Below are 46,078 nucleotides of genomic sequence, written 5' to 3'. Positions count from 1 at the left end.
AGGGACTTGGCAGGCTTGAGCGTCACACTCGCACCCGAGCCCTCGGCCACCTTGTCTGGCGCGGTGCGAGCGCGCCAGCCGCCCCTTCGTGTCCCCCAGCCGCTCGCGCCCCGGTAGTCGGGGCAGCTCTGGCGCGGCATGGGGGAGATCCGGATCGCGTGCCGGGAGAGGGGCAGCTCCCAGGTGCCGGCCTTGAGAGCGATGGCGGCCGCCGTCGCCGTGAGCGGAACGGCGGCCACGAGTAGCAGCGCCGGTTCGGGCGCGCACCGTGTCAGTTCCGGGGCGGGTGCGGCAGGACCAGGAATTGAGTGCCCGTGCCGCTGTCGTGGGGCCGGGCGGTCAGGAAGTCGGGCTCTGCCTTGGCGAGCTGGAGCATCGTCTTCTTGATGAAGTCGGCCGGGCGCTGGAGGTCGACGCGGTCCGCGTGGAAGTTGCTCAGGTAGACGTAGTGGGGGCTGGTGGTGCGGTGAGAGCGCATGCCCCACAGCCGGGTACGCACGATCTTCGCGGCTTGGTCGTCGTCGGGCGCGGCCGGGATGCCACGGTCCAGTGCGCGGCAGCCGGCCGCGTGCGTGTTGGCGAGGTCGGCTGCCTCCTTCTCCGTCAGCCGACTGCTGCGGCTGCTGGCTGCGCGGTAGGTGCAGCCGAGGCAGGCAGTGGCGAAGAACGACGTGCCTTGGCCGCCGTCGGCGGTGTAGACGAGGACGATCGCGCCCTCTCGTTCTCCGACGGCGCCGCGGTAGCGCTGGACAACGGTCGTGCCGTCCGGTGTCCATGTCGCGGTGTCCAGTACGGCAGGACGGCGAGGGAACAGCGTGCTGAGCATGGGTGACTCTCCTTCGGGATGGTCGTTGGCCAGGCGGCCAGGCCGTGTGCGGTCGGCGCCGGGATCATGACGGTGTCGGGGTTGGGCTCGAAGCCCCTTTCGCAGGCGTCACACCGGCCCTGGGTACGCAGCGGGAGGCACGCGTAGTAGCGCCTCTTGCAGTCGGGGCAGGTCTGTCGGGCTGCCATTGCCTGGTCCAGCGCCCGCTCCTGATCGAGGGTGGGTGTCCTCTTGGGCTTGGCCAGGTCGAGGCGGTACAGCCCGCCTCTGGTGGGGTGGTTGCACGACCGGTCGGGCCTGTACGAGCAGTACTTGCAGCGCACGATCGCGACCGGGTCGTGGCCGCCCGGGCTGAGTCCGAGGTCCCGGAGTTGACGCCTGGTGACCAGGCCTTCGGGCACGACCTGGCGGTCGTACTCGGGCAGGTCCGATTCCGTGCGCGACGGCACCCGTTTCACCTCGCGGCGGCGCTTCTTCCGGGGGCGTGGCATCACTGCCTCCAGGCGCCGGGCAGCCGTGCGGAGCGCTGCGGGTAGCGGGGGCCGGGACGGAAGGGTCGTGGCCGGCCGATCCGGCGGCGCGGTCTGGGGATGAGCACGGGCAGTTCCTCCAGGCGTCGGTGGGCAGGGAGCAGTGCGTCCCGCCGACGGTGTTCGTCGGCGGGACGTAGGGGCGGTGCTGGCGGCCGGTCGGCCTGTCCGGTCCTCGCCCACCGCGAGCGGGTGGGCGAGGACCAGGCGGAGCGACCGGAGGGCGGAGAGGGTCAGCGGCTGGCGGGACTGGTCGGCCGGATGCGGCTCGCCCACGGGCTTGCCGGGTCGTGCTGGCGCCGGCCGGTGAGGAAGTCGAGCGTGATCCACAGTCGTTCACCGTCGGGGCCGTACTCGGGGGCGATGACCGAGACGTACGTGCCGGTGCTGACCTGTCGGTAGAGGTCGCGGTTCAGCTCCGGCCACTGGATGGCCATGTCCGCGCGGCTGATCCGTCCGCCGAACGCCGTGACGGGCTCGCCGTCGCGGGTGGTGGCGACCACGGGCGGCTCCTGGACGCCACCGTCGGGGTGGTGGTCGTTGATCCGGATGAACAGCCCGGCGGCGCACGCGGCGTCGACCAGGCGGTGGACCAGTGTCGGGTCGGTGACCACCAGTTCGACTGCGGCGCGTTGCTCCCACCACAGGCCGTCCGCTCCGGTGCCCGCGAATCCGGGCTGCAAGCAGGTGGTGACGTACCCCTCCCGGCACAGCGCGGCGAGCGTGGGCACCAGGTGCTCAGTCTCATCTTCGGGTCCGTAACGCGCCTGGTAGCCGGGGCGGGAAGCAATCTCCCCCTCCAGCCAGCGGGCCATCAGCTCACCGAGATCGGTGACGGTCCGGGCGGACTGCCAGCGGAGCCGGTCGGAGCGGCTCATCCACGGCAACTTCATCGACGTACTCCTCATTGGTTGAGGGCTCTGGGGCGGGGTGTTGAAGGTGGTGCGGGCCGGTCGGCCAGTGAGGCCTCGGGCGCGCGGCGGCGCTCGAGGACCAGGCGGGTCGACGGGATGTCAGCGCTGCTGGAACCGGTGGACGTTGTCGGGTTCGTCGTCGAAGTCGGCGGCTGCCGGGGCAGCCTGGATCGTGGCGTGGATGCGGAGGTCGGGGCGGAACTCCGGCGGGTGGTTGTTGATGACGGGCCGCAGGCTCAGGCCGCGCAGGGCGAGGATGCTGGCGAGGGCCCACATGAGCGCGGCCAGGCCGGTGGCGACGGTGCGCCCGTCGGCCGGGGAAGCCGCCCACACCATCGCGACGGATACGCCGCCCCACAGAGCCCACGTGATGCGCGCTCCGGCGTTGCCCGCGCATCCGCCGATGAGTCCGAGCAGTCCGGCGAGCTGCCAGAAGGCGTAGAGCGCGGAGGTGGGGACGGCGAGGCCGGCCGAGTGCTGGCCGATGTATGAGCGGACCGGATTGTCGATCACGCCCCGCAGGTCGTCGGCGGTGTCCGTACCGGGCGGTGGCCCGTCCGGGAGTGCGGTGAACAGGCCGTGCAGCACGGCGCCAGCGACGTCGGATGCGGTGTCCAGCAGCAGGGTGGTCCAGCCCAGTGCGGACAGGGTGAGAACCGCCTTGATCCAGTTCGCCATGTCGTGCCAGCCGGCGTGCCGGGCTGCGAACACCTCGTCCCACCGGCGGTACAGGACGCCGCCCTCCGCCCAGGCCGCGGTCCACCACGCGCGCAGCGGCGCGAGGCGGGAGGGCTTCTTTGGCTTCCGGGGGACGTGGACGGGCAGGTAGGTGCGCGGCTCGGAGTGCTGGGCGGTGTGGGTGGTGGCGTGGGACTGCATGGTCAAGCAGCTCCTTCGGCGGAGGTGAGGGTGTCGGGTTGATGCGCTGGCCGGGCGGCCTGTCCCGTGCCCGTCCCTCGGGGCGGGGTCGGGCGCGAGGCAGGGGGCCTGGGCTGGTCACAGGCCTCGGGCGTCGGCGAGATCGGCGGCCTGGTCGACCATGCGGATCGGGACGCGGCCGCCGTCCCAGGCGTCGTTGAAGCCCGGGACGGAGTCGACGTCGTCGCCGAACCTGCGGCGGATCGCGTCCATGAGCACCGTGACGGCGTTGCTCTCTAGGCCGCGGTCGCCGCGGGCTTCGGCTCGGATGGCCCCGAGCATGCAGGCGGCGCCGTCCTCGTCGACCAGGACGTCCTTGCACCAGCCGCCGGTGAGCAGACGGTGGTGGGCGCGCTGCAGGAGGGCCGCGACCGGCGTCGGGTACAGGTCCGGCAGTAGGCGGGGCTCGGTGTCGACGGGGCCGGTGACGACATCGGCCAGGTCGACGGGCTCGGTGTCGATGTGCGCGGTGTTGACCTCGTAGGCGACCTTGGCTTCGTCCAGCCGCACGGTCATCGCCGCGTTGATGAACGCCATGCGTTCCTCTAGGGACAGTGCCGCCGGCGGCGCGGGGGCCGTGGTGTTCTGGATGGTTGGGGCGGTCTGGGCTATGGCGGGGGAGAGCGTGCTGTGGGGCATCGGGGCTCCAGGCGGGGTACGCCGAAGGGCGCCGCCGGGATGGTGTCCGGCGGCGCCCTTCGGCGACGTGCAGCAGGTGAGTTGAGGCTGGCGGGTGGGTAGTCACCGCACCTGCGCCCCGGGCATCCTCGATCGGACAGGCGCGGGGAAGGGGATCGGGTGGAGTTCGTCTTCGAGTGCGGGTGGTGCGGCGGGGACAACTTCTTCGTGGGCAAGCAGGTCGGCTTCTGGGTCGACAAGTGGGAAGTGCCCTCGGAGTGGGACTGCCGCTTCTGCGACGGACTCAACTACACGCCGGACCCGCCGTGGACCGAGGCGTAGTCAGAAGCTGGAGACCAGTCCGGCGAGTGAGGTGAGGCCGCTGTTGATGGCCGGGGCCAGGCCGGTCGCGGCGAGGGTGAAGCCGAACAGGGTGCAGGCCAGCATGGGGCCGACACGCACGTAGCCGCCCTTGAGCAGGACGAAGACGATGATGCCCAGCAGCACGGCGGCGGAGATGGAAAGGGCCACGGCGAGTGGTGCCTCCTTCGGGCTCGGATCGGATGGGGCCGGCTGTGCTCGGGCAGGCCGGCCCCACAGGTGCTGGAGTGGGAGAGGGTCAGACGTTGTTGAGGCTCTTGATGGCCTCCAGCGCCTGGCGGGGCGAGGTGACCTGGGACTCGCGGCTGCTGCCGGACTTGGTGCCGCGTTTACCGCCCCCGCCCTTGCCGCCGCGTCGGCGGGAGCCGCCGCCGTCGTCGCCGTCCTCGTCGGGCTCGGGCCAGAACTCGCCGGGTCGCACAGGCTCGTTCCAGTCGAACCACAGGCCGCGCTTCTCCAGCTCGCTGATCTCGTGGTCGGTGAGGTGGTTGACGTCGTCGGGGAACAGGGTGGACAGGTCGGTGTCGAAGTCCGCGTACAGCGACCGCATGAGGACCGCGCGACCGTTGTCGAGGACCATGACGGCGACACCGCCGGTGGACACCCCGTTCTCCGGGTCGGCCTCGCCCTTCATGGCCCGCTCGATCGCGGAGCCCTCGTTGCGGGAGTAGCGGGCCGGGATGGTCGGCACGTCGTAGGCGTTCTCCATCGTGCCCTCCGCCGCCTTGCGGGTGGCGCCGGGCGAACCCATGTTGAAGATGGTCGGGCGGGAGTTCTGCCGGAGGTTGTCCTTCATCTCGGTGGAGAACCCGTTGTGCGCGAACGGCGACTGCCCGGCCGGGTTGAAACCGATCCCGTACTTCAGGCCGGTGACCGTCAGGTCATCTCCGTCGGTCTGGATGAACTCGCCGAAGTCCCCGTCCTGCGCCGCGGTCATGAACTCGTCCGCGTACACGTTCAGCTGCCGGAAGGGGCAGCGGGAGTCGCCCGGCTTGTAGTCGTGCGGCTGGCCGTCGTGCGGCCAGGGCATCTCCGCCCTGATCTCGCACAACGCCTTCGACGCGCGCAGCGAGCGGGCCATCCACAGCGCGTTCGAGCCCTGGCGGTCGATGTACTTACCGAGCACGGTGGTCTTTTCGTCCTTGCGGACGGTGGAGAGCCACACCACCTGGCCGTCCAGGGACTGAGCGGCCATGTTGATCGCGAAGAACTGCGTCTTCCCGGACCGGGACACCCCGAGGATGAGGCCGTGGGCTGCGGCGTTCTTGTCGTGCTGGAACACCATGCTCTTCACCGGCTGGCCGGTGATGGTGAACCCGCACACGTACATGCCCTTGGCGTCCGGGGTGAGCAGCTCGCGGGTGGCGGGGAAGATCGCGCTCAGCGGGGGCTTGTCGAACGCACTGATGAGGAACTCGGTGCCGTCGATGAGGACGAACACGCAGGAGTCGTCCTCGGGCAGGCTCAGGCCGCGGCAGACCTTGGCCAGGTCGATGCGCGGGGTCTCGGTGGCATCGGCCATCTTCGCCCGGTAGAACGTCACCCCGCGTACCTCGTCGCGGCTCTTGTGGATCAGTTCGGAGCCGGGGGCACCGCCCTTGGGGGAGCCGACCTTGTCCGTCCAGCGCTCCTGAGGAGTCGGCTTGGTGCGCCGGCGCAGGTTGGCGTCGGGGGTGATGCGGGCCTCCAGCCAGCCCGGCCCGCCCTGTCGGCCTGGCTGGATCGCGACGTCCGCGAGGACGACGTCGCTGGAGTGCACGCCGAACGCGGCGGCGACGACGGCCTCCGTGAGGCCGGTGATCGGACGCCCGGGCTCCGAGGCGCGCAGCAGGATCGTCATGTCGTTCCGCATGCCGGGGAGCCGGGTGGCCTTGACGAGGTGGGTGCGGGCGGGCATCCCGGCCTGCTCCCACAGCACCCTGGCGTCGCGGGTGAGCAGGTCGGCGCCGTCGTCCGGCTGCGCCACCGACTCCTCGAGGACTTCGGCGGGTGCCGGCTGGGGGGCCGGGGCCGCGACGGCTGGACGGTGGCGGCGGCGGGCGTGCCGGGAGAACGGCATCACCAGGTAGCCGGCCGCCGCCCATCCGGCGGCGAGCAGGGCGTCCATCCAGTACGGACCCCAGCCTGTGGTGGTCTTGGCGGCGACGTCGACGGCGGCGGCCAGGACCAGCGGGGACCAGCGCAGGATCTTGCGTCCGGCCCCGGTCTCCTCGCTCTTGGCGGCGAGGAACCAGCCGCCGATCCCAGCGGCGCCGGCCAGCTGCACGACCTGGTTGACGGGGTGGTCGGGGTAGATGTTCGGAGCCACGGCCAGCACGGGCGCGACGAGGGTGTAGGCGAGGCGTTCGAGCGCGACACTGCGCGGCGTGGTCACCGGCTTCTCCTTCGGGAACGGGCGCGGGCGGCCCCGCGGATGTCGCGGGGCCGCCCGTGGCGGGGTGGGTGGGAGAGCGGGTGTCAGCGGTTGAAGAACCCGGGCCTGGGGGTCCTTGCGCGCCGGTTGGAGCGGATGTCGTCCAGTGCGCCATACAGCTTCGAGTGGGTTCGCTTGGTCTGGTAGGTGAGGTCGACGACCTCCCCCGCGGTGGCACCGAGCTTCTTCACCTCGACGGCGGCGCCGCCCAGGGCGACAGCCACCTCGTTCGTGGCCAGCACGAAGAGGGCGTCCAGGTCCGCGTTCTCGATGTCCCTGGCCACGCCCGTGGTGTGGGTGGCGTTGGCCTTCATGTCGCGGCGCAGCGCTTCCAGTTCGAGGACGGCGTCGTCCATCGACTTGCCGAGCTTGTCCAGCTTGGCCTGGACGGCCTTGTAGCGGTTGTCGGCGTCGGCCGGTACGGGGGCCGCGCTGCCGGTGTGTGGTACGAGATCGCTCATGAGCGGCTCCTCCAGGGGTTAGTCGTGATGGACGGCGGCCGACGTGTGCGTCAGGCCCGCGTCTTCCTTGGCGGCCATGTCCTGGCCGTAGATGCGGGCGACCATGACGGCGGCGAGCCTGGCGGCCTCCTTGGCGAAGCTGCACTCCTGGGCGCAGCGCTGGGCCTGGAGCTTCATGCGGCCCGCGGCGTCGGCCAGGTCCGTGATCTGGTCGGTGACGCGGGTGTCGATGTTGTGGTCGTCGACCAGGTCGGCGGCCATGTCCCGCAGGGCGTCGGCGACTTTGCCGAGGGCCTCCGCGATGGCTTCGGCGCGCTCCTGGTGGGAGGCGGCCTTGATGGCGATGTTCGCCATCTCCATCAGGAACTCGTCGAACGTGATGTCCGTGCGGTGCTGGGCGCTGAGATTGCCCTGCCCGGACGGCTTGCTGACCTGCGCGCTGCTCACGCTGCTCCCTTCCGTGCTGGTGGGTCGGCTGGTGCCGGGCCGTGCGGTGTGACGTTCCGGCGCGGGAGGCAGGCCCCTGACGCCGGTCGTCATGGCTGCGGGCTTGTCGGGGACGATGTCCGCGTCGACGATGTCGTCCTCGCCGTTGCTGTCCGTGCGCGGCGAGCGGCCGGGACGGTCGGGCCACTCCCACGTCGGGGTGGAGTCCTCCTCGCCAAACGGGCTGTCCGCCGGACGGCCACGCCGCCCGGCACGACCCGTACGACCACGCCCCGCCCGCCCGGTCCGGCCGGTGCGGCGAGTACGTCCGCGGCGTCCGGCCCGGCCCGTGCCGCCGGTGCGCCGGCGCCGGAACCGACGACGCTTCTTCGCATCGCCAGACGCCCCGTCACCGGCAGTGGAGTCCTTGCCCGGCTCATCGCCCGCCTTGCCGTCCTTCGCGGCGCTGGAGGCCCCGTCAGGGCCGTCCTTGGCGGCCTTCCCGTCCTTGCCGTCGGTGCTCTTGCCGTCGTCGGTGCCCTTGCCCTTGGAGTCCTTGTCCTTGGTCAGGTTCACCTTCTCGGTGCCGGCCGCCTTGGCGGCCTTCGCGTCGGCGGCGGCCTTCGCGTCGGCACGGCGCTTGTCGAAGCGGCGCTGGACTTCCTCGCCCACGGCCTGGCCCAAGGTGGTGCGACCGGAGCCGGCCGACGCCGCGGCTTCCCGCTTCGCCTTCCGCGCCTCCCCCCGCTCCGCTTTCTTGGCCCGGCGGTCCTCCCATTCCTTCTGCCGGTTGGCGCGGGCTTGATCGCGGTCCTTGGTCCGGTCGGCGACGCCGGCGGTGTGCCCGGCGCCGCGCCGCTCCTGCCGCCCGGCCTGCCGGGCTCCGGCGCGCTCCTGGCGGCCGCGGGCCCGCTCGGCACGAGCGCCGGACGCCGGGCCGTGCTGCGCCCGGCCACTGCCGTCACCCTTCGAGCCGCCGCCCCGGCCGGAGCCGCCAGAGCCCGTCGGGGAGCCTTTCGAACCCCCGGACGAACCGCTGCGCCCGGAACCGGCCGCACGGCCACCAGAGCCCGTCTGAGAGCCCTTCGTGCCGCCCTTGCCGCCTCCGCTGCCCCCGGCCGATCCCGAACGCCCGCCGGGGCCGCCGGAGTTGGAGCCGCGCGAGCCCCCGGGCCGGTTCGACCTCGAACTCGAGTTACGGGACGGCCCCGTGCCGCCCCCGCCGCCGGCCTTCGAGCGGGCCTTGTCCGCACCCAGGCCGGAGCCGGACGACTTCGTACGGTCGGTGTCGGCCTTTGACCGTGCCGCCGCCTTGTCGCCCTTCGCTTTCATCATCGCGGCGTGGAGCCTTCCATTCTGCTCCATCATCGCGACTTCCTGCGCGGTGCGGCCCTCCAGCAGCGCGGCCTTCCGCGCTATTTCAGCCTCACGGAAAGGCGCTTCGCTTTCATGATTTGTCCGCGCCAATTCCAGCCGGTATTCCAGCCAGTCACCGAGACGGTCAGCGAGAGAGCGCGGCTGTTCGTATTCGCCTTCCTCGTATTCACCGTCATCTTCACCGGCTTCCGGCGCCGCAATACCTCCGGACCGCAGGGCTGCCGACGGGTCCGGAGCTGCCGGAATTACCGGCAGTTCCATCGTCGTCTCCTCCGGCGACTCCGGCGGTGCTGGGGGAATGTCTTCCGGCGGCGGAATGGTGTCGCCGTAATCCGGGATCGGCGGTGGCACGTACGTGGAATCACCGCTCCAGGGGCCCTGGACCAGGTTCCCGGTGCCGTCCTCATCGGACACAGTGCGCCTCCCTCCTGTGACTTGACAGAGCGTGGGGTCTTGTGTGCACGCGTGTGCACGTGCACGTGTGCACGCTTTACACGCGCGAGGCCCCACCGGAGCCCGGCGGGGCCTTCGCTGGTGACGGTCAGTTACGCGGGGGGTGCTTCGCCACGACCTGCTCCGCGTACTGCAGCAGGTCGCTCCAGATCCGTCCGTTGCCCTCCACCCGCTGGTCCAGTGCCGTGATGAACAGACGGCAGATCAGCGCGAATCCGGAGTAGACGTCGCCGCGACCGGCTTTGACGTCCTTGGCCATTCGGGATCGTGCCAGGCGGAGCCAGAATTCCATCAGCCCCGCCTCGCCGCGAGATTCGCGGGCTTTCGTCGCCTCTTCCTTCAGCCAGTTCTGACGCCGTTCGGCGGAGCGTTCGGCACTGCTGAGGGGGCGGTTCACGCCGACTCCCGACCGAGGTCGTAAATCGACGTGGGACCACCATACCCGGAATTCCCGCTCTGCGCACCCTGCTGCTGCGGGTTGGGTGCGGCCTGCAGCGTCGGCGGGTTCTTCTTCCGCTGCCTTTCCAGCTCCTTTTCCTTCCTTCCCTTAGCCGTATTTACGACGGTCTCGTCGTGGGCGCGGCGCTTATAGGCGCTCTTTTCCAGGCCCCCGGTGAGGTTGTTCAGGTTCTTGAGCACGTCCCCGAGGGCCTTTTCGACGGGCATCGCGCGAAGCCTCGCGTGGTACCAGCGGTCGCCCTCCACGTGCGTCTCGCGCAGGTGCACGCGGGTCTCGATCGCGAGGGTCTCCAGGTTCTTGCCGATGTCCAGCAGGACCCGCTGAACGTCGGCCAGGTACCGGGCGGTTGCCTCCGGGCTCTGCGCGACGTCGCGCAGAGGGGAGTGGTTCGGGTCGTTGCTGTTCATGCGAGAAGACCTCCGGGTCTCGGGGTGGGGGAACGGGGAATCCGTGATCCCCGAGGCTGTTGCGCGGGGTTGGGCGGTAGTCGGAACGAACCTCGCCCGCACCGCGTCCCGAGTGGGGCGCGGTGCGGGCGAGCGGCCTGCCGGCCGTGGCCGTCACCGGTCCGCGCTTGGTGGGCGAGCGCGGGCCGGTGGCGACCATGAGCGGCAGGGGTTCTGCCAGGGGGTGAGCGCCCGAGCGCTCACCGGGCGCTCACCTACGCGCCCGGGGCGGCCTTTTCGACCTGCTCGCGCAGGCGCTGAGCGGTCGGGCGGGAGACCGGCTTGTCGGACAGGCCCGCCTTGGTGAGCGCGTCGCGGATCTCCGTCCACTCGGGACGGCGCCCGAGCTCGGTGTAGAGCAGACGGATGCGTGCGTGGCGGCGCTCGGTCAGCGCGTCACTCTCGCTGCGCGTAAGAGCGCCCTCCGCTCGCTGAGCGTCTCCGTCCTCCGTGGCGCGCTCACTCTCGTGAGCGCCGGAGGTGAGCGCCGGGCGCTCACGCTCACCGCGAACCTCCCCGGAGGTGAGCGCGCTCACGTCGGGGTGAGCGTGCTCGGTTTCCTCCGCTCGCTCGATGGTGTGAGCGTCCTCGGGGGTGAGCGTGTCGGCGAGCGCGGCGGGCAGTTCTCCGAGCTTGAGCGTCATCCGCTGGTCCAGCGGAGCCTTCCAGCGCCACAGCAAACCGTGCTCTTCCTTGAGCTGCGCTCGCAGGTACGTCTGCTCCTGGAGGCGGGTGAGCGCCTCCTCGTAGGAGGTGATCTCCCACAGGATCATCCGGCGGCGCAGCCGGGCGGTGGGGATCGGGGCGAGGATCCAGCGGCTGCGGCGCACCGTCTCCATCCGCACCTTTCCGGTGACCGCCCCGATCCTCGTGGCGTACACGTGGGAGGCGATCTCCGAGAAGACGACCCACAGCAGGGTGAGGGCGGCGTGCCCTAGGCGGCCGGACATGCTGTCGGAGGCGTGCCAGTTCAGGTAGACGGTCACCGCCGTCAGCGCCCTCGGCACCCACCGGATCCAGCGCAGTTCCATGCCCATGCGGATCAGGACCAGGCTGGCGCCGGTGAAGGCCGGGATGGAGACGTCGATGCCGACCGGCAGCAGCCACGGCCACTCCCAGCCCCACCCTGCCGCCTTGGTCTCCAGCGCGGTGTAGGAGGACAGCAGGCCGATGGTGGAGACGGCCGCGGCGGCCAGTACGATCGCGACGACGCCCACCAGCTCCCCTCCGGACAGCGGCGGTACGCCGCCGGCGGGCCGGGCGTCGTTGCGTGCCTTGCGTCGGGCGGCCCGCGACTCGGTCCGGATCTCGCGGCGCCGGGCCCTCTGCACGGTGCGCTGCGTGGCCGCCTCCAGGACGCGTTCACCTTCGGCGCGGGCCTGGGCGGCGGCGATCTGGTCGGCGGTGGCCTTCTCGGCTGCCTCCCGGGCCGTCTTCGCGTCGGTGTCGATCTGCTCGCGAAGCCGGGCGATGTCCTTGTCGACACCGGCCCGCAGCTCCTCAACCGTGGCACGGGCGTCGGCCAGGGCGCGGTCGGCGTCCTGTCGAAGGCCGACGGCCACCTTCTCCGCCCCGGCCCTCACCTGCACGGCCTGGTCGTCCGCGCGCTCGCGCATACGGTCGGCATCCGCGCGGGCCCGCTCCATGACCTGGTCGGAGTCCCGGGCGGCGCGGGCGCGGATCTCGCTCGCGGCGCGGTCGGCGTCGGCGAGCAGCTCGGTGCGCTGCGCCTCCGTGTCCGCGCGGACCGTGGCCGCGTCCCGGTCGGCAGCCGACCGGAGTTCACCGGCCGCCGTCCTCGCCTCGGTGACGACGTCCTGCGCCTGGCGGCGCGCGTCGGCGAGGACCTGGTCGGCCTTGCCGGTCGCCGCCGTAGTAAGGGCGTCGGCCTCGGAACGCGCGTCGGTGAGCAGCTGCTCCGCCTTCGCTTCGCTGTCGACGCGGACCTGGTCTGCGTCGGAAGCCGCGGTGGTCACCGCCTCCGTATGGACTTGGCCGGCGGCCACCGTCGCGTCGGCGAGGATGCGTACCTGCTCGGTGGTGGCTGCTTCAGTGATCGAGATCGCCTCCGCACGGGCCACGTCCAGCAGTTCGCCGGCGCGCGCCTGGCCGTCGGCGAGGATGCTGTCGGCATCGTCGGCAGCCCGGTCCCGGAGGTCGGCGGCACGGTCGGCGGCGTCGGCCAGGTGCGGATCGGCCTCCGGGTACACCGCCGGAGTGGCGGTCTCGGGGACGGCGGCCTGAGCGGGAACGGCCGCCTGCGTCTGCGCCTGGGTGCGCCCGCCGCGGGGCTTCGGGGTCGCCGCGGGCTGGCGCCTGCGACGGGTGGAGGTCTTGGTGGCCACGGGGGTGTCCTCTCTCTTCCGGGCGCCTCCGTGAGAAGGGGCACCGTGGATCAATGGCGGTCGGTAGGGTCGTGACCAGGCCCTCCGGGACCCCGGCAGCTCAAATGCCGGGGGCTCGGAGGGCCGTCCTTCCAAGGGGCGGGTGGTCAGCGCTGGACAGACGGCTTGCCGTTGTCCTGCGTGAGGTGCTGGCGCAGCCAGGCGACGGCGGCCGGGGTCATCGCCCCGGTGTCCGGCTCGGTCAGCGGCGCGGTGTCGATGTCGTGCATCGCGTCGGCCGGCGGGAGCAGCCGCATGTAGTCGGGGTCGATCCCCGCGCGGGCACGGTTACCGCTCAGCTCCACCAGGTCGTAGAGGACCTTGCCGGTGTCGGCGTGCCGCCAGGACCGCTCCACCCGGCCGACGAACGTGTGGCCGGGAAGTCCGAGCCAGAACCGTTCGGCATCGCGGAACAGGACCAGGTTGCCCTTCTTGTAACTGGTCTGCGTCGGCGTGGTCTGCGTGCGCGGCTGCTGTGCCACGTTGTGTCCTTCCGTTGAAGTGCACCGGCTCCGGGCTGTTCCCGGGCCGGGACGTGCGAGAAGACCGGCCGCCCGTTGCGCGGGCGTCCGACTGGTGACGGTGCTGTGAGGCGGGTAGCTACTTCCGTTCCGCTCCCGGCAGACGGGAGCAGCGCGGTCAGACCGCCGTGAGCCGACGCGGGGCGATGACCCGACCGTCGGGGAGCAGCTCGCCGGTGTCCTCGAAGAGGAGGACCCCGTTACACAGCAGGCTCCAGCCCTGCTCCGGGTAGCCGACCACGGTGTGGGCGGCCTCCCGGTCGGGGCTGGTGGCAGACGGGCACTTCGGCGTGTGCGAGCACGGGACGGCGGCCATGGGTGAACTCCCTCGGGACGGTGTCGAATGAGGCGGACCGGAAGGCAGCAGCACGAAATGGCCGACTGCTGGGGTGCGGTCCCTGCGTTCTCCGCCGCCACCGGACCTCGAGGGCCGGAGGCGTCCGGGCAGCGCAGGGCTGCAGGTGGTGGGGTGTCAGGCGCCCGGTTTGCGGGCGCGGTTGCGGGCGGCGCGGCGCTTCATCGAGCGGCGTTCGTCCTCGGACAGCCCGCCCCAGACACCAGAGTCCTGGCCGGACTCCATGGCCCACTGCAGGCACTGCTCCATGACCGGGCAGCGGCGGCAGACGGCCTTGGCCTCGTCGATCTGAAGCAGCGCAGGACCGGTGTTGCCGATCGGGAAGAACAGCTCCGGGTCCTCTTCGCGGCAAACAGCGTTGTGACGCCAGTCCATTACGTCCTCCGTGGTGTGGCAGTTCGGGGTGGTGGGCCAAGCCGCAGGGGGCGGCGCGAAGTGATCCCGCCCCCTGCGGGGCGTACTACTTGCTGCCGGCGATCTGGCAGCGGACCTGCTTGCCGACCGGCGAGGGAGCGGAGTCCCAGCCGGGCGCCAGCATGTCCAGCAGACCCAGGCCGCGCCCGGACTCTGCGGTGTCGCTGTCCATCGCCACCGCGCTGCGGCGCGGCGGCAGATCGACGGCGGGATCGTGCACATTCACCTGGATCCCGCACCCGGTGACGTACACCTCGACAACCAGCGGAACGTGATCACCGCAGGCCCGCACGGAGTTGCCGAGCAGCTCCGAGACGACCCACTCCGCGGTGTCGGCGGTGTCCTGACCGACCCCGTACCCCACCGGCACCGACGCGGTCAGGCCGCGCACCGTGCTGAAGGCGAACTCGGAGGCCGTGATGTGAGCGACGAACCCGCCCGCGCGGTGACGCAGGTAGACGCCGGGGACGGAGGCCGGAAGCACCGGCCGGTCCGCAACCATGGTTCCGGGACCGGAGACGGTGAGCGTCGTCACCGTGACCCGCCGCCCTTGCCCTGCCGGGCCCGGCGCAGCGCTTCGTCAATGTCCGGGTCGCTGTCCCCCTGCGCACCGAGCGGGGCAGGGGATGTCATCATGTAGCTCAAGGTTGTTGTCCTTCCGCGAAGGGGATGACCTGCTGAACGGCCTCGGGGTGCAATCCCGGGGCCGCTCGTTTTGGCTCTGTACGAGTAGCCACGGCCGCCACCCAGCTGTTCGGGGTGGCGGCCGTGGTCGTTCGCCCCGCCAGCACTTCAGCGGGGAGTGCGTCCTGCGCACTCCGCCGTCGACCGGGCCCCAACAGGGAACGGTCGGCGGCGGGCAGCGCAGGGCTGCAAGGTCAGCCCTGTACCTGCACCTCTTCGTCCCCCTCCTCCATGTACTCCGCGTATTCGGCCTGGTCCATGTCCTCGTAACCAGCACACAGCTCTTCGAACGAGACGTCGTCGGCCATCGGTCCTCCAGGTCGTATGGACGGCTGTCGTACGAGCAGCCGCGGCCCCGGCCACCCCAAGCGATCGGGATGGCCGGGGCCGTAGTTGTTCGCGCGCGGCAGTTCAGCGCGGGGGGCGCTCGGGGCGAAGCGTGGTCAGCGGGACCGTCGGACCGTCCAAGGGGACATCCCCAGCAGGCATCCGACTACGGTCACCGTCGACGTCAGCGACCCTGGGCAGTACCGCGTTCCAGTCGGCTACACGTCCGGCCGGCGTACGCTCCGCACGGGCCCGGAGGGTCTGGCCAGTCTGGCGGCTGAACGCCTTCGGCAACACGGCAGTCGGCCGGCGGGACGACGTCTCCTTGTGGGCGTCGGCCAGGGCCTGGCGCCACTCGGGGATCGTCATGTCGAACTCCACGCGGCGGTTGCTGCCCCGGCAGTGAACCGCGTCGGCCACGCCCGCCTTCCCGGTGTGGTGCGGGACCAGCTTCTGGACCTTGCTCTGCACACCGGTGATCGGGCACCAGGTCTTGCAGTCCTCGCAGACGAGAACCGCCTTCAGCGGCTCGCGCAGGTCGATGTGCGAGGGCAGGAGCTGGGAGAGCTTGAGGGCAGGGCGGTTGCTGGGCTTCCTCTTCGTGCGGGTCCGGCGGGGTCGTTCCTTGGCAGTGGGCATCGCGGACGTGATGGTCATCTGGCGAATCTCCTCGTGTGCGTAAGAGGGAGAGGGATGCGTCGCGGTGCTCTCTCCGCCCGTCAGGCCGCACGGAAGATCCGGCGTCCTGACGGACGGACAGCGCATAGCGCTGCGACGTGCAGCAGAGAGTCGAGAAACCCGGGGGATTTGGTGTTGCCATCAACCCCGGCCACCCCGAGGGGCAGACGACTTCTACGGTGGTGCTGGTAGGGGACCGAGGTTCCGGCTCCCTCATCCGGCGCCGCCCATCAGGCGGTTCCGGGTGGGGGAGCCGGGTCCGCGAGGACCCGGCGGGACAGTCAGGCCGCGACCGGCACCGAGACGGCGGCCCGGGTGACGCGCAGCTGCGCGGCGTAGGGGAGGAGCACGTCGACCAGGCGCTCACGTACGAAGCGGGCGATGCTCGGGTCGGCGGCCGCGATGTCACGGGCGGCGAGCATCCGGTTCTCCCGGGCCTCGATCGCCTCGATCGCTGCCTCCAGGTCCAGACCCTCCAGCCGCTCGTGGGGGAGGAGGCCGGCCTCGTACATCGAGAGCGGCGTGCCGAACGCGACGTCCAAGTCGACGTCGCCGAAATCCGGCAGCTCCACCTCGATCGCGTCCAGCAACTCCTGGGTCTCAACGTCGAAGCCCTCGGTGGCGAGGCTGGCAGCGGGGCGGCGGATGACGTTCACGAGTGGTAATCCCTTCAGTAGGCGACCGCCGCAGAGGCGGATTACGCAGATGAGGTGCATTCGGTCAGGCCGGATAGGCGCCTTCCGGCGGTCCGTCCCTTGCGGGGCGGTGACATGTAAGACGATGGAGTCTTCTAGAAGACTTGTCAAGCCTTCTAGAATGCCGTTGACTGAGCAGAGCCCAACCCGGAAGGAGCCGCCACCGTGCCGCCCCAGATCCCTAAGCGACCACCGAAGTGGCGCCAGCTCGCAGACGAGATCGCGGCTCAGATCACCGAAGGCGAGTACGCGCCCGGTGATCGGCTTCCCTCTGTCCAAGCCCTGGTCAAGCAGGGAAAGGGGGCAACAGCGACCGTCCATCGCGCCTATCAGGCGCTGGAAGCGGAAGGACTCGTGCGCACGACTCAGGGGAGCGGCACCACGGTCTTGGAGCCCGACAGCATGCCTTCGAGCACCCTGACCGGCGCGGCTCGGCTTGAACGTCTGCGACGGACGGGTAGACCTCTCGCCTTCCGGGAGACCTACGTGAATTCCCGCTCCGTGCTTCGATCGTGCGCAGACCCGCAGATCGCGAATCTTCTCGGCATCGACCTGTACGACGAGATCGTCCTCAGAAGCCGGACCTTCGTACGTGACGACAAGCCGACCGTGCTCGCCCTGAACTGCATCCACATGCGGGCGCTGGCTGTGCTCCCCGAGTTGCTGCGCGAGGGGCCGATGGAGAAGTTCCGGCACGACTTGTATGTCGAGCGCACAGGGAAAGCCATTACCGCAGGTCCCGAACAGAGCACCGCGCGCCTCGCGTCCGACAACGAACTCGCGGAGTTCGGCATCGAGGTGCCGCCCGACGTGCCCGTACCCGTACTGGTCTTGCGCACCGTCTACTCCGACGACGACGGGCCGCTGGAGGTCTGGGAGGACATCCTTCGGCCAGGCATGTGGCACAGCAGTAACGCTTAACCGCATCCCACCGAAAGGGCTGATGCCCTGGACTAGATCATCAGCCCGTTGTCCGCATCCCCGATGCCATGTTGCAACCACGGCGCTCACCGGTCCCTCCTCGAGGAAGGGGCGAAGAGGGCCTTGAGGAGCCAGCCCGTGACGCCGCTTCCGGCCACCGCCACGGCGATGTCGCGGATCACCATGAGGAGCACCGATGCGACCAGGCCAGCGGTCAGGATTGCGGCAATACGTATGGCCACGGCGCCGGGTCGCCCGCGTGGCGGAGGATTTACACCCGGTCTCGTGCAGGAGCAGCCGTGTGTCGGCGTCGGCCTTGTGAGCGTGAAGTCGACGCTCCGACCATGTGCGTCGGCCACGGTGGGCGATGTGCTGTGGGCATGCCGAAGCTGGGTCATCTCGCCCTCCTGGAGAGGAAGTTGGGGGTTGCGGCTGGAGGAGCCGTGACTCCAGGTTTAGGCGTGATCTTCGGTGGCTTCTACGGTTGGCGTGTATCCGTCGGCCGGATACACGGACTTGGATACATGGAGGGGGGCTCGAAGTGGGGCAACAGCCGAATGTGCTGACGCCGGGTCAGTCGCCCCAGCACCGTCTTGGTTACGTGATCCGGGAGCTGCGCGAGGCGCGCGGTCTGTCCATGCGGGAGTTGGCCGCGCAGACGTTCGTTTCGCACTCCAAGGTGCAGCGATGGGAGAACGGCGACCGCCCTCCGAAGGACCGGGGTGAGGTTGAGCTCATCGACAGGGCTCTTGGCGCTGGCGGGTTCCTGATCGAGCTGTGGCAGGAGATAGGCCAGGGTGCCTCCGGGCCCGGCCATGTATCCGATGCAGGCCCCCATGTATCCGATACATCGCTAGACCTGGCCACGGCCCTGTCCCAGGCGGCAGCGTCGGACGGTGAGGGGATCTTCGTCCCTCGACGTCTAGACGATGGAACGGTGGTGCTCGTGGCACTCGATCGACGCGCGCTCCTGCGCGCCGGGGCAGGGAGCGGTGCAGCAGCGGTGGCTGGCTTTCCCATGCCGGCGTCCGCTGCGGTCACGGAAGATCCGTTCGGCTTCGCAAGAAGTGCGACCGAGAGTTGGTCCGGGCTTCGACTGTCGCGCCCTGCCCCGGAGTTCGGTGTCGACTGGCACGCGCTTCTTCCCGGGGGCCGTTCCATGCTTGGCTCCCAGCTCTCGCTCCAGGTCCACCCGGCGCGCCTTGATGCAGGCCGGGTGATCCTGTCTGTGCCTGACCAGCGGCGTGCGGAGGAGTTCCTGGCGCGGCCTCATCGAGGTCTATTGGTCGGGGCGGTCGAGACCGGTGGCCCCACGAGGTTCTACGCCCTGGACGGCCGCGCGGCCCGTGCGAAGCTCACGAGGAACGGCGGCGTGTGCGAAGTCGCCGCCCCCGCCGCCTACGAACTGGATGACTTCACCATCGGGCTGCTGTGGGCCGTCAGCAACTACGACGAAGCACTACAGGCCGATGACCAGGCTCTGTCCGAGACGCGCAGCGATCTCCGGGCGTACGAGCGGCTGTCTGCCTCTGCGGTCAGCCGGGAAGCCGCGCCCGGGCTGAACACCGTCGCCCACATGTGGCTCGGCTCCGATTTCTGCGCTCGCCACATCCTGCGGGCGCTGCCGGATCTGCCGGCGCTGCCCGCGTTCTGGACTCGGGAGCAGCGGGGGGAAGAGGCGAGCGCGTGGTTGATCTTCGATCACAAGTTTCCGTACCTGCGGGAGACCACCAAGGCACTCGGCAGTACGAGCACCCGGGCGTTCTGTATTCCGGAGCACGTCGTCCGTTCCTCCCCGCGGTATGAACGGATCCTGTTGTTCCTGGCCGTGGCGCTGATGGAGTCATTGGGGATCCACGCCCAGTTCACGACCGATCCCGCGTACGAGGCAGTCGAAGGCTTCGTGGTCGCTCCCGACAAGGAAGCGGTGATCGCCAACTGGGTCCGCGGGGACGGGATGTGGCACGTCGACGTGACAGCCCGGTCCTCGGTCGTCCGGGAGTTCACGATCGCGTCCCGCGACGTGAACGCGCACTCGCTCACCGCGGCGCCGACGGCTGCCGGACGCCTCCGTGCTCTTGCGCAGTATCTCGAGCTTCCATGGTCTTGGCTCATCGAGCGGAGCGGCCAGCTCGCCCGGTACGGATCGTCCGGGCTGATCCAGGCCCGCAGCCGGCTCGTGTCCGCGGCCGGCATCGATGCTGCGTGCGCGTATGTGGGCTCTCTCCCAGCCGACCACTAACCCGCAACCACATGTCCACGAAGGGAAAACAGCCCATGGCCGACAACGTCCGGCGCGTCGCGGTGATCTCGCTCGGCGGCACCATCGCGATGACCGACCAGACAGACAGCGGCGCGACGCCGACGCTGTCGGCCGACGACCTTGTCGCGGCCGTACCGGGGCTTGCCAGCACGGGGATCCACGTAGAGGTTCACGATTTCCGCCAGCTGCCCGGTGCCTCACTGGCCTTCTCCGACCTGCTCGAACTTGCCGTCAAGGTGGAGACGCTCGGGGTCGACGGCGTGGTAGTCACCCAGGGGACGGACACGATCGAGGAGACCGCGTATCTGCTGGACCTCGTCACCTCCGGGGACACGCCGCTCGTGGTGACCGGCGCCATGCGCAACGCGAGCATGGCGGGAGCAGACGGTCCCGCGAACGTGCTGGCGGCCATCCGGGTCGCGGCCAGCACCGAAGCACGGGGCGCGGGGTGTGTGGTGGTGTTCGCCGAAGAGATCCACGCTGCCCGCTGGGTCCGCAAGACCCATGCCACGAGTCCCACGGCCTTCACCTCGTACCCCGGCCCGATCGGCTACGTCGCAGAGAACCGTGTGCGGCTCACGACACGCCCCAGCACCTTCCCGATGATCGATCCGCATGGTGTCACCGCGCCCGCGCGCACCGCGGTCTTCACCGTCGGGCTCGGAGACGATGGAACGCTCCTGCCCGCCCTGGGCGATCACGTCGACGGCCTGGTGGTCGCGGCGTTCGGAGCCGGGCATGTCCCGATGGCGTGCGTGGACGGGCTCAGCGATCTCGCCAAGCGCATGCCCGTCGTCCTCGCTAGCCGCACCGGATCGGGTCCGGTTCTCCGGCAGACCTATGGCTTTCCCGGCTCCGAGTCCGACCTGCTCGGGCGCGGGCTGATCTCCGGCAGCACGTTGGACCCATTCAAGGCGCGCGTCCTGCTGCAGTTGCTCCTGATGACCGCCGCCGACAAGGACCAGATCGCCCAGGCCTTCAGCACCATCTCGTAACCGCCCCCAAAGCCTCCGGGAACTCATCTTGCGCAGCTACGAACTGACCACTGGTCGGACATTCGCCGTGAATTTCGACCACGGCGACGACTTTTTTCCCACCCTCGCCGCCTTCTGTCGCGAGCAGGGAGTGAAGCAGGGCTACATCCCCATGTTCATCGCAGGATTCGCTGAGGCGGAGATCGTGGGCGCCTGCGAGAAGCTGGAAGATCCCGAAGCCCCGGTGTGGAGCAAGGTCCACGTGGCGGGCGTGGAGGCGATGGGGTGCGGAACTCTCGCGTACGACGCTGAGACAGATACGGTCCTGCCGCACATCCACACCTCGCTGGGAGAGAAGGCGCGCTCCGCTAGCGGATTCACCAGCCATCTGCTTAGTGCCCGCGTCCAGTTCCTCGTTGAGATGTACGTAGTCGAGATCGCCGCACCCACGATGACACGACCGAAGAACCCGAATTTGTACGACGTACCGCTTCTGACCTTTGACGAGTGAGGGACGCGTGTGCCTGCTCTCCGGGCGGCGGGTTGTGGTGCCGACCGTGTGGCGGGAGCCGCGAGCAGGTAGCTGCCCGCCCGGCGGGATTCGCCGGGGTGTTTGTGCAAATCCTCTTGGATTCCGGGCCGGTTCCTGTTCGGATCTTGGGCACGTGCCGTGTGACCGGCGCAGTTGATCCCCGTGAGGCGCGAATTCGGCAGGGAGGTATTGGGTCGTGATGAGCCGTCAGTGGTCGTCTGGCTTTGCGACACGTGTGCCCCAGGGCAGTGCCGGGATCGGCGGGAACGGTACAGTGACCCCCAGCGTTGATCAAAAAGAAAAGTGGCCCCGTCTACCGGCCTTGGACAAGCCGGGAGGGGCCACATGGCCTTCGGACCTTGTAGTGGGGGTCCTGGGGCCTGCCGAGCACCCTTTTTGCAAGAAGGAAGGTGCCGACGTGATCAGGGTACCCGTACCCGTCACCCGACACACCGCACCCCGCCGTGGGGGCAGCAGCCATGCCGGTTGCTGGTCCTTCGACGGGGCGTTCGTGCTGTCCGCGCGCACCCCGGTTCACCCCTCGGTTGAGGGGGGCGGGATGACGTAGGTCTGCGGGGGCGGCGCCCGTACGGGTCTTCATGCCGCCCCGGGTCGCTCAGCTTCAGGTGATTGGGAGTCACCTCGGCTCAGCGCCCATCTGCTACCGGAGAAGGCCTTGGGAGGCCCCTCCGAAGGGATTGTCCGCCCGGTTGGGAGCCGGTTGGACGGTTCGACATCAGGTTTCAGGCCGAAACCAGAAGCACCACTCAGGGGCTTCGTCGTGTCACACGACCGAAGTCCCGTGACTGGAGTCATTGTGCATGACCTCGCTCGGGGTCGCCAGCTTTGGCGTCCCCGTGTACGGCCCTCCCACCCGTCGGAGCGGCCACAAAGTCAGCCCACCGTGGCCGACATCACACGATCTGGTGTCCCCGCCTGGACCAGGTCCGTCCCGAGCAACACCTTTACCCGGTGCGTGCAGGCCGCGGCTGGCTCCGGCGTCAACAGGTCCGTTGCTGCTCGCTGGAATCTGTCCACAGGTGATCTGGTCCATGGTCGCCGGATGGATCATGGTGTGGCTTCTTCCCGGGGTGTCCGATGAGCGCCCTCACGGCGGCGGCCCTGGGTGAGCCCCTCGCCGGCGGTGTTCCGCGACGCCGGTTGCGGTCGGTGCCCGCGCAGGCCGGCCCGGTGCCGGCGCGCGGTCCGGCGCACCCGCTCTCGCTGGGTCGGGATGCCCGGGCGCGGCTGGTTGCCGCGGTACGGACGTTGCTGGACTCCGACGGTCTGGAGGGCGCGTCGGACGCGGTCCGGCTGACGGTGCTGGTGCTGACGTCGCGGACGCCGTCGGAGTCGGGCGTGGTGGAGATCCGTACGCCGGAGCTCGCGCGGTGGCTGGGGCTGTCGGCGTCGTACGTCGCTTCCGAGGTGATTCCGGGACTGCGCCGGTCCGGGCTGGTTTCGGTCCGTACGGCGGAGGGCGAGTTCGGGCAGGACGCCGGGCTGGAGTGCCGGGTGCTCCCGCTGTGGGCCGCGTACGGGGTGGTCGGGCATCCGCTGGCGCTTGAGAAGAAGGAACTGGCCGTGATGCTGCGGCTGTTGGAGGCCGTGATGGCGCCGGGCTGGGCGCACCGGGACGGCACGGTGACCCCGGCCGGGCTGCTCGGACCGCGTACGGGCCGGGGTGCGGCGACCGACCGTCTCGCGCTGCTCCTGCTGGTCCTGGAGTCGCGGGAGAACGGGCGGGTGAGGCAGTGCGGCGGCACCGTGGACACCCAGCGCGGCCGGGCGGCGGCGACGGTGGCCCGACTGCTGGGCTGCAAGGCGTCGGCGGGCGAGCGGGTGCTGGAGCGTCTTGAGGAGCGCGGCCTGGTGGCGCGGGTCCGGGTGCGTACAGCATCCAAGCTGCGTCACCGGACACGGTTGGTGGTGCCTGCGGTCGCGATCGCGCAGGGCCGGGACGGGATCGCCGATGCCCGGGAGGATCGTCTGAAGGTCCCGGAGTCCGGGTTTTTTTCAGACCCCGACGTTGCGGCAGGGGCTAGTGAGGTCTCGCAGCCTCTTTCCCAGTCCCAGGTCAGCGATGTCTTGGTGGCGGGTGGGACGGATGTTGCAGACCCCGATCTTGCGGCAACCCTTCACACTGACCACCCTCCTGTGGGTACTCCTGGCCGTTCTCCTTCTGTCTCTCTTGGGTTTTCCGGCGAAGGCCGTGGTGGGACCAGTGGTCGGCCGGAGCGCGCGGGCACGTGCGAGGACCAGGCCCCGGACCCTGCTGCCGCTGAGCAGCTGCTGGACGGCGGTGACGGTGACCCGCTTCGCGGTGAACAGCATGAGAAGTCCCCGTCGATCAGCGATGTGGGCAACTGCGGGCCGGTGGACGGCACTTCGGTGCGGGCCGGGAACGATGCAGGTCAGGGCAGGCAGCAGCAGGGGAGGGTGGCTCTGCCGCCGAAGGACCTGCGGGTGATCTTGGAACCGGTCCGGACGGTGTGGGAGCGCCTGGAGCGTCGGGGTGCCCGCAAGCTGGTGGAGTCCGCGGCCCGTACCGAGTTGCGCCGGGTGGAGGGTTTCGCGGGCCGGGCCGACGCGCCGCAGGTCCTCGCCGACCGGCTCGCCCGGCGCCTGGACGAGCAGATGCGGCTCGGTGCGCCGATCACGAATCCGGTGGGCTGGCTGGTCAGCCGGGCTCTGCCCCAGCGCCAGCAGTGCGGCGAGAAGCTCTGTGACGACCGCATGCTGCTCGACTCGGGCCGGGACTGTCCGCGGTGTGAGGACCGGCAGGCCGACAGTCGTGCCCAGCGGCACGTGGTCGCGGCCGCCGTCGACGACGCGATGCCGTACGCCTCGCCGGAGGAGCGCCGTACGGCGACCGAGGTGCGGTTGCACGAGGCCGTGACCTCTCAGGCGTGGGCTCGCGAGTACCGGTGGGAGCGGGAGCGCGCCCGGAAGGCAGCGGTTGCCAAGGACCGTGCCGAAGTCGCGGCCGCGTATCCCGCCCTCGATGAGCCGGCCGCGCCGCAGGCCTCCGTTGTGCTGCCCGCTGCCCGCCCGGCGCTCGCCGTACGGGAGCTGGAGGACGTCGTCGTCGACCAGGAGCTGGTCCTCGAGGAACTGAGCCGTGAGCAGGTCGTGGGCTGGCGCAACCGTGCCGCGAAGGACCACCAGGTCGTGTTCGACCACATCGACCGGTACGGCGAGATTTCGGCGAGGCGCCTGTTCACGAGCGTGTTCGTCGATCAGGTCACCCGCCTGTCCCGCCTGGGGCACCTGTCCCTCGGCTACACCACCTGGGAGCAGTCATGAGCAGGCAGTAACTGTCGGACGTCGCCCTGTCCCGGGTCGTGTGGCGGGGGCCGGAAGGGCCGCTGCCGAATGCAAGGATCGAGGCCAAGTGGCCGCGAAATGAAGGAGATTGACGATGCCGAAGAAGCGCAAGAAGGACCGCAAGGCGCCCCGGAAGAGGGCCTCCGTCCGGACCGCCCCAGCTCAGCCCACAGGCCTGCTGGTCGACTGGGACGACGCTCAGGAAGAGGACTCCGGCCCGCTTGAGGCCTTCGCCGAACGGTTTCCCACTCCCGTCGACGCGGTGAAGGCCGTGCAGGCCGGCGAGCGCGTGGAGTGGACAGGTGAGATCGACGGATCGACGATGCGCCACCGTGTCCTTCTGACCGGCGATGGCGCTGCCGCCGTCGAGCAGGCCGTCTTCGTCGGCGGCGTTCTTGAGGAGATCCTGCTGTGTGCGTGGCACCAGGCCGGAGAGCAGGGGCAGGAGGTGCTGGAGGCCGGAGTGCTCTCCGCCCTGGATGACCTGCACACGGCGGTCCGGCCGGTCCTGGAGGCTGAGATCCGCGAGGTTCGTCCCGACTACACCGCCGCTGTTCTGCAGTCCTTCCGCGAAGAGCCGGAACCGCGCGGGCCGGGCATGCCGGTGTTCGGATGGCGTCTCCTCCACCCGGTCGGCCCGGACACCATCTGGGAGGAGACCCGCGATACCGCCGCGTGGAACAGCTCCCAGACCATGGCCAGCTGGCCCAACTACTACGACCACGTCCCCGAGCTCCAGCCGACCGAACTTGCCCGCCTCCTGCGCCAGCACGGTGTCCCGGCCGTGCTCTGCGCGGATTGCGGCAAACCCGTCACCGACCGCCACCCGCGGTGGGCCGGCATCTGGGTCACTCCCGACGTTGAGTGCGGGCCCTTGTGCGGAGATACCGAGGTTCGCGACGCCCGTCTTGTCGGTGCGCAGCCTCTGCTAGGGACGATCGCCGACCAGGAGTTCGGCCTCCCGCATCGTCCCGCTGAGACCACGTGACGGTGGCCTGCCGGTTTGACCGGGCGCCATCTGCACTGTCAGCATGGCGCCCCACAACCACATACAGAGGCGTTCTGCGACCGGGGTGACGCACCACGAGGTCCCTCGCGCAGGGTGCGGCTTTACGGCAGAGGTTTCAGAGGCTCTTCCCAACTCCCTCACCGCCGGCACCAACCCGTTCGTCGGGCATCCGGCGCGGGTTCCGTGACCACCCGGTTTGACCGGATATCACGGGCACTGCCACGATGACGCCCCACAACCGCATGTAGAGGCATCGGACGTTCGAGGTGAGCCGCGCTCCCTCACGTACGGTGCAGGCACCACGGCAAGGTCGATGGCTCCACCAATCCCTCGCCGGCTCCACCGCTCGAAGGCTCCCGCGCCCGGAATCCCGGGCCGGGGGCCTCTTTGTCTCCCCACCCACCCCTGCATGTCCCGTGTTCGAAAGCCCCGGCAGCCGCCGGGGCTTTACCTGTATCCGGAGGTCCCCGTGCCAGATCTTGCGTCTGCCGTGCCCGCCTACGTCCTGCTCGCCGTGCTCGCGGTCATCGTCGTGCTGCTCACCGTGGTCGCCATCGTGGCGCGAGCGGTGGTGGCGAAGGCCCGGCCCGAGGACTTACCGCATGTCCTTCCCGGCCTGGGGCAGGTCCTGGCCGCGCTGGCCCTGTTCCTTCCCTGGGGGCGCGGGGCGCGGGGCCAGACCGTGGCCCCGCCGGTCCCCGTACGGTCCGAGCGCAGAGGAGGCCGACGGCCGCAGGGCTGAAGCCAAGATCAGGCCGTCGGCGGCTGGCTGGAGGAGGAGGCCTGGTCGGAGGGCTGGTCCAGCTGCTGCTGGCGGCGCCGCTGCTCGTTGCGGTGGTCTTCGACGCGCTTGGTGAACTTCTTCAGCGCCTCGTCTTCCTGGTCGGGACCGAACTCGCTGTAGGGGCCGATGCCGAAGGTGACGGCGTTGGCCTCCTCCTCGATGGCGTCGGCGGTCTGCTGGAGGAAGTAGCTGCGCTCGCGGAACTTGTAGTAGCCGGTGAACATCGCGGCCACCGTGATGGCGAAGCTGATGACGGTCAGGGTGACGCTCTGCCAGGTCAGTTCCTTGCCAGTGTCCAGGGCCGCGATCGTGGTCGTGGACGCGGAACCGATCATGATGAGGGTCTGCAGGCTGTTGTGGATCCGCCGGTACTTGCGGCTGTCGGCCTGGTACTGCTCGATCGCGGTGGTGACTTCCTCGCGGTAGAGAGAGCGCCGGTCAGCCAGGTCCGGCCGGTTCTTCGCATTCAGCTTCCACAGGCTCTCCTGTGCGGAGGCGAGCTGCGCCTCCGCACGCTGGAGGGTGGGCAGGTCCCGCCCGGCGAAGCGCACCCCGACCAGCGCCAGCAGGGACATCAGGAGCAGGCTGCCGCAGACCAGATCGCCCAGGACGAACCGCGCCGGGTTGGCCGTGGTGAGCGCGGCGATGCCCGTGCCGATGACGGCGGTGAGTATCGACAGCCAGCTGACCGCCCATCCGGTGCGCCAGATGCGGTCCAGCCGCCGGCGCCGGGCGAGCTTCTCCTGTGTGTCGATGACGAGGTTGGTGGTCACCACGTAGATCCGTTCGTCGGCGTCCCGGATCCGGCGGGGCGCGTCGTCGTCAGGGCTTCGTGCCACGGTCAGCGGGCGAACGCTTCGGTGAGGCGCACGCTGTAGCCGTCCTCTTCCATCAGCACGACGGCGACGCCGAACGGGTCGGGGTGGTCCAGCTCGATGGGAGTGAAGGCGAAGTTCGCCGCGGCCTGGATGGGCGGCACAAGCTCGCCGCCGGGCTGCGGCGCGGGGGCCGGCCGCCAGTCCGGGGCGACCGACGTCCAGCCCTCGGGGCTACGGGAGATGAGCTGCTCGCTGTAGGGGAACTGGTGCAGGACGTGCCCGTCGCGCGTGGCGAGCACCATGTTCAGGCACGGGGCCGGGCCGACGACGGGCAGCTGGCAGGCGGTGGCGATGTCGTGGGTTTCCCAGGCAAGGATGGCCTCGTCCGCGCCGGCTGCCGCCACGATGTTCGCGAGTTCCGCGATCCCGGTGAGCGCGTCCTCGCCGACCTTGATCGGGCGGACCCAGATCATCCCGACCAGTTCGCCGCGCACCAGCGGCATGATGAGCGGGCGCGGCACGGTCCCTTCACCCAGTCCTGCGGTGTACGCGCTCTTCACCACGTCGACCAGCGCGTCCCACATCCGTGCTTCCACGAACTCCCCCTCGCGGTCAGGCTGTTCACGATCACCTGCCCCTGCCACGCAGGTTGTTGCCTGTCAGCGAGATGATCGGCCAGCCGTAGGGCGCGGGTGGCCGAAGGCAGGGTGTGCGCCGCTCAGTAGGGTCGGGGGCACGGGACGAGATCGACTCCGAGGCGGCCTGAGCGGCCTGAGTAGGCCGGTTGGGAAACGGCTACGCGTCGTGCTCTTCGTCGTCGGGGCGCGCGAGATCCTGGTTCAGCGCACGCAACAAGGCGTGAGCGAGGAGGATCGCCGGCAGCACGAACTCCGGACGGTAGGCGTCGGGCGAGGCCTGGTGCGCTCCGAGGTGGCGGTTGAAGGTGTCCTGGGTGGCGCCGGGCCCGAAGGCGCTCCTCAAGCCCGCCAGCACCAGGAAGTGCTTGAACTGCAGGAGAGTGAGGTCGCCCCAGTCGTCCGCGTCGTCCAGGGCGCTGCCGATGGTGCCGTGGTGCCCGGCCTTCGGCGGGTAGGTCACCTGGGGAAAGGTGCGCCTGATCCAGGCGTTGCCGTGCCTCTTCATCGCCGTCTCGAGCACGTTGCCCGCCAGGGCCTGGGCGCCCTCGGTGAAGTCGGCCCGCGCGGTGCGGGTGGCAGCGTTCAAGATGGTGACCATGCCGGTGAGCTCGGGGTGGGTGACGATCTGGAGGCTGGCGTCGACGTCGTCGAGAACGTCGTCCCGGCGCTCGGCAATGAGGGCGTAGCGCTCCGCTCGGGTGCTGAGGGGGAGCAGGGCTTTGACGATCTCGGTCCGTGGTGCCCACACGAGGGACAGCCCGTCGTCCTGGCCCAGGTCCAGGATCGTGTAGAGGTCCTCGGTGTCGAGGCCGCTGAGGTTCGCGGGCAGGAAGAGGGTTGCTGCCGCGGCGAGTTGGTCCAGCAGTGCGCGGGGGAGCGACACACTGCGCACGACGTCGTTGATGCGGCTGTGCCAGTCGTAGATGTCGCTCAGGTCGCTCTGCAGCGCCAGGACCGGCTCGGCGATCGCCCGGTACTGCCGTTGGGCGTCCAGTGCAGCCTGGTAGACCGTGTTACCCGGTCCCATGACGCTGTCGATGGCCCGGCGGGTGGACTCCAGCGCTCGGATCTGGCGGCGGGCGGGCTCAAGCATCTTGTCGATGGAGTTGAGCCAGGCCGCAGTCTCCCGGGCGGACTTCATGAGACCGGACAGGTCGATGTTGGCGCCGGCGCCCTGCCGTGGCTCCGCCTCTTGACCGAAGTCTTCTTCGCCGTCTTCTGCGTCCGGGGTTTCCTCGTCATTCATGCACTCATGATCCCGGCTCTGGCACGGGCGGGCACTCTCATTTGTGGCTGCTGGGCGCAGCGCACGAGGCCGTACGTACGTGCCGGGATGGTGAACTCGCCACCGCAAAGGCTGTTGAGCCGCCGCCCTCGAGCCTCAGGGCTGACTCTGGGGCTCGCTGTATGCCGCAGCCATGTTCGGCTGTAGCCGTGACGCATCCGATGATGCGCGATTCACATGCGATTCGATGCGCGAATTGACGTGCGATTGATGTAGGGTTTCTGTGGAGGTGAGCCCTGTGCCCACTGAGAACGAGTTGCTCAACAACGTGGATGCGTTGCTGGAGCAGGTTGCCCAGGACGATCTGCCGCTGCCCGCTGAGCGCAGGCGTCTGCGCGAGGCTGCCGGGCTGAGCCAGGCCCAGGTTGCGAAGGCGCTCGACACGCGCCGCGAGGCGGTCGGGAACTGGGAGGCCGGCCGGACCGAGCCGCGGCCGCCACAGCGCGCCGCCTATGCCCGACTCTTGGAGAAACTGACCGAACGCTTCCCCGTTCCCGAGAGCGAGGCGGCCAGCAAGCCCGTCGTGCCGGAGACGTTCACCGCCGTACCCGCCCCGGCGGCTCCTGCTCCGTCGGCGCCAGCCGCTGCGAAGACGCCCGCCCGTCCGGCGGCGAGCACGACCAGGCCGTCGTCGACGTCGCGGCGCCCGAGCGCGAAAAAGGCCACGAAGGCAACCACTTCGACGCCGGCTGTGGTCGACCCGCGTTTCGAGAACGGCCCGCTGGCGGTCGTCGACTGCGAGGACGGGCAGGTGTCGGCGTACTGCGTCGGCGGCCTGGTCCTGGACGTGCCCGCCAAGTCGCTGCCCGCACTGGTGGACTGGACGCTTGCCGAGGCGAAGCTCGGTCAGGCCCGCCTGCACCGCAACGGCCGTGACGCTGATCCCGTCCTAGTCCTCACCCCGGCCGCGCTGGAGCGCTACGGTCTGCCCGCCGACCTGTCGGATGAGGAGCGACGCGCGGGCCGGCTCCCGGACAGCCACAAGGTGGTCAAGCAGATCAAGAAGGCCGAACTGCAGCTCACCCAGCGCGGGTTCGGGCCGTGGGCGCGGATCTACCGTGAGCCCGAGGGCTCCAGGCGCCGCTGCGTGCAGCTGTGCATCCCCTCCTGGAACGCCCTGGACGCGCGGGAGTGGGACGACAAGGACGACCCGCAGATCCCGTCCATGCACCCTGCGGACCTCGCCCGGTATCTCGGCATGTACGCGCAGTTGGTGACGACGCCGCGCGGCACCGCGTCGACGACCGGCCTGGAGCTGATGACCGCGCTGCGCCCGCCGACCCGTGCGGAGAAGAACGAGGACACCGGCGAGTTCGAGCGGGCGTTCAACACGGACGCACTCACCGCGGTGTACGACGTCGTGGAGTGCGAGGTCCCGGACGAGCACCCCATCCTCAAGGGGAAGTTCGAGCGCCACCACATGCGGACCCCGGCAGAGATGCTGATGGAGGAGCCGTACGACTGGTGCCGGCCACTGACCGATGACGAGTGCCGGAATCCGTACCTGGTCGCCGTCGACATCAACATGTCCTTCGCGGCGGCCGCCAACGGCCTCACCGTCGGCCTCGGCGGTCCCACCCATCTGAAGAACCGCCCGGCGTTCGACCCGAAGCTGCCCGGCTCGTGGCTGGTCGACCTCAGCCACGTCGACCTCTCCCGCGTGCAGATCAACGGGCGCACCGTCGACGCCGACCGGCTCCCCTCGCCGTTCACGCCGAAGGGCGACCGCCCGATCGGCCCGGCCTGGTACGCGACGCACACCGTGGCGTACGCGGTGGAGCTCGGCTTCGAGGTCGCCCCGATCGAGGCGCACGTGCGCCTCCAGTCCGGCCGCTACCTGGACCCCTGGTACAACCGGCTGCGCGACGCGTACGTGACGGTGATGGCCGACCTCGGTGTCACCACCGCGATGAGCGGCCAGGAGTTCCTGGACGCGATGGCCCGCTCAAGGAGCATCGACCCGACGATGGCGCTGCTGGCGAAGGCGGTCAAGGCGACCGCGAAGGGCGGCATCGGCAAGCTCCGGCAGCGCAACCGGGGCCAGGTGCCGTACTACGAGGAATGGCCGGCGCTGAAGCGGGAGACGTGGCGCCCGGACATCCGGGCCGCCGTGCTCGCGAGCCAGCGGGTCGGCATCCACCGCAAGTTGATGAAGACCGCCGCCGCGGCCGACCTGTACCCGGTCGCGATCGGCACCGACGCCATCGTCTACCCCTCCCCGGGCCCGTCCCCTCTGGACGTACTGCCGTTCACGGACGAGGGCAAGCCGGTGGCGGGTACGTTCCGGCTCGGGGTCTCGCCGGGGATGGTCAAGCACCAGGGCACCCAGACCGTGCTGTGGGCAGAGCAGCAGTTCGAGGAGGCCGGCGCGGTGTTCAACCTGTCCAACCTCATCAAGAACGACCCGACGGCCGGAGAAGGGGAGTAGCCGACCATGACCGACTCGCTCGGGGACAGCCTGGACCAGGCGCTGGAGGGGGCGTTCACCCGCCGCATCCCGCAGAGCGCCCAGGCGCAGATGAAATACCTGGTCAAGCAACTCAAGGGCACCAAGGCTGCTGCCGAGGCCATCGGGACCTCCCAGCGCACCGTGGAGCGGTACGTCGCGGGCAAGTTCAAGCGGCCCCGCCGCGACCTCCGGGACCGCATCGAGCGTGAGGTCAAGAAGCGGTGGCAGCCGCAGATCAGGGCGAAGGCCAAGAAGAAGGCCGCGAGCACCCGCGGCCTAGTCGTCTCCACCCGCGCGCGGTTCGGGTTCACCGCGGCGCCGGGCACGACCGACGACTCCCGGATCCGCGACATCACCCAGGCCCTGCCGCCCCGCTGGGCGGACCGCCTCTTCGAGGCCCGCGACGCCGGCGCCAACGAGGAGCAGCTCCAGCGCATCGCCGCCGAAGGCCTCGCGGAGATGTACTTCCGCAACAACAACACCCGCGCCCACGGCCTGAGCGTGGAGTTCACCGACGTGGAACACATCCAGATCGAGCTGTAGTGCGCTGTGATGTCCGTACAATCGTGACGGGCCCTGATCCATGTACCGGATCAGGGCCCGTTGTCGTGTGTGCCGTGGGGGCTTCGTGGTCAAAGCCCCGATGCACAGCGTCAGTTGCGCATCTGCCGCGCGCTGGTGAGCGCCTTGGCGATCGCGGCGAGGAGCCCGTCGGCGGTGCGGGTCTGCTGCCGGATGCGCACGGCGAGCTCGCCGATCGGGGTGCTGCCGTCGACGGGCAGTCGGGTGTACCCCTGCATGTTCTCGGTGACGTCGCCCACGAGCGTCTCCAGGGGAGGAGACGCTTGCGCGCCGTGGCTCTCGATGTGGGGGATCAGCCGCGTGATCTCGTGGAAGTCGCCGGGGCCAGCGGGGTGCGGCAGGGCAGCGACGCGGCGGACCTCGATGTCGGCGCCGTGCAGCAGGCGGATCAGCGCGTTCAGGTCGTTGTTGGTGGCGTCGGCGGTGCGGTCCCTGTCGTTGCGCCGACCGAGGATGATCCAGCCAACGACGGCGAGGACGATGGTCACCACCAGCCCGATGCCCGTCAGTACGACGGTGGTGGAGCTGGTCCCGAAGATGATCGTCGTGCCGACCTCCGTCGACTTGTCCGTCGCGATGACGATCTCGTCCAAGGTGTGGATCGCGCGGGTGAGGGCGCCGCTCATGGGTGGCTTCTCCTTGAATGTGGCGACGCCCGCCTTCCGAGGAACCGGAAGGCGGGCGATGTTCGCCGGTCCTGTCGTGTTAGTGGCCGCTCCCGTTGCTTCCGTTAGATGGGTGAGGCGTACGGCCAGAACTGAGGCCTGAGGGCCAGAAGTTCACGAGGCTTATAGCCACGAAGGTGCATCCGAGGACGAGCTGGTTCCAGAGCACGGAGAGGATGGCCCCGAGGGCGCTGAGGACTCCGATGCCCACGGCGGTGAAGCGCCTGCGCGGCTCGCCCTTCTGGGAGTCGAGCAGGCGCTGCGGGTACTGAACGACGGTTCCAAGAACGAACAGGAACCTGGCCTGCAGGCCCCTGCGGTGGGGTACTCCGGCCCGGTTGAGGACACTTCGGAGGTACGCCTCGTCACGGCGGCTGCGCTTTGGCCGACGCGCTATTGAATGCAAACTCATGATGGTCGAGTTCCTTGTCGATGGCGTGTGCGTGTGGACTCGGGATGGTTCCAGCGCCAACTGGAGGTAGATCCCGACCGGAGTCCTCGCTGCCCGTCAGCACGGTCATCGAGGACTCGAGACGGGCTCTACTTCTGCGGCTTGGCGCGCTTCACTGAGGCCTTCTTGGGCTTCTTCCGGGTGTCCATCTCGCCATATGACGAGAAGCGGGCCGCCAGTCGCAGATCTGCGAGCGCTATGACATCGGCGTGGATCTTCTTGAGTGCCTGGTTGTGGCAGTTCCGCAGCGCCACCTCGCTCCGGTCAAGGAGTCCGCTGATCGCGTCGTAGGGAAGATCTCGGACGCTGTGCAGGTAGAAGACCATGATCTGGTACGGCGTGAGCGTACGGGTGCACTGCTCGAACAGCTCCTTGAAGTGCAGCGAGTCGTTGAACCCCTCCCACCGGAGCGCTGTCGCCCGGTCACCGAAGAGCTCCATGTTGTCGGCGAGGATCTGCCTGATCTTGGCCTTCCTCCGCTTCCAGATCTGCAGGACCCTGAACCGCGCGATGCCGAAGGCGTACGCGCGCTGGTTGTTCACGCGCGTCCCGCTCACCAACTTGTCGATGAGTGTCTGGTGCACCTCGGAGGTCTCCTCTTCCGCCTCGTGCTCGGAGAGATCGCCTCGCCAGGCGAAGAAGTGGATCAACTCCTTTCGGCGGTCTGCCAGAGCGATGAACTCCGCCTGTACCTCCTTGGGCAGGTCCTCGAACTTCTCGTATTTCTGTGCCCGCTCCGGATCCTGTTGAGCGGGCTCTTCGAGCTCCTCCAGATCCGTCAGGTCCAGGTCGGCCAGCGTCGGCGCCTCATCATCGGACGCCATACGTGGCTCGATGACCTTGGCTCGCTGCTCGGACATGCTGCTGTTCTCACGCATCCGCGATGCTCCACGGTGATCAGGGGGACGGTGGAGCGTGCTCGGGGACGCACCTCTCCGTCCTTTCTGTGGAATCCAGGGCGCGCCGTGTTAGACGGAACAGCAGACAGGTTGCGTGACCTGCATCACACAACCGGGGGGTGCTTGTCGATCGCGCTCTAGTCAGACGCCGCCTTACTGAGGCACCGTCGATGAACCCGACCAACACAACACCCTCAACACACAGGGAGAAACGGTCAGTTGAGTTATCAGCCGCGTGACTTAGAACCCGTCTACACCCCCGCCTCGGGCTACGCCCACTTCGTCCTCTACACCGAGCCGAAGTACGGCATCGTCGGGGCGGCGTGGAACGGCACGGTGTCCATCGAGCGGGAGTCCCCGTACGTGAAGGAGTGGCTGGGCAGGCTCCAGCCGTGCGCGCCGAACCCCTTGCACACGACGCTCGTGGCGTCGGACAAGATCGCCGATCTGTTCCATGCGTGCGTGGACGACGACAAGGACTCCCCGGCGGCGGTCGGCGGATCAGGGTGCGTGTGCTTCAAGACGTTCATGGACCCAGAGTTCGGGCTGCCGGTCGTGGCGGACCACTACCGCACCGTCAGCGGGAACATCGATCAGTGGACCTACAAGGCGTACGCCCCGCTCGATCTGCGGCCGGATGACGAGTTCCACCGCCTGATCATCGACCGACAGAGCGGCATGTTCTGGATCCGCACCCGCGACGGCCTGCTGTCGATCCTGCCGGAGGAGAACGGACGCGCCTACGGCAGCGGTTACGGCGGGGGAGGCCCCTCCGAGCTCGCCCGGTACGTCACCGCGCTCCTGGAATCCGGCGGCGAGGACACCGCTGCCGCGGGCGACCGTCGGCATGGCGCCCAGCCGGACCCGAAGGTCTTCGCCTGGGTGTCCGGCGAGGCCGCCACCCGTACCCAGGAACTGTCGTACGAGGCCCTGGCGGCCATTCAGAGCGGCTGACCTCCCGCTCGCACGCACGAGGCCCCGTACCGGCGCAGCAGCTCGGTGCGGGGCCTCACGCGCGTATCCGCGGGGATCGGATGTGCGTGACGCGACACTGTGTCCAACGCCTCCGTACCGTGCCCGGTTACGCCGCCGGGTCTTCGGAGGAACGGGCAGAGCGCCGGCGGACGACGTCCGGCAGCTCGCGGGAGCGCGCGGCCGGGATGAAGAAGAGGCCTGCCATGCCCAGCCCGGTGATCACGACGCTCAGCAGCCCGGCTGACAGGTCGGGTTCGTCGAACACCGCGACGCCGCAGAACACCGAGGCGACCGCTGTGAACACCAGCGTCGCGGCGATCCACGGCTCCCGCAGCGGCGACGGCGTACGCGCCACCGCGCTCATCCACCAGGTCGTCCCGGCCATCCAGCAGAACAGCACGGCGGCCGACGGCAGCAGCACCGGCGGCACCCAGCGGGCGACATCACCGGCGGGCAGCCGCTGCCCGGTCAGGTAGCCGACCCGCACCAGCCACACCAGATACACCGGTACGGCGACCACGATCAGCACCCACATCGCGATCCGCAGCGCCCACAGCGTGCCCCGCCCGCTCATCGTCCCCCCTCGCTCGCCCGGCCAGGAGGAACGTACTGACGGCGAGCCCGGGCCCGCCAGAACGCGTTCACCGCCACGGGTGGCCGGTTCACCCCTCCTGACGGATCGTCGCCCGTGTGTACGGCACGGCGGGCGAGGAACTCGAGGACGTTGTCGGCGACGGCGAGGTAGTCCCGTCGGGTCCGGTCGGCATCGGCGACCGCGTCGAATCCGTAGACCAGGCGCGCGAGCTCCTCCCGCAGCGGCCGGCCAGTGTCGGCGGGACACCGCAGGTCCCGGTAGCTGTCCTTCGCCATCGCCCCTCCCCAATTCGCCTTGCACGCCAGGATCTCGGGGTGGTGTCGCGCTTATGTCGCACGCCCGGCGAAGGCCGGCGGCACCGGGGCCAGGGTGCTTTCGCGTCCTACGAGGACGTCCGGGAGGCGCGGTGCCGTGCCCACCAGGACAGCCGTGGTGCGGTGGCTGCTCGGACGGCCTGCCCGAACACGTCCAGGGCCGCCTCCAGGCGCGCGGTGTTCTCCACGTCCCCAGCGGCGTTGAGCAGCTGCTCGGTGGCGACGGCGACGGCCGGGTCGGGGTAGCGCATCAGCGGCGCCGCCGCAGCGGCGACCCGGGCGAGCGGTCCCCGTACGGCGGCCACGGTCTGCTTGGTCGCCCGGCGGTCCCAGCTCAACAGTTCCGCCGCATGCCCGAGGCCCGACAGCATGCTCAGCCCGTCCGTGCCGCCCGCGATCCGGGCCCGGGCGGCGCCCCCGGCGAAGGCGAGCGTGGCCAGCAGGAACGACCGCGCCCGCTCAGCCGGACCTTCCCACAGCAGGCGGTTGGCGGCGGCCGTGCCCTGCAGTTCCGCCAACGCCACCGTCATCGCGTCGGCCTGCACCCGCAGAGCGCCGATCTCCGACTGCTGATCCTGACGGTTGCGGGCGCGCACGGTCAGCCACGACGCGAGGACGGCGATGACCGCCCCAGACACGAGCGCACTGTTGGCCAGACTGTCGGCCAGATCGATCAACTTCTCCATGGCCGAAGGCTGACTGCGCACCCGCCCCGATGGCCAGCTCGTTGCGCACCTGACGCACAACACGTACGCGGCTGTTGCCCCAGGTCACCCTGGAGAGTGAACGTCAGGTCAGCCGCCGTCGCCGACGTCGAAGCCATGGTCGAAGCCCCGCAGCAACGGCTCCAGCTCCTGCGCGGCGCCGCACAGCGAGCACAGCTGTGGTGGGAGACCCGGCACTGACCTACGCGAAGAGGGCTTCTGAGCGGAGCAGCCTTAGAGGCTGTTGTCTTTTCGGACGTGATCGCTGCGTTTCCGCTGGTCGGGGATAGGAGCGGTGGTTCCGTGGGAGTGGTGGCCTGTCGGGTCGTCGTTCCCGGGAGGTCGCGGATGCCGTCGGTTGTTGGACTGTTGGAACAGCAGGAGCTCGCTGCTCGTCGTCGAGTCGACGGGTTGCGGGAGGAGGCTGACCGTATCCAGGCCGAGCTGGCCGCGGCCGAGCAGGAATGGCAGGAGTGGGCGATCGCCCGAAGGCGGGTCGATACGGTGCTGGCTCCGGACGGCGACAGCACCGCCGAGGCGGAGGTCACCGAGGATCCGCGGGATGCGGACGCGCAGTCGGCGCCCCGAGATGCGGCGAAGCCGAAGTCGCAGGTGCCGGTGTGGCGTGAGGGGCTGGCCTGGTCGGTGCTGTCGGTGGACTATCAGCGCATCCTGAAGGCGCTCGCGGACCGGGCCCGTCTGCATCAAGGGCCGCTGACCTGCCAGGAGATGGCCGCTGAGTTCGGCATGGATGTGGTGCCGGCACGGGTGGAGGCACTGCGGTCGAAGGCGAAACGCCTGGTCGCCCGCGGCTGGCTGGCCGAGCAGCAGCCGGGCCGGTTCACCCTCGCTGCGGGTGTGGCCGGGCCAGGCGGCGGGTCATGAGCCCGATCATCGACCAGTAGACCATCGCCTCGGCGCTGGCAGTGCGCCGCTCGAAGTCGCGCACCAGGCGGCGACTTCGCATCAGGTGGGCGAAGAGACGCTCGACGATCCACCGCTTGGGCAGCACCACGAACCCCTTGGCGTCGTCGCTGCGCTTGACGATCGAAACGACCAGCGCAAGCGCGGCCAGGCAGTACTCGACGAGACTGCCGGTATAGCCGCCATCAGCCCAGACCAGGGCCAACAGGTGGTGGGCGCCTGCCACTTGCTCAAGCAGGACTTGGGCGGCGGTGCGGTCCCCGACATCCGCGGCCGTGACCATCACCCCCAGCAGCAGGCCGAGCGTGTCGACCACGACATGCCGCTTACAGCCGTTGATCAGCTTGCCGCCGTCGAAGCCGCGACTGTCGGCGCCGACGACGGCGTCCGCCTTGACGGACTGCGAGTCGATCACCCCGGCCGTCGGCTCCGCATCCCGCCCCAGCCGCTCGCGGACCTGGCCGCGCAGCCGGTCGTGGAACTCCTTGACCAGAGCATGGTTACGCCAGCGTCGGAAGAATGCGTAAACCCGGTCCCACGGCGGGAAGTCGGCGGGCATCGCCCGCCACTTGATGCCATTGTCCACGAGATACCGGATCGCATCGAGCATCGTCCGGTGGCAATACGCCTCCGGCCGGCCACCCCGACCGCGCATCCAGCCCGGTACCGGCAGCAGCGGCCGGACGGCCGTCCATTCCTCATCCGTCATGTCCGTCGGATAGCGGCGCTGCCGGGACCCGTTGTCGGCGGCGTTTCCGAACCGGTGAGCCAGGCAGTCACACTCCAGGGCGACCGAACTGGACGGCCCCGCCGTCGGCAGGGAACACTTCGGCACCAGGGCCTCCTGATGTTGCTCGGTGATTCGACACCAACGAGCTGTTCAGGAGGCCCTATCCGTATGCGCCAAGGGCCCCGCGACCACCCGATCGGGACTCCCGTTCGACGCGCATCTCTCAAGATCGGAAAGACAACAGCTACTTACGCACGCAGAGCCTGGCTGGGCCCGTAATCGCCCCGGCCGGGCTCTGTCACACCACCCGCCGTCGGCCAGCAGGCAGGCACGACGTGGGCCCCTATAAGACGACCAGCTGAGAGATGACTCAGGCTCGGAACCCGAGTGAGGCCACGAAGGAGGAGTCCTCCGACTTGTTGAACAGGTGGGTCACAACGAAGTCGTCGTACAGCCCAGGGGGTACTTCGGTGTCGATGCGTACGCGGATGCTGAGGAAAGCGGGCGACGTCTGGTCTGTCAGATCGACGGTGACTTCTTTGTAGTTGTCGTCCGAACCCTTCAAGTGGGCTGTGGCGAGCACTGTCTCGGTGAAGTGGTTCGGCCCCTCTGCATTCGGCCGGTACAGCGTCACCGTGATGAGGTGGCCCGGGTAGGTAGCAAAGGTTTCTGGCTTCGAACGAGTCTTCCGGCCCCGATTAGCGATCTTCGGGGCCTGCTGTGAACGAGTCGATTGGCCCCACCTGAGCCCGTGAGAGCCGTGCGAGGACCTCTGGCTGGCCCAGCACGGCGGCCTGCTGCAGCAGCACCGGCGGCACCCAGCGGGCGACATCGCCGGCGGGCAGCCGCGATGTTGTCGGCGGCGGCGAGGTAGTCCTGGCGGGTCCGGTCGTCGTCGGCGACCGCGTCGAAGCAGTAGACCAGGCGCGCGATCTCCTCCCGCAGAGGCCGCCCGGTGTCGCCGGGAACGCGCAGGTCCCGGTAACTGTCCCTCGTCATCGCCCCTCCCCAGCCGGTTCGTTCGCCAGCATCACGGGACGGTGTCGCGCTTGTGTCGCACACCCTGTCCCGCCGATCGGGGCACTCGTTCAGGACTCCGCTGATGCCCCGCCCTCAGGGGGAGCGGTGTGTTCCGCGCCCCACGGGTAGAGCGCCCATGCCTCGTCCAGGATCGGATTGATGACGGGCCGTCCGTCGGCGAGAGCCCGCAGGGACCATCCGGCTGGCGGTGGCTGCTCGATCCGGGCCAGGATCGCCTCCTCCAGGCTGGGAGTCGTCGCGACGACGGCGTCCTCGAGTTCGTTTGCCGAGGCCACCACCGTGGGCACGTCCGTGGACGGCAGGACGTGGCGGAACTCGGGGGTGTTGACCAGGTGGTACGGCTCCATCGTCATCACGATTCCGAACATCGGCCGATCGTGGGGGATGTGGGCGAACTTCGGGTGCCGGTCCCGGATGAGCTTCGCGGTCCTCGGGATCTGCTCCCCGATGGCCTTGCCCAGCTTCTTGTTCAGCTCTTCGCCGAACGTCTGCTGCGGCCCGAGCCGCAGGCCTGCGGTGGGCCGGGCCGACTTGGCGTCCAGCAGCAGCACGAGACCGGGCAGGACCACGATCCAGTCGACGCTCCTCTTGCCGCCGCCCTTGCCGTAGACGATCTCGTGATGGACCTCGGCATCGGGAAGCAGCCGCAGATGTCGGCCCACGTAATGCTCGAACAGCTCGCCCAGGTCTCCCGCGAACATCTCGAACGCCTTGCTGCCTCTGCCGAAGTGATCCATCCCCGTGTAGTAGAGGCCCATCGGGCTGACCTTGCCCAGCACGGCGGGTGTCACCGGGATCAGGTAGTCGCACCCGAATCCCCGCACCAGGGGCCTGGAGCGCAGCGGGTTCGCCGTGTACCTCCGCATCCGTGGGTCGGAAGAGGTCAGTCCGCCTGCGGCACGGGCGCGTGCCTCCTCTGCCCCCGTGGCGAAGTGCCGTTCGAGCACCGCCTCCACTGCGTCGCGACTCGTGAGCTCCTTGAACACGGCGAGCTCGTTCTCGGGCACCGAGTCCAAGTCGAAGCGGCCCTGCCGGTGGATCGCCACGGTGAACAGCAGCTGCCCCAGCCCCACGTAGTCCGACAGCGGGCAGCCCAGCACGTCCCGCTCCCAGCCGGTGACGAGGGCCTTCAGCGGTTTCGTCGGCTCCGTCTGGACCAGCAGTGCCAGGCTGCGGGCGAGCTCGGAGAAGTCGTCCTCCTGCCAGGTGAACTGCTGCCCGGCCACCCGCAGCAGGTACCCCGCCAGCCGATCGCCGACCGGCAGGTGCCGGTAGACATCGTCCAGCGCCAGGTACTGGGCGAGGATCTCCTCCAGGTCGTCCGCGGCCGCCAGCCGCTGCCGATACTCGTTCCCACGGGTCAGTGACACCCAGGCGGCATCGGCAAAAGCCCACGGCCGGTACAGCACCCCGACGCGTGGGTGCCGGTTCAGCTTCACCGAGGCCTGTTGCCAGTCGGCCTTCGTCGGTACTAGCGAGCTCACCTGCGCGATCAGGGGCAGAAGGGAACTGGGTGGGTGACGGCGGACCCGCTGGACGTACTCGCGGTCGGAGACGGGGAACTTGGGCGAGTGGAGCATGCGCACGATTCTCCTCGCGTCGGCCCGCCGAACCGGACGCATTTTCCTGAGGAGGGCCGGGGTCAGCGGGCGCGGGTGACCTCGATCGGGCTGTTGGGACAGCCGGCGAGGACGTCGGCGAGAACGGTCTGTTCGGCGGGGTCGACGGTCAGGTTCCAGCGGGTTTTGATGGCGATCCAGTCGGTGGCGTACGTGCAGCGGTAGCCGGCCGCCGGGGGCTGCCAGGTGGCCGGGTCCTGGTCCGACTTCGAGCGGTTGCTGGTGGCGGACACCGCGATCAGCGCGCGGGCGTCTCCGAGGTCGTTGGCGTAGGCCTGGCGTTCGGCCGCTGTCCACGTGGAGGCGCCGGAGTCCCAGGATTCGGCGAGCGGGACCAGGTGGTCGATGTCGAGAGCGCGGGCCTGCGTGAAGTACATGTCGTCGTACGGGGAGTACCAGGACCCGCCGGTCAGCACGCAGTTGGAGTCCTGGGCGGGCGCGATGACGGCCTCCTCCAGGAGGACCTCCTGCCTGGTGTTGCACGAGTCGCGGTCGGCGTCGACCCAGTGGCGGAACTTCGAGCGTTCGTACCCGGTGCGGTCCTCGGTCTGGACGGTCAGGGCGTGGAGGGCGTCGCGTACGGGCAGGGCGACGGTGTCGCCGGGGGCGGCGGCGTGCGCGGTGGCGGGGGAGAGCAGGACGGTCAGCGCGCAGAACACGGCGGCAGCGGCGCCGGCGGTTCGGGAGCGGGCGGGGTGCAAGGGGCTTCCTCTCGAAGGTCACGGACGGTTCGTGATCTTCGTAGCGGGCGGGCCCGGCACGCTGCCCGGCGATCCGCCGTCGGCTCACCCGTACGGCCGGTAAGTCACACAGGCTCCCCAGCCCCGGGACGAGGCGGAGTGCCATCAGGGAGGTCCGCTGGCCGCGCGGGAGGGGACCCGTGAGGCGGTCGGCCAGAGGGCGGGCGGTGGCACGCTGCCGGGCTGGCGCCGGGCGGGTTCGCTCTCACCACCGCGCGCCCCTCGATCGGGTGACGGCGGATCGGTTCTGCACAGAGGAGGCTGCGGGTGGCGGGAGCGCGTCGTCAGATGTCTGTACAGAAGAGAGCAGAGTGTGACGTCTGACACGAACCAGGCGGTTCTTGAACAGTGAACCTCTCCGCAAGGCCTCGTTTTCCCAGCTCACCAGGCATATTCAGAACACCTGACCCATGAGGGGACTAACGTTCCGCTTACGGTCAAGATCGGTGAGTGACGATTTTCGGGGGTCGCATGAGTTTCAGGCCCTGAAAGTCGACAGGGTGGTGCGTGAGGGCCCAATCAACTGGGCGTTCGCGCGGGCAAGTTGGCCCGCGCTGGATTTCACCGGCCTCGATGGAGAGTCCGGTGCCCGCATCGCATGGAGGACCGTATGGGCAACGGCGACGTCACCACTGACGTATCGCCCCAGGACGGCGGCCACGGCCAGCCCGTCCAGGCCCCTCCCGATCTGCCGCTCGACTTCGAGGCCTTCTATCTGGGGCATCAGGAGTTTTTCCATGACTTCGCGGAGATCCACCTGGGCAGCCGCCGGGTCGCCGAACAGGTGGTCCACCAGGTGTTCCTGGCCATCCTGGGCGGCTGGGACGATCTGCTGCAGCAGGGCGACCTCGAACAGCAGACCCTGGCCGTGCTGCACCGGGGCGTCACCCGCCGCCTCGAAGCCGACGGACGCCCGCCGGCGTTCCTCATCAACGGCCCGATAGCGAAGAACCTGGAAGCGGTCCGCAGCCAGATGGAGCTCAGCAGCAACGCCAACCGCGTGTACGAGGCGATCCTGGATCTGCCGACCCGGCAGTTCACCGTGATCGTCCTGCGCCACCTGCTCGGCTACCCCACCAAGCGGATCGCCCGCTACATGGGCCTGGACACCCGCACCGTCGACTACCACGGCCGCAAGGGCAAGGAGCGCCTGCGCATCCAGCTGCGCCTGCCCGCCACGCCCAGCAAGAGCAAGAAAGGACCGGGACAGTGAGCACCACCATCGACGCCCTCCTGGCCGACGCGCGCCTGCCCACCACGCGGCACGAGGGCTTCGACGTCGGCGCCGCGCTGCGCCGCCTCGCCGCCGACGCGGCCACCGCGTCACCGACGCCGAACCCGGACATGGTCCGCGCCACGGAGGCCGGCCAGCGGCTGTCGGTGGTGTGCCGCTGGGTCCTCAACAAGCCCGACGCCGCCGACCACGTCGACCGCCTCGCCCAGGAACCCGACGAAGTGACCGCGGACCAGCTGGACGTCGACGGCGCCCTCGTCTTCGCGTGCCTGCTCCACCTCACCGACCACCGCGAGAGCGCCCAGTTCTGGTGGCAGCTCGCCGCCGGGGCCGGCCACCGCGCCGCCGCCTACTGCCTGCACCTGCACCACCTCGCCCTCGGCGAGACGCGCGAGGCACGGCACTGGCTCCACGAGGTCACCCACGACGTCCTCGACTCCGACGCCCCCGACAGCGACTTCCTCGCCACCCTGGAAGCCGTCGCGACGTACGTCCGCAGGACCGGCTCCAGCCTCACCAGCCCGCCCACCGGAGGCCTCGAAATGGAAGTCGACCGCCTCGCCACCGACAAGACCGGCTCGTGCATCATCGTCCGGCGCCCCGACCAGCAACTCGCCGACCGACTGCACGACTTCACCCGCCGCTGACCGCCCTGAGCACCTCGGAGGGGCAGCATGTGACGGGCATCACCTCACGGCTGAGCCCACGTCATCTACCTGCACCTTCAGCAGGGCCATGGGCCGCTCGGTTCAACGAAACGGTACGAGACGGAACGAGACGGGACCCGTTGCTGCCCCGGGCTACGACGCCGGAACGGACTGTTCGCGGCCGTCGATACACTCCCTGAACGCGCAGAAGGAGCCCTGAACCCCAACTGGTTTCTCAGGCCACGGTGTTGGGAGGGCTCCCTGCGCGGTGATCCAGCACGCCTATCAACGAGAGGAACTCCGTTGGACGAGAGTAACGCGAAACGCAGGTCGAGGCACCTACTCAAGCGGCTCCACGACACAGGCAGCCACCTGCGCACATGGCTCGGAAGCCATGGACAGGATGTCCAGACTCACTTCCTCCAGGGGGCAGCGACCCGGCTAGGCAGCGGCGCGGTGACCCTGCTCATCCTGTGGTGGGAGACCCGCCACTGACACCGACGGCGGGCCCACTCCGACGGGCCCGCCGTCCTCTTCGGCAACCCGCCCTTCGCGAACTCGTGAACTAGCCGAACCGGGGCGAGCGACTGCGGCCCATCACCCTATTCACGTTCAGTAACAGCACAATCACGTTACAGAATCGGAAGGAGGTGATGCGTCTGCCAGTCTGGTGAAACGCTTGCGCCTTACACCACTGACCGGGGGGCCGTTCATGGCAATTCCACCTCCACCTGTGCCACCGCATGGCGAGCCGCGTGTCACAAAGACACCAGAACACTGGATGGCCGTTGCCGCCCTCATTTCCGCCGTGACTGGAGTCCTCACCTTTTTCGTGGGCTTCATCGGGCTGCCAGCCGCCGGGATCGACTCGCCTGCCGCGAGCGTCGAGACGGCAACAATCACGGCCACAGCCACCGTCACGACAACAGCACCTGCACCTGCACCTTCGGACGCCTCCGGTGCGCCGGCTTCCACTTCCAGCTCTCCTGCGGTGCGCTGGTCCGGTTCGCTCCTCGTCTCAGGTGACTTCAACCTGGACTCGATTCCTCCCCAGGCCGACCTCCCAACTGGCGGCGACATCGCGGTGTTGCAAATCAGTGACGGACAAGAGGCCGAATTGACGAGCTCTAGAGTGGGCTTGGCGGTGGTCCCCAAAGGGGAGAACCCGGATTCCGCAAAATGCGCCCTTCTCGCGCAGACCCAGGGACAGCGCCTCGCAACCCTTTCACTTACTGCGGGAGACAAGGTCTGTTTGATCACCGACGAAGGACGTACGGCACTCGTCACCGTGACTGCCGTGCACCCGCAAGCCGAGAACGCGAGCCTTGACGTCCGCATCTGGCAGAAGACCGACTGATTCCAGAGCCTCGGCTCTGGCCAGCGAATGGCCGGGTGCTGGCCAGTGCGACGGTGGGTAGTTCTCGGGGATGGCGAAGAAGACGAAGAAGAGGTCTGGCTCGGCGGCTGGGCTGGCGCGAGTGACGCGGCAGAAGCTGATCGATGGCTTACCCGGGACCGGCGGGGTGCGGATACGGTTCGCACGGCCGGAGGAGGCCGCTGTGATTACCGCGCTGTTGACGGAGGCGTCCGACGACTTGGAGACGGGGCATCTTGAGTCGCTGGCCGAAGGGCGGTGCGGGACATGGCTGCTGGACGGCCTTGCGGGTGCCCGCCTGGTCGAACCGCTCGTGCGTGCGGCTGCGGCCGATGACATGCAGTCGGCGGCGGCCGCGATGTCACTGCCGTTGGTCGCACAGGACCGTGAGGGGCAGGTCCTCGGGGCGCTGCTGGCCGTCCCGTCCGGCACGGTCATCTCCACAGTCAGCCAACTGCCCGGGCACGGACAGCACGCTCTGCTGTCGATGCTCAAGTACGCGAAGATCAAAGCGGTCGCGGTCAGCAAGGACGCCCGCGGCCGCGGGATCGGGGCCGCCCTGCTGAAGCGGTGCGTGCAGCTGTACTGGCAGCTGGACTACATGCTGCTGTTCGGCGGGTTCGAGACCGGACGCGAGCTCGGTCCGTACTACACGCGCCAGGGCTTCACTGTGCTTCGGCCCGGCCAGACGATCGACGTGGGCACCCTGTTGGCCGGTATGCCGATCCAGCTCGGCTCGGGGCCCGGCGAGACGTTCTTCTACCGGTGGCGTGGCCGCGTCAGATGACAGGTGACGAGCCGTCACCACGCAGCAGATCGGGCCGGACATCGGCCATGGCGAAGGCCCTCGTGAGCCCGGCCACGAGGGCGTCGTCGATGCGGTAGAGCCGTGCTCGCTCTTCCCACTGAAGCAGGGGGCCCGCGCCGTCGGGTCCGAGGCGGCACTGCACCGCCTTGATGCTGGTCAGCGTCCCGCCGATCCGGGACGGGAGGCGATACCGCCCAGTTCGGCGACTACAGCGCAGAGGAGACCACATGTTCACCATCCTTCGGGTGGCGCTCGTCACCCCCGCCACCTTGGACACCGACGCCTACCGGGAGTTCTGCTGGGGCGCCGACCTGGAGCGCACGGACACCGGATACGGGCTGCTCCTGGCCTTCGACAACCACAACGGTGACGAGTTCACCGCGGTCGTCGACGACGTTGTGGCTTTGTAGGTGAGTCTTGAGGCCAGTTGTGGGTGGGTTCTGACTCCAGTGATGTCGGTGGGCAGTTGATGTCGGTGAGTTCTGACTCCACTT

Annotated in this window: 49 protein-coding genes and 2 pseudogenes; 18 read left to right on the top strand and 33 right to left on the bottom strand. The window is 69.4% G+C overall.

Annotated elements, in window-relative coordinates:
• The 6 genes and pseudogenes from ACWDR4_RS41395 to ACWDR4_RS41370 form a co-directional block, all read right to left on the bottom strand.
• A pseudogene (locus ACWDR4_RS41395) lies at nucleotides 1-239 on the bottom strand (hypothetical protein); the annotation flags it as partial.
• A 32-nt stretch (nucleotides 240-271) separates the two neighbouring features.
• Complete coding sequence (locus ACWDR4_RS41390) at nucleotides 272-826, bottom strand: hypothetical protein (RefSeq protein ID WP_450416250.1); 555 nt, start codon at nucleotides 824-826, stop codon at nucleotides 272-274.
• A gap of 161 nt (nucleotides 827-987) precedes the next feature.
• A pseudogene (locus ACWDR4_RS41385) lies at nucleotides 988-1,317 on the bottom strand (RRQRL motif-containing zinc-binding protein); the annotation flags it as partial.
• Between the two features lie 272 nt (nucleotides 1,318-1,589).
• Entirely contained in the window at nucleotides 1,590-2,249 is a 660-nt protein-coding gene (locus tag ACWDR4_RS41380; protein ID WP_450416247.1) for a DUF6919 domain-containing protein, read from the bottom strand.
• A gap of 120 nt (nucleotides 2,250-2,369) precedes the next feature.
• A complete protein-coding gene (locus ACWDR4_RS41375; RefSeq protein ID WP_450416246.1) occupies nucleotides 2,370-3,149 on the bottom strand; it encodes a hypothetical protein in 780 nt (259 codons plus the stop codon).
• Nucleotides 3,150-3,266: 117 nt separating this feature from the next.
• The gene (locus ACWDR4_RS41370; RefSeq protein WP_450416244.1) at nucleotides 3,267-3,827 is read right to left on the bottom strand and encodes a DUF6197 family protein; all 561 of its coding nucleotides are present in this window, start codon (nucleotides 3,825-3,827) and stop codon (nucleotides 3,267-3,269) included.
• A gap of 159 nt (nucleotides 3,828-3,986) precedes the next feature.
• On the opposite strand from ACWDR4_RS41370, the gene ACWDR4_RS41365 reads away from it, so the two are divergent.
• Nucleotides 3,987-4,148, top strand: a complete 162-nt coding sequence (locus ACWDR4_RS41365; protein WP_167459353.1) for a hypothetical protein — start codon at nucleotides 3,987-3,989, stop codon at nucleotides 4,146-4,148.
• On the opposite strand, the gene ACWDR4_RS41360 is transcribed toward ACWDR4_RS41365, so the two are convergent.
• The 13 genes from ACWDR4_RS41360 to ACWDR4_RS41300 form a co-directional block, all read right to left on the bottom strand.
• Nucleotides 4,149-4,337 carry a hypothetical protein gene (locus ACWDR4_RS41360; protein WP_450416242.1) on the bottom strand — a complete coding sequence of 63 codons (189 nt, stop codon included), beginning with the start codon at nucleotides 4,335-4,337 and terminating at the stop codon, nucleotides 4,149-4,151.
• 88 nt (nucleotides 4,338-4,425) lie between these two features.
• Nucleotides 4,426-6,561 (bottom strand): chromosome segregation protein ParM, encoded by a 2,136-nt coding sequence (locus ACWDR4_RS41355; protein ID WP_450416240.1) that lies wholly within the window; start codon nucleotides 6,559-6,561, stop codon nucleotides 4,426-4,428.
• 83 nt (nucleotides 6,562-6,644) lie between these two features.
• Nucleotides 6,645-7,061 carry a conjugal transfer protein TraB gene (locus ACWDR4_RS41350; protein ID WP_450416239.1) on the bottom strand — a complete coding sequence of 139 codons (417 nt, stop codon included), beginning with the start codon at nucleotides 7,059-7,061 and terminating at the stop codon, nucleotides 6,645-6,647.
• Nucleotides 7,062-7,079: 18 nt separating this feature from the next.
• Nucleotides 7,080-8,855 (bottom strand): ATP/GTP-binding protein, encoded by a 1,776-nt coding sequence (locus tag ACWDR4_RS41345; protein ID WP_450416237.1) that lies wholly within the window; start codon nucleotides 8,853-8,855, stop codon nucleotides 7,080-7,082.
• 550 nt (nucleotides 8,856-9,405) lie between these two features.
• A complete protein-coding gene (locus ACWDR4_RS41340; RefSeq protein ID WP_450416236.1) occupies nucleotides 9,406-9,714 on the bottom strand; it encodes a hypothetical protein in 309 nt (102 codons plus the stop codon).
• The gene (locus tag ACWDR4_RS41335; protein ID WP_450416235.1) at nucleotides 9,711-10,184 is read right to left on the bottom strand and encodes a hypothetical protein; all 474 of its coding nucleotides are present in this window, start codon (nucleotides 10,182-10,184) and stop codon (nucleotides 9,711-9,713) included. The genes ACWDR4_RS41340 and ACWDR4_RS41335 overlap by 4 nt, the downstream gene beginning before the upstream one ends.
• 254 nt (nucleotides 10,185-10,438) lie before the next feature.
• A complete protein-coding gene (locus ACWDR4_RS41330; protein ID WP_450416233.1) occupies nucleotides 10,439-12,568 on the bottom strand; it encodes a DUF2637 domain-containing protein in 2,130 nt (709 codons plus the stop codon).
• A gap of 146 nt (nucleotides 12,569-12,714) precedes the next feature.
• A complete protein-coding gene (locus ACWDR4_RS41325) occupies nucleotides 12,715-13,089 on the bottom strand; it encodes a hypothetical protein (protein ID WP_450416232.1) in 375 nt (124 codons plus the stop codon).
• A 157-nt stretch (nucleotides 13,090-13,246) separates the two neighbouring features.
• Nucleotides 13,247-13,444, bottom strand: coding sequence for a DUF5999 family protein (locus ACWDR4_RS41320; RefSeq protein WP_450416230.1), 198 nt, complete (start codon nucleotides 13,442-13,444; stop codon nucleotides 13,247-13,249).
• Nucleotides 13,445-13,600: 156 nt separating this feature from the next.
• Complete coding sequence (locus tag ACWDR4_RS41315) at nucleotides 13,601-13,858, bottom strand: WhiB family transcriptional regulator (RefSeq protein WP_450416228.1); 258 nt, start codon at nucleotides 13,856-13,858, stop codon at nucleotides 13,601-13,603.
• Between the two features lie 85 nt (nucleotides 13,859-13,943).
• Nucleotides 13,944-14,432, bottom strand: coding sequence for an ATP-binding protein (locus tag ACWDR4_RS41310; RefSeq protein WP_450416226.1), 489 nt, complete (start codon nucleotides 14,430-14,432; stop codon nucleotides 13,944-13,946).
• Between the two features lie 560 nt (nucleotides 14,433-14,992).
• Entirely contained in the window at nucleotides 14,993-15,565 is a 573-nt protein-coding gene (locus ACWDR4_RS41305; protein ID WP_450416225.1) for a hypothetical protein, read from the bottom strand.
• 302 nt (nucleotides 15,566-15,867) lie between these two features.
• Entirely contained in the window at nucleotides 15,868-16,242 is a 375-nt protein-coding gene (locus ACWDR4_RS41300) for a hypothetical protein (protein ID WP_450416223.1), read from the bottom strand.
• Nucleotides 16,243-16,446: 204 nt separating this feature from the next.
• Between ACWDR4_RS41300 and ACWDR4_RS41295 the strand changes: the two genes are divergently transcribed.
• A complete protein-coding gene (locus tag ACWDR4_RS41295; protein WP_450416222.1) occupies nucleotides 16,447-17,202 on the top strand; it encodes a GntR family transcriptional regulator in 756 nt (251 codons plus the stop codon).
• A gap of 86 nt (nucleotides 17,203-17,288) precedes the next feature.
• Here ACWDR4_RS41295 and ACWDR4_RS41290 read toward each other — a convergent pair whose 3' ends face one another.
• Nucleotides 17,289-17,444 carry a hypothetical protein gene (locus ACWDR4_RS41290; protein WP_450416220.1) on the bottom strand — a complete coding sequence of 52 codons (156 nt, stop codon included), beginning with the start codon at nucleotides 17,442-17,444 and terminating at the stop codon, nucleotides 17,289-17,291.
• Between the two features lie 299 nt (nucleotides 17,445-17,743).
• Between ACWDR4_RS41290 and ACWDR4_RS41285 the strand changes: the two genes are divergently transcribed.
• From ACWDR4_RS41285 to ACWDR4_RS41260, 6 genes are all read left to right on the top strand, one after another.
• Nucleotides 17,744-19,444: a helix-turn-helix domain-containing protein gene (locus tag ACWDR4_RS41285; protein ID WP_450416219.1), complete on the top strand. Its 1,701-nt coding sequence runs from the start codon at nucleotides 17,744-17,746 to the stop codon at nucleotides 19,442-19,444.
• Between the two features lie 35 nt (nucleotides 19,445-19,479).
• Complete coding sequence (locus ACWDR4_RS41280; protein ID WP_450416217.1) at nucleotides 19,480-20,460, top strand: asparaginase; 981 nt, start codon at nucleotides 19,480-19,482, stop codon at nucleotides 20,458-20,460.
• A gap of 28 nt (nucleotides 20,461-20,488) precedes the next feature.
• Nucleotides 20,489-20,950, top strand: coding sequence for a PPC domain-containing DNA-binding protein (locus tag ACWDR4_RS41275; RefSeq protein WP_450416215.1), 462 nt, complete (start codon nucleotides 20,489-20,491; stop codon nucleotides 20,948-20,950).
• 1,119 nt (nucleotides 20,951-22,069) lie between these two features.
• Complete coding sequence (locus ACWDR4_RS41270) at nucleotides 22,070-24,277, top strand: hypothetical protein (protein ID WP_450416213.1); 2,208 nt, start codon at nucleotides 22,070-22,072, stop codon at nucleotides 24,275-24,277.
• A gap of 115 nt (nucleotides 24,278-24,392) precedes the next feature.
• Nucleotides 24,393-25,286, top strand: coding sequence for a hypothetical protein (locus ACWDR4_RS41265; protein WP_450416212.1), 894 nt, complete (start codon nucleotides 24,393-24,395; stop codon nucleotides 25,284-25,286).
• Nucleotides 25,287-25,776: 490 nt separating this feature from the next.
• Complete coding sequence (locus tag ACWDR4_RS41260) at nucleotides 25,777-26,049, top strand: hypothetical protein (protein WP_450416210.1); 273 nt, start codon at nucleotides 25,777-25,779, stop codon at nucleotides 26,047-26,049.
• Between the two features lie 8 nt (nucleotides 26,050-26,057).
• Here the strand turns inward: ACWDR4_RS41260 and ACWDR4_RS41255 are convergent, their stop codons facing one another.
• The 3 genes from ACWDR4_RS41255 to ACWDR4_RS41245 all read right to left on the bottom strand — a co-directional run bounded on the left by ACWDR4_RS41255 (nucleotide 26,058) and on the right by ACWDR4_RS41245 (nucleotide 28,793).
• Nucleotides 26,058-26,930, bottom strand: coding sequence for a DUF4231 domain-containing protein (locus ACWDR4_RS41255; protein ID WP_450416208.1), 873 nt, complete (start codon nucleotides 26,928-26,930; stop codon nucleotides 26,058-26,060).
• 2 nt (nucleotides 26,931-26,932) lie between these two features.
• Nucleotides 26,933-27,493: a hypothetical protein gene (locus ACWDR4_RS41250; RefSeq protein ID WP_450416249.1), complete on the bottom strand. Its 561-nt coding sequence runs from the start codon at nucleotides 27,491-27,493 to the stop codon at nucleotides 26,933-26,935.
• A gap of 211 nt (nucleotides 27,494-27,704) precedes the next feature.
• On the bottom strand, nucleotides 27,705-28,793 hold the full coding sequence (locus ACWDR4_RS41245) for a hypothetical protein (RefSeq protein ID WP_450416206.1): 1,089 nt from the start codon (nucleotides 28,791-28,793) through the stop codon (nucleotides 27,705-27,707).
• Nucleotides 28,794-29,070: 277 nt separating this feature from the next.
• Between ACWDR4_RS41245 and tap the strand changes: the two genes are divergently transcribed.
• Together tap and tpg are read left to right on the top strand one after the other, a co-directional pair.
• Nucleotides 29,071-31,260: a telomere-associated protein Tap gene (gene tap, locus ACWDR4_RS41240; protein WP_450416204.1), complete on the top strand. Its 2,190-nt coding sequence runs from the start codon at nucleotides 29,071-29,073 to the stop codon at nucleotides 31,258-31,260.
• A 6-nt stretch (nucleotides 31,261-31,266) separates the two neighbouring features.
• Complete coding sequence (gene tpg, locus ACWDR4_RS41235; protein ID WP_450416202.1) at nucleotides 31,267-31,824, top strand: telomere-protecting terminal protein Tpg; 558 nt, start codon at nucleotides 31,267-31,269, stop codon at nucleotides 31,822-31,824.
• Nucleotides 31,825-31,934: 110 nt separating this feature from the next.
• On the opposite strand, the gene ACWDR4_RS41230 is transcribed toward tpg, so the two are convergent.
• Nucleotides 31,935-32,489, bottom strand: coding sequence for a hypothetical protein (locus tag ACWDR4_RS41230; RefSeq protein ID WP_450416201.1), 555 nt, complete (start codon nucleotides 32,487-32,489; stop codon nucleotides 31,935-31,937).
• Nucleotides 32,490-33,068: 579 nt separating this feature from the next.
• A complete protein-coding gene (locus tag ACWDR4_RS41225) occupies nucleotides 33,069-33,857 on the bottom strand; it encodes an RNA polymerase sigma factor (protein ID WP_450416199.1) in 789 nt (262 codons plus the stop codon).
• 240 nt (nucleotides 33,858-34,097) lie between these two features.
• Between ACWDR4_RS41225 and ACWDR4_RS41220 the strand changes: the two genes are divergently transcribed.
• A complete protein-coding gene (locus tag ACWDR4_RS41220) occupies nucleotides 34,098-34,832 on the top strand; it encodes a hypothetical protein (protein ID WP_450416198.1) in 735 nt (244 codons plus the stop codon).
• A gap of 127 nt (nucleotides 34,833-34,959) precedes the next feature.
• On the opposite strand, the gene ACWDR4_RS41215 is transcribed toward ACWDR4_RS41220, so the two are convergent.
• The 3 genes from ACWDR4_RS41215 to ACWDR4_RS41205 form a co-directional block, all read right to left on the bottom strand.
• Nucleotides 34,960-35,427: a hypothetical protein gene (locus tag ACWDR4_RS41215; RefSeq protein ID WP_450416196.1), complete on the bottom strand. Its 468-nt coding sequence runs from the start codon at nucleotides 35,425-35,427 to the stop codon at nucleotides 34,960-34,962.
• Nucleotides 35,424-35,723 (bottom strand): hypothetical protein, encoded by a 300-nt coding sequence (locus ACWDR4_RS41210; protein WP_450416194.1) that lies wholly within the window; start codon nucleotides 35,721-35,723, stop codon nucleotides 35,424-35,426. Before ACWDR4_RS41210 ends, ACWDR4_RS41215 begins: the two co-directional genes overlap by 4 nt.
• A gap of 107 nt (nucleotides 35,724-35,830) precedes the next feature.
• On the bottom strand, nucleotides 35,831-36,448 hold the full coding sequence (locus ACWDR4_RS41205) for a hypothetical protein (RefSeq protein ID WP_450416193.1): 618 nt from the start codon (nucleotides 36,446-36,448) through the stop codon (nucleotides 35,831-35,833).
• A 96-nt stretch (nucleotides 36,449-36,544) separates the two neighbouring features.
• Between ACWDR4_RS41205 and ACWDR4_RS41200 the strand changes: the two genes are divergently transcribed.
• Nucleotides 36,545-36,667 (top strand): hypothetical protein, encoded by a 123-nt coding sequence (locus tag ACWDR4_RS41200; protein ID WP_450416191.1) that lies wholly within the window; start codon nucleotides 36,545-36,547, stop codon nucleotides 36,665-36,667.
• A gap of 147 nt (nucleotides 36,668-36,814) precedes the next feature.
• Entirely contained in the window at nucleotides 36,815-37,351 is a 537-nt protein-coding gene (locus tag ACWDR4_RS41195; RefSeq protein WP_450416189.1) for a hypothetical protein, read from the top strand.
• On the opposite strand, the gene ACWDR4_RS41190 is transcribed toward ACWDR4_RS41195, so the two are convergent.
• The 4 genes from ACWDR4_RS41190 to ACWDR4_RS41175 all read right to left on the bottom strand — a co-directional run bounded on the left by ACWDR4_RS41190 (nucleotide 37,308) and on the right by ACWDR4_RS41175 (nucleotide 41,481).
• Nucleotides 37,308-38,099, bottom strand: coding sequence for an IS5 family transposase (locus ACWDR4_RS41190; RefSeq protein WP_450416188.1), 792 nt, complete (start codon nucleotides 38,097-38,099; stop codon nucleotides 37,308-37,310). The two genes, ACWDR4_RS41195 and ACWDR4_RS41190, sit on opposite strands and share 44 nt — an antisense overlap.
• A gap of 391 nt (nucleotides 38,100-38,490) precedes the next feature.
• The gene (locus ACWDR4_RS41185) at nucleotides 38,491-38,754 is read right to left on the bottom strand and encodes a hypothetical protein (protein ID WP_450416187.1); all 264 of its coding nucleotides are present in this window, start codon (nucleotides 38,752-38,754) and stop codon (nucleotides 38,491-38,493) included.
• 454 nt (nucleotides 38,755-39,208) lie between these two features.
• Nucleotides 39,209-40,741: a hypothetical protein gene (locus tag ACWDR4_RS41180; RefSeq protein ID WP_450416186.1), complete on the bottom strand. Its 1,533-nt coding sequence runs from the start codon at nucleotides 40,739-40,741 to the stop codon at nucleotides 39,209-39,211.
• 62 nt (nucleotides 40,742-40,803) lie between these two features.
• On the bottom strand, nucleotides 40,804-41,481 hold the full coding sequence (locus ACWDR4_RS41175; protein ID WP_450416184.1) for an HNH endonuclease family protein: 678 nt from the start codon (nucleotides 41,479-41,481) through the stop codon (nucleotides 40,804-40,806).
• A gap of 649 nt (nucleotides 41,482-42,130) precedes the next feature.
• On the opposite strand from ACWDR4_RS41175, the gene ACWDR4_RS41170 reads away from it, so the two are divergent.
• The 4 genes from ACWDR4_RS41170 (at nucleotide 42,131) to ACWDR4_RS41155 (ending at nucleotide 45,563) form a co-directional block, all read left to right on the top strand.
• Complete coding sequence (locus ACWDR4_RS41170) at nucleotides 42,131-42,733, top strand: sigma-70 family RNA polymerase sigma factor (RefSeq protein ID WP_450416248.1); 603 nt, start codon at nucleotides 42,131-42,133, stop codon at nucleotides 42,731-42,733.
• Nucleotides 42,730-43,401, top strand: a complete 672-nt coding sequence (locus tag ACWDR4_RS41165; RefSeq protein ID WP_450416182.1) for a hypothetical protein — start codon at nucleotides 42,730-42,732, stop codon at nucleotides 43,399-43,401. Before ACWDR4_RS41170 ends, ACWDR4_RS41165 begins: the two co-directional genes overlap by 4 nt.
• Nucleotides 43,402-44,182: 781 nt before the next feature.
• Complete coding sequence (locus tag ACWDR4_RS41160) at nucleotides 44,183-44,758, top strand: hypothetical protein (protein WP_450416181.1); 576 nt, start codon at nucleotides 44,183-44,185, stop codon at nucleotides 44,756-44,758.
• A 202-nt stretch (nucleotides 44,759-44,960) separates the two neighbouring features.
• On the top strand, nucleotides 44,961-45,563 hold the full coding sequence (locus ACWDR4_RS41155; RefSeq protein ID WP_450416180.1) for a GNAT family N-acetyltransferase: 603 nt from the start codon (nucleotides 44,961-44,963) through the stop codon (nucleotides 45,561-45,563).
• Here ACWDR4_RS41155 and ACWDR4_RS41150 read toward each other — a convergent pair.
• Nucleotides 45,556-45,813: a hypothetical protein gene (locus ACWDR4_RS41150; protein WP_450416179.1), complete on the bottom strand. Its 258-nt coding sequence runs from the start codon at nucleotides 45,811-45,813 to the stop codon at nucleotides 45,556-45,558. The genes ACWDR4_RS41155 and ACWDR4_RS41150 overlap by 8 nt on opposite strands.
• Here ACWDR4_RS41150 and ACWDR4_RS41145 point away from each other — a divergent pair.
• Nucleotides 45,812-45,994, top strand: a complete 183-nt coding sequence (locus ACWDR4_RS41145) for a hypothetical protein (protein WP_450416177.1) — start codon at nucleotides 45,812-45,814, stop codon at nucleotides 45,992-45,994. The genes ACWDR4_RS41150 and ACWDR4_RS41145 overlap by 2 nt on opposite strands.
• The last annotated feature ends 84 nt before the right edge of the window (nucleotides 45,995-46,078 follow it).

The sequence above is a fragment of the Streptomyces sp. NPDC000878 genome, assembly GCF_053599695.1.
Note: the sequence above shows the minus strand (reverse complement) of the source record. Positions and strands in the feature narration are given on the sequence as shown.

Excerpts from the sequence above, each read along its gene's own strand:
- ACWDR4_RS41390 (WP_450416250.1), bottom strand. The coding sequence starts at position 826 with ATGCTCAGCACGCTGTTCCCTCGCCGTCCTGCCGTACTGGACACCGCG.
- ACWDR4_RS41380 (WP_450416247.1), bottom strand. The coding sequence starts at position 2,249 with ATGAAGTTGCCGTGGATGAGCCGCTCCGACCGGCTCCGCTGGCAGTCC.
- ACWDR4_RS41375 (WP_450416246.1), bottom strand. The coding sequence starts at position 3,149 with ATGCAGTCCCACGCCACCACCCACACCGCCCAGCACTCCGAGCCGCGC.
- ACWDR4_RS41370 (WP_450416244.1), bottom strand. The coding sequence starts at position 3,827 with ATGCCCCACAGCACGCTCTCCCCCGCCATAGCCCAGACCGCCCCAACC.
- ACWDR4_RS41350 (WP_450416239.1), bottom strand. The coding sequence starts at position 7,061 with ATGAGCGATCTCGTACCACACACCGGCAGCGCGGCCCCCGTACCGGCC.
- ACWDR4_RS41345 (WP_450416237.1), bottom strand. The coding sequence starts at position 8,855 with ATGATGGAGCAGAATGGAAGGCTCCACGCCGCGATGATGAAAGCGAAG.
- ACWDR4_RS41335 (WP_450416235.1), bottom strand. The coding sequence starts at position 10,184 with ATGAACAGCAACGACCCGAACCACTCCCCTCTGCGCGACGTCGCGCAG.
- ACWDR4_RS41320 (WP_450416230.1), bottom strand. The coding sequence starts at position 13,444 with ATGGCCGCCGTCCCGTGCTCGCACACGCCGAAGTGCCCGTCTGCCACC.
- ACWDR4_RS41315 (WP_450416228.1), bottom strand. The coding sequence starts at position 13,858 with ATGGACTGGCGTCACAACGCTGTTTGCCGCGAAGAGGACCCGGAGCTG.
- ACWDR4_RS41305 (WP_450416225.1), bottom strand. The coding sequence starts at position 15,565 with ATGACCATCACGTCCGCGATGCCCACTGCCAAGGAACGACCCCGCCGG.
- ACWDR4_RS41280 (WP_450416217.1), top strand. The coding sequence starts at position 19,480 with ATGGCCGACAACGTCCGGCGCGTCGCGGTGATCTCGCTCGGCGGCACC.
- ACWDR4_RS41270 (WP_450416213.1), top strand. The coding sequence starts at position 22,070 with ATGAGCGCCCTCACGGCGGCGGCCCTGGGTGAGCCCCTCGCCGGCGGT.
- ACWDR4_RS41265 (WP_450416212.1), top strand. The coding sequence starts at position 24,393 with ATGCCGAAGAAGCGCAAGAAGGACCGCAAGGCGCCCCGGAAGAGGGCC.
- ACWDR4_RS41250 (WP_450416249.1), bottom strand. The coding sequence starts at position 27,493 with ATGTGGGACGCGCTGGTCGACGTGGTGAAGAGCGCGTACACCGCAGGA.
- ACWDR4_RS41245 (WP_450416206.1), bottom strand. The coding sequence starts at position 28,793 with ATGAATGACGAGGAAACCCCGGACGCAGAAGACGGCGAAGAAGACTTC.
- tpg (WP_450416202.1), top strand. The coding sequence starts at position 31,267 with ATGACCGACTCGCTCGGGGACAGCCTGGACCAGGCGCTGGAGGGGGCG.
- ACWDR4_RS41230 (WP_450416201.1), bottom strand. The coding sequence starts at position 32,489 with ATGAGCGGCGCCCTCACCCGCGCGATCCACACCTTGGACGAGATCGTC.
- ACWDR4_RS41225 (WP_450416199.1), bottom strand. The coding sequence starts at position 33,857 with ATGCGTGAGAACAGCAGCATGTCCGAGCAGCGAGCCAAGGTCATCGAG.
- ACWDR4_RS41215 (WP_450416196.1), bottom strand. The coding sequence starts at position 35,427 with ATGAGCGGGCGGGGCACGCTGTGGGCGCTGCGGATCGCGATGTGGGTG.
- ACWDR4_RS41210 (WP_450416194.1), bottom strand. The coding sequence starts at position 35,723 with ATGGCGAAGGACAGCTACCGGGACCTGCGGTGTCCCGCCGACACTGGC.
- ACWDR4_RS41205 (WP_450416193.1), bottom strand. The coding sequence starts at position 36,448 with ATGGAGAAGTTGATCGATCTGGCCGACAGTCTGGCCAACAGTGCGCTC.
- ACWDR4_RS41195 (WP_450416189.1), top strand. The coding sequence starts at position 36,815 with ATGCCGTCGGTTGTTGGACTGTTGGAACAGCAGGAGCTCGCTGCTCGT.
- ACWDR4_RS41190 (WP_450416188.1), bottom strand. The coding sequence starts at position 38,099 with ATGACGGATGAGGAATGGACGGCCGTCCGGCCGCTGCTGCCGGTACCG.
- ACWDR4_RS41180 (WP_450416186.1), bottom strand. The coding sequence starts at position 40,741 with ATGCTCCACTCGCCCAAGTTCCCCGTCTCCGACCGCGAGTACGTCCAG.
- ACWDR4_RS41170 (WP_450416248.1), top strand. The coding sequence starts at position 42,131 with ATGGGCAACGGCGACGTCACCACTGACGTATCGCCCCAGGACGGCGGC.
- ACWDR4_RS41160 (WP_450416181.1), top strand. The coding sequence starts at position 44,183 with ATGGCCGTTGCCGCCCTCATTTCCGCCGTGACTGGAGTCCTCACCTTT.
- ACWDR4_RS41145 (WP_450416177.1), top strand. The coding sequence starts at position 45,812 with ATGTTCACCATCCTTCGGGTGGCGCTCGTCACCCCCGCCACCTTGGAC.
- ACWDR4_RS41150 (WP_450416179.1), bottom strand. The coding sequence starts at position 45,813 with ATGTGGTCTCCTCTGCGCTGTAGTCGCCGAACTGGGCGGTATCGCCTC.